This is a genomic window from Lebetimonas sp. JS085, assembly GCF_000523295.1.
In the GTDB taxonomy this organism is placed as follows: Bacteria; Campylobacterota; Campylobacteria; order Campylobacterales; family Nautiliaceae; genus Lebetimonas.
In genome coordinates this window covers 848,518-905,230 of sequence record NZ_ATHR01000001.1, presented here as the reverse complement: position 1 = coordinate 905,230, position 56,713 = coordinate 848,518, and the positions used below count along the sequence as shown (strand labels likewise).

Annotated in this window: 69 protein-coding genes (2 of these 69 running past the window's edge); 9 read left to right on the top strand and 60 right to left on the bottom strand. The window is 30.5% G+C overall.

Annotated features, from left to right (window positions below; translation table 11 throughout):
* Together DZ68_RS0105085 and DZ68_RS0105080 are read left to right on the top strand one after the other, a co-directional pair.
* Positions 1-642 carry the 3' portion of a hypothetical protein gene (locus tag DZ68_RS0105085; protein WP_024790856.1) on the top strand. 12 nt of this gene lie to the left of the window's left edge, so the window shows 642 of its 654 coding nt (coding positions 13-654); its start codon lies off the left edge, out of view; the stop codon is at positions 640-642.
* Positions 623-1,501: a 3'-5' exonuclease gene (locus tag DZ68_RS0105080; RefSeq protein ID WP_024790855.1), complete on the top strand. Its 879-nt coding sequence runs from the start codon at positions 623-625 to the stop codon at positions 1,499-1,501. Before DZ68_RS0105085 ends, DZ68_RS0105080 begins: the two co-directional genes overlap by 20 nt.
* Here DZ68_RS0105080 and DZ68_RS0105075 read toward each other — a convergent pair.
* From DZ68_RS0105075 to plsY, 9 genes are all read right to left on the bottom strand, one after another.
* Positions 1,490-2,188, bottom strand: a complete 699-nt coding sequence (locus DZ68_RS0105075; RefSeq protein WP_024790854.1) for an ABC transporter ATP-binding protein — start codon at positions 2,186-2,188, stop codon at positions 1,490-1,492. The two genes, DZ68_RS0105080 and DZ68_RS0105075, sit on opposite strands and share 12 nt — an antisense overlap.
* A 78-nt stretch (positions 2,189-2,266) precedes the next feature.
* Positions 2,267-3,028, bottom strand: a complete 762-nt coding sequence (locus tag DZ68_RS0105070) for an ABC transporter ATP-binding protein (protein ID WP_024789716.1) — start codon at positions 3,026-3,028, stop codon at positions 2,267-2,269.
* 155 nt (positions 3,029-3,183) lie between these two features.
* On the bottom strand, positions 3,184-4,263 hold the full coding sequence (locus tag DZ68_RS0105065; protein ID WP_024790853.1) for an FAD-binding oxidoreductase: 1,080 nt from the start codon (positions 4,261-4,263) through the stop codon (positions 3,184-3,186).
* Positions 4,247-4,717, bottom strand: a complete 471-nt coding sequence (locus DZ68_RS0105060) for a hypothetical protein (RefSeq protein ID WP_024790852.1) — start codon at positions 4,715-4,717, stop codon at positions 4,247-4,249. Before DZ68_RS0105060 ends, DZ68_RS0105065 begins: the two co-directional genes overlap by 17 nt.
* Positions 4,714-6,174, bottom strand: a complete 1,461-nt coding sequence (locus tag DZ68_RS0105055) for a Ppx/GppA phosphatase family protein (protein ID WP_024790851.1) — start codon at positions 6,172-6,174, stop codon at positions 4,714-4,716. Before DZ68_RS0105055 ends, DZ68_RS0105060 begins: the two co-directional genes overlap by 4 nt.
* Positions 6,174-6,431 (bottom strand): YfhL family 4Fe-4S dicluster ferredoxin, encoded by a 258-nt coding sequence (locus DZ68_RS0105050; RefSeq protein ID WP_024787559.1) that lies wholly within the window; start codon positions 6,429-6,431, stop codon positions 6,174-6,176. Before DZ68_RS0105050 ends, DZ68_RS0105055 begins: the two co-directional genes overlap by 1 nt.
* Before the next feature lies 1 nt (position 6,432).
* The gene (gene hsrA, locus DZ68_RS0105045; RefSeq protein ID WP_024790850.1) at positions 6,433-7,101 is read right to left on the bottom strand and encodes a homeostatic response regulator transcription factor HsrA; all 669 of its coding nucleotides are present in this window, start codon (positions 7,099-7,101) and stop codon (positions 6,433-6,435) included.
* Between the two features lie 55 nt (positions 7,102-7,156).
* Positions 7,157-7,546 (bottom strand): dihydroneopterin aldolase, encoded by a 390-nt coding sequence (locus DZ68_RS0105040; RefSeq protein ID WP_024790849.1) that lies wholly within the window; start codon positions 7,544-7,546, stop codon positions 7,157-7,159.
* Between the two features lie 149 nt (positions 7,547-7,695).
* Positions 7,696-8,304, bottom strand: a complete 609-nt coding sequence (gene plsY / locus DZ68_RS0105035; RefSeq protein ID WP_024790848.1) for a glycerol-3-phosphate 1-O-acyltransferase PlsY — start codon at positions 8,302-8,304, stop codon at positions 7,696-7,698.
* Positions 8,305-8,420: 116 nt separating this feature from the next.
* Between plsY and nadA the strand changes: the two genes are divergently transcribed.
* Genes nadA through DZ68_RS0105020 form a run of 3 tightly spaced genes read left to right on the top strand, consistent with a single transcriptional unit; the run spans position 8,421 to position 11,083 of the window.
* Positions 8,421-9,392, top strand: a complete 972-nt coding sequence (nadA, locus tag DZ68_RS0105030; protein WP_024790847.1) for a quinolinate synthase NadA — start codon at positions 8,421-8,423, stop codon at positions 9,390-9,392.
* Between the two features lie 5 nt (positions 9,393-9,397).
* A complete protein-coding gene (gene nadC, locus DZ68_RS0105025) occupies positions 9,398-10,216 on the top strand; it encodes a carboxylating nicotinate-nucleotide diphosphorylase (protein ID WP_035907396.1) in 819 nt (272 codons plus the stop codon).
* A 48-nt stretch (positions 10,217-10,264) separates the two neighbouring features.
* Positions 10,265-11,083, top strand: a complete 819-nt coding sequence (locus DZ68_RS0105020; RefSeq protein WP_024789709.1) for a PhoH family protein — start codon at positions 10,265-10,267, stop codon at positions 11,081-11,083.
* A gap of 75 nt (positions 11,084-11,158) precedes the next feature.
* Here DZ68_RS0105020 and infA read toward each other — a convergent pair whose 3' ends face one another.
* From infA to DZ68_RS0104765, 51 genes are all read right to left on the bottom strand, one after another.
* Entirely contained in the window at positions 11,159-11,377 is a 219-nt protein-coding gene (infA, locus tag DZ68_RS0105015) for a translation initiation factor IF-1 (RefSeq protein ID WP_024787552.1), read from the bottom strand.
* Positions 11,377-12,135, bottom strand: a complete 759-nt coding sequence (map, locus tag DZ68_RS0105010) for a type I methionyl aminopeptidase (protein WP_024790846.1) — start codon at positions 12,133-12,135, stop codon at positions 11,377-11,379. Before map ends, infA begins: the two co-directional genes overlap by 1 nt.
* Positions 12,136-12,249: 114 nt before the next feature.
* Positions 12,250-13,509: a preprotein translocase subunit SecY gene (gene secY / locus DZ68_RS0105005; protein WP_024787550.1), complete on the bottom strand. Its 1,260-nt coding sequence runs from the start codon at positions 13,507-13,509 to the stop codon at positions 12,250-12,252.
* Between the two features lie 4 nt (positions 13,510-13,513).
* Entirely contained in the window at positions 13,514-13,906 is a 393-nt protein-coding gene (gene rplO, locus DZ68_RS0105000) for a 50S ribosomal protein L15 (RefSeq protein WP_024787549.1), read from the bottom strand.
* 2 nt (positions 13,907-13,908) lie between these two features.
* Positions 13,909-14,385 carry a 30S ribosomal protein S5 gene (gene rpsE, locus DZ68_RS0104995; RefSeq protein WP_024787548.1) on the bottom strand — a complete coding sequence of 159 codons (477 nt, stop codon included), beginning with the start codon at positions 14,383-14,385 and terminating at the stop codon, positions 13,909-13,911.
* Positions 14,386-14,394: 9 nt separating this feature from the next.
* Positions 14,395-14,760, bottom strand: coding sequence for a 50S ribosomal protein L18 (rplR, locus tag DZ68_RS0104990; protein WP_024790845.1), 366 nt, complete (start codon positions 14,758-14,760; stop codon positions 14,395-14,397).
* Positions 14,761-14,769: 9 nt separating this feature from the next.
* Positions 14,770-15,309: a 50S ribosomal protein L6 gene (gene rplF / locus DZ68_RS0104985; protein WP_024790844.1), complete on the bottom strand. Its 540-nt coding sequence runs from the start codon at positions 15,307-15,309 to the stop codon at positions 14,770-14,772.
* An 11-nt stretch (positions 15,310-15,320) separates the two neighbouring features.
* Positions 15,321-15,716 carry a 30S ribosomal protein S8 gene (rpsH, locus tag DZ68_RS0104980; protein ID WP_024787545.1) on the bottom strand — a complete coding sequence of 132 codons (396 nt, stop codon included), beginning with the start codon at positions 15,714-15,716 and terminating at the stop codon, positions 15,321-15,323.
* A gap of 12 nt (positions 15,717-15,728) precedes the next feature.
* Complete coding sequence (locus DZ68_RS0104975) at positions 15,729-15,914, bottom strand: type Z 30S ribosomal protein S14 (RefSeq protein WP_024787544.1); 186 nt, start codon at positions 15,912-15,914, stop codon at positions 15,729-15,731.
* Entirely contained in the window at positions 15,907-16,461 is a 555-nt protein-coding gene (gene rplE, locus DZ68_RS0104970; RefSeq protein ID WP_024787543.1) for a 50S ribosomal protein L5, read from the bottom strand. The genes DZ68_RS0104975 and rplE overlap by 8 nt, the downstream gene beginning before the upstream one ends.
* Before the next feature lie 3 nt (positions 16,462-16,464).
* Positions 16,465-16,716: a 50S ribosomal protein L24 gene (gene rplX / locus DZ68_RS0104965; protein ID WP_024787542.1), complete on the bottom strand. Its 252-nt coding sequence runs from the start codon at positions 16,714-16,716 to the stop codon at positions 16,465-16,467.
* Positions 16,716-17,084, bottom strand: coding sequence for a 50S ribosomal protein L14 (gene rplN / locus DZ68_RS0104960; protein ID WP_024789700.1), 369 nt, complete (start codon positions 17,082-17,084; stop codon positions 16,716-16,718). The genes rplX and rplN overlap by 1 nt, the downstream gene beginning before the upstream one ends.
* Before the next feature lie 2 nt (positions 17,085-17,086).
* Positions 17,087-17,332 carry a 30S ribosomal protein S17 gene (rpsQ, locus tag DZ68_RS0104955; protein ID WP_024789699.1) on the bottom strand — a complete coding sequence of 82 codons (246 nt, stop codon included), beginning with the start codon at positions 17,330-17,332 and terminating at the stop codon, positions 17,087-17,089.
* On the bottom strand, positions 17,332-17,538 hold the full coding sequence (rpmC, locus tag DZ68_RS0104950) for a 50S ribosomal protein L29 (protein WP_024787539.1): 207 nt from the start codon (positions 17,536-17,538) through the stop codon (positions 17,332-17,334). Before rpmC ends, rpsQ begins: the two co-directional genes overlap by 1 nt.
* Positions 17,525-17,950 (bottom strand): 50S ribosomal protein L16, encoded by a 426-nt coding sequence (gene rplP, locus DZ68_RS0104945; protein WP_024787538.1) that lies wholly within the window; start codon positions 17,948-17,950, stop codon positions 17,525-17,527. Before rplP ends, rpmC begins: the two co-directional genes overlap by 14 nt.
* Positions 17,928-18,647, bottom strand: coding sequence for a 30S ribosomal protein S3 (rpsC, locus tag DZ68_RS0104940; protein WP_024790843.1), 720 nt, complete (start codon positions 18,645-18,647; stop codon positions 17,928-17,930). Before rpsC ends, rplP begins: the two co-directional genes overlap by 23 nt.
* Positions 18,647-18,967 (bottom strand): 50S ribosomal protein L22, encoded by a 321-nt coding sequence (gene rplV / locus DZ68_RS0104935; protein WP_035003134.1) that lies wholly within the window; start codon positions 18,965-18,967, stop codon positions 18,647-18,649. The genes rpsC and rplV overlap by 1 nt, the downstream gene beginning before the upstream one ends.
* Positions 18,968-18,976: 9 nt before the next feature.
* Positions 18,977-19,258 (bottom strand): 30S ribosomal protein S19, encoded by a 282-nt coding sequence (gene rpsS / locus DZ68_RS0104930; RefSeq protein ID WP_024787535.1) that lies wholly within the window; start codon positions 19,256-19,258, stop codon positions 18,977-18,979.
* 9 nt (positions 19,259-19,267) lie between these two features.
* Complete coding sequence (rplB, locus tag DZ68_RS0104925) at positions 19,268-20,092, bottom strand: 50S ribosomal protein L2 (RefSeq protein WP_024787534.1); 825 nt, start codon at positions 20,090-20,092, stop codon at positions 19,268-19,270.
* Between the two features lie 10 nt (positions 20,093-20,102).
* The gene (locus DZ68_RS0104920) at positions 20,103-20,384 is read right to left on the bottom strand and encodes a 50S ribosomal protein L23 (protein ID WP_024789697.1); all 282 of its coding nucleotides are present in this window, start codon (positions 20,382-20,384) and stop codon (positions 20,103-20,105) included.
* A gap of 2 nt (positions 20,385-20,386) precedes the next feature.
* Entirely contained in the window at positions 20,387-20,971 is a 585-nt protein-coding gene (gene rplD, locus DZ68_RS0104915; RefSeq protein WP_024790842.1) for a 50S ribosomal protein L4, read from the bottom strand.
* Positions 20,968-21,543 carry a 50S ribosomal protein L3 gene (gene rplC, locus DZ68_RS0104910; RefSeq protein WP_024787531.1) on the bottom strand — a complete coding sequence of 192 codons (576 nt, stop codon included), beginning with the start codon at positions 21,541-21,543 and terminating at the stop codon, positions 20,968-20,970. Before rplC ends, rplD begins: the two co-directional genes overlap by 4 nt.
* 10 nt (positions 21,544-21,553) lie before the next feature.
* Complete coding sequence (rpsJ, locus tag DZ68_RS0104905; protein ID WP_024787530.1) at positions 21,554-21,862, bottom strand: 30S ribosomal protein S10; 309 nt, start codon at positions 21,860-21,862, stop codon at positions 21,554-21,556.
* A 309-nt stretch (positions 21,863-22,171) separates the two neighbouring features.
* A complete protein-coding gene (locus DZ68_RS0104900; protein WP_024790841.1) occupies positions 22,172-22,828 on the bottom strand; it encodes a TIGR00730 family Rossman fold protein in 657 nt (218 codons plus the stop codon).
* 57 nt (positions 22,829-22,885) lie between these two features.
* A complete protein-coding gene (locus DZ68_RS0104895; protein ID WP_024790840.1) occupies positions 22,886-23,965 on the bottom strand; it encodes an ABC transporter permease in 1,080 nt (359 codons plus the stop codon).
* The gene (locus tag DZ68_RS0104890; RefSeq protein WP_024790839.1) at positions 23,962-25,068 is read right to left on the bottom strand and encodes an ABC transporter permease; all 1,107 of its coding nucleotides are present in this window, start codon (positions 25,066-25,068) and stop codon (positions 23,962-23,964) included. The genes DZ68_RS0104895 and DZ68_RS0104890 overlap by 4 nt, the downstream gene beginning before the upstream one ends.
* A 52-nt stretch (positions 25,069-25,120) precedes the next feature.
* Positions 25,121-26,788, bottom strand: coding sequence for an ATP-binding cassette domain-containing protein (locus DZ68_RS0104885; RefSeq protein ID WP_084021915.1), 1,668 nt, complete (start codon positions 26,786-26,788; stop codon positions 25,121-25,123).
* Between the two features lie 20 nt (positions 26,789-26,808).
* The gene (locus DZ68_RS10855) at positions 26,809-27,267 is read right to left on the bottom strand and encodes an HlyD family secretion protein (RefSeq protein ID WP_051428178.1); all 459 of its coding nucleotides are present in this window, start codon (positions 27,265-27,267) and stop codon (positions 26,809-26,811) included.
* A 69-nt stretch (positions 27,268-27,336) separates the two neighbouring features.
* Positions 27,337-27,774, bottom strand: a complete 438-nt coding sequence (locus DZ68_RS10850) for a biotin/lipoyl-binding protein (protein ID WP_051428176.1) — start codon at positions 27,772-27,774, stop codon at positions 27,337-27,339.
* A 48-nt stretch (positions 27,775-27,822) separates the two neighbouring features.
* Positions 27,823-29,124 (bottom strand): TolC family protein, encoded by a 1,302-nt coding sequence (locus DZ68_RS0104875; protein WP_024790837.1) that lies wholly within the window; start codon positions 29,122-29,124, stop codon positions 27,823-27,825.
* Between the two features lie 54 nt (positions 29,125-29,178).
* Entirely contained in the window at positions 29,179-30,690 is a 1,512-nt protein-coding gene (locus tag DZ68_RS0104870; protein WP_024790836.1) for a DHA2 family efflux MFS transporter permease subunit, read from the bottom strand.
* 47 nt (positions 30,691-30,737) lie between these two features.
* The gene (locus DZ68_RS0104865) at positions 30,738-31,856 is read right to left on the bottom strand and encodes an HlyD family secretion protein (protein ID WP_024790835.1); all 1,119 of its coding nucleotides are present in this window, start codon (positions 31,854-31,856) and stop codon (positions 30,738-30,740) included.
* A 48-nt stretch (positions 31,857-31,904) separates the two neighbouring features.
* Positions 31,905-33,644: a nucleoside-diphosphate sugar epimerase/dehydratase gene (locus tag DZ68_RS0104860; protein ID WP_024790834.1), complete on the bottom strand. Its 1,740-nt coding sequence runs from the start codon at positions 33,642-33,644 to the stop codon at positions 31,905-31,907.
* Positions 33,628-34,074 carry a hypothetical protein gene (locus DZ68_RS0104855; RefSeq protein WP_024787522.1) on the bottom strand — a complete coding sequence of 149 codons (447 nt, stop codon included), beginning with the start codon at positions 34,072-34,074 and terminating at the stop codon, positions 33,628-33,630. The genes DZ68_RS0104860 and DZ68_RS0104855 overlap by 17 nt, the downstream gene beginning before the upstream one ends.
* Positions 34,062-34,343: a nucleotidyltransferase domain-containing protein gene (locus DZ68_RS0104850; RefSeq protein ID WP_024787521.1), complete on the bottom strand. Its 282-nt coding sequence runs from the start codon at positions 34,341-34,343 to the stop codon at positions 34,062-34,064. The genes DZ68_RS0104855 and DZ68_RS0104850 overlap by 13 nt, the downstream gene beginning before the upstream one ends.
* Positions 34,330-35,880: a DegT/DnrJ/EryC1/StrS family aminotransferase gene (locus DZ68_RS10040; protein ID WP_024790833.1), complete on the bottom strand. Its 1,551-nt coding sequence runs from the start codon at positions 35,878-35,880 to the stop codon at positions 34,330-34,332. The genes DZ68_RS0104850 and DZ68_RS10040 overlap by 14 nt, the downstream gene beginning before the upstream one ends.
* Positions 35,877-36,500, bottom strand: a complete 624-nt coding sequence (locus tag DZ68_RS0104840) for an HAD family hydrolase (RefSeq protein ID WP_024790832.1) — start codon at positions 36,498-36,500, stop codon at positions 35,877-35,879. The genes DZ68_RS10040 and DZ68_RS0104840 overlap by 4 nt, the downstream gene beginning before the upstream one ends.
* The gene (locus tag DZ68_RS0104835; protein WP_024790831.1) at positions 36,484-37,425 is read right to left on the bottom strand and encodes an ATP-grasp domain-containing protein; all 942 of its coding nucleotides are present in this window, start codon (positions 37,423-37,425) and stop codon (positions 36,484-36,486) included. Before DZ68_RS0104835 ends, DZ68_RS0104840 begins: the two co-directional genes overlap by 17 nt.
* A complete protein-coding gene (locus DZ68_RS0104830; protein WP_024787517.1) occupies positions 37,412-38,017 on the bottom strand; it encodes a sugar transferase in 606 nt (201 codons plus the stop codon). Before DZ68_RS0104830 ends, DZ68_RS0104835 begins: the two co-directional genes overlap by 14 nt.
* Positions 38,010-39,113 carry a N,N'-diacetylbacillosaminyl-diphospho-undecaprenol alpha-1,3-N-acetylgalactosaminyltransferase gene (gene pglA / locus DZ68_RS0104825; protein ID WP_024787516.1) on the bottom strand — a complete coding sequence of 368 codons (1,104 nt, stop codon included), beginning with the start codon at positions 39,111-39,113 and terminating at the stop codon, positions 38,010-38,012. Before pglA ends, DZ68_RS0104830 begins: the two co-directional genes overlap by 8 nt.
* Positions 39,094-40,860 (bottom strand): asparagine synthase (glutamine-hydrolyzing), encoded by a 1,767-nt coding sequence (gene asnB / locus DZ68_RS0104820; RefSeq protein WP_024790830.1) that lies wholly within the window; start codon positions 40,858-40,860, stop codon positions 39,094-39,096. The genes pglA and asnB (DZ68_RS0104820) overlap by 20 nt, the downstream gene beginning before the upstream one ends.
* The gene (locus DZ68_RS0104815; protein ID WP_024790829.1) at positions 40,860-43,010 is read right to left on the bottom strand and encodes an STT3 domain-containing protein; all 2,151 of its coding nucleotides are present in this window, start codon (positions 43,008-43,010) and stop codon (positions 40,860-40,862) included. Before DZ68_RS0104815 ends, asnB (DZ68_RS0104820) begins: the two co-directional genes overlap by 1 nt.
* The gene (locus DZ68_RS0104810; protein WP_255327393.1) at positions 42,982-44,100 is read right to left on the bottom strand and encodes a glycosyltransferase; all 1,119 of its coding nucleotides are present in this window, start codon (positions 44,098-44,100) and stop codon (positions 42,982-42,984) included. Before DZ68_RS0104810 ends, DZ68_RS0104815 begins: the two co-directional genes overlap by 29 nt.
* Positions 44,101-44,113: 13 nt before the next feature.
* Complete coding sequence (gene asnB / locus DZ68_RS0104805; protein WP_024790827.1) at positions 44,114-45,940, bottom strand: asparagine synthase (glutamine-hydrolyzing); 1,827 nt, start codon at positions 45,938-45,940, stop codon at positions 44,114-44,116.
* Complete coding sequence (locus tag DZ68_RS0104800) at positions 45,928-47,034, bottom strand: glycosyltransferase (RefSeq protein ID WP_024790826.1); 1,107 nt, start codon at positions 47,032-47,034, stop codon at positions 45,928-45,930. Before DZ68_RS0104800 ends, asnB (DZ68_RS0104805) begins: the two co-directional genes overlap by 13 nt.
* The gene (locus DZ68_RS0104795; RefSeq protein ID WP_024790825.1) at positions 47,031-47,789 is read right to left on the bottom strand and encodes a hypothetical protein; all 759 of its coding nucleotides are present in this window, start codon (positions 47,787-47,789) and stop codon (positions 47,031-47,033) included. Before DZ68_RS0104795 ends, DZ68_RS0104800 begins: the two co-directional genes overlap by 4 nt.
* A gap of 135 nt (positions 47,790-47,924) precedes the next feature.
* The gene (locus DZ68_RS0104785; protein ID WP_084023937.1) at positions 47,925-48,842 is read right to left on the bottom strand and encodes a glycosyltransferase family 4 protein; all 918 of its coding nucleotides are present in this window, start codon (positions 48,840-48,842) and stop codon (positions 47,925-47,927) included.
* Positions 48,839-49,600, bottom strand: a complete 762-nt coding sequence (locus DZ68_RS0104780) for a class I SAM-dependent methyltransferase (RefSeq protein WP_024790823.1) — start codon at positions 49,598-49,600, stop codon at positions 48,839-48,841. Before DZ68_RS0104780 ends, DZ68_RS0104785 begins: the two co-directional genes overlap by 4 nt.
* Positions 49,587-50,426, bottom strand: a complete 840-nt coding sequence (locus DZ68_RS10445) for a glycosyltransferase family A protein (protein ID WP_024790822.1) — start codon at positions 50,424-50,426, stop codon at positions 49,587-49,589. The genes DZ68_RS0104780 and DZ68_RS10445 overlap by 14 nt, the downstream gene beginning before the upstream one ends.
* Positions 50,423-52,108 carry an ABC transporter ATP-binding protein gene (locus tag DZ68_RS0104770; protein WP_024790821.1) on the bottom strand — a complete coding sequence of 562 codons (1,686 nt, stop codon included), beginning with the start codon at positions 52,106-52,108 and terminating at the stop codon, positions 50,423-50,425. The genes DZ68_RS10445 and DZ68_RS0104770 overlap by 4 nt, the downstream gene beginning before the upstream one ends.
* Positions 52,109-53,443, bottom strand: a complete 1,335-nt coding sequence (locus tag DZ68_RS0104765; protein ID WP_024790820.1) for a nucleotide sugar dehydrogenase — start codon at positions 53,441-53,443, stop codon at positions 52,109-52,111.
* Between the two features lie 45 nt (positions 53,444-53,488).
* On the opposite strand from DZ68_RS0104765, the gene DZ68_RS0104760 reads away from it, so the two are divergent.
* From DZ68_RS0104760 to DZ68_RS0104750, 4 genes are all read left to right on the top strand, one after another.
* Positions 53,489-54,619: a Wzz/FepE/Etk N-terminal domain-containing protein gene (locus DZ68_RS0104760; protein ID WP_024790819.1), complete on the top strand. Its 1,131-nt coding sequence runs from the start codon at positions 53,489-53,491 to the stop codon at positions 54,617-54,619.
* Positions 54,616-55,362, top strand: coding sequence for a sugar transferase (locus tag DZ68_RS10030; RefSeq protein WP_201768040.1), 747 nt, complete (start codon positions 54,616-54,618; stop codon positions 55,360-55,362). Before DZ68_RS0104760 ends, DZ68_RS10030 begins: the two co-directional genes overlap by 4 nt.
* Positions 55,350-55,538 (top strand): sugar transferase, encoded by a 189-nt coding sequence (locus tag DZ68_RS11345; protein ID WP_201767808.1) that lies wholly within the window; start codon positions 55,350-55,352, stop codon positions 55,536-55,538. Before DZ68_RS10030 ends, DZ68_RS11345 begins: the two co-directional genes overlap by 13 nt.
* 303 nt (positions 55,539-55,841) lie before the next feature.
* Positions 55,842-56,713, top strand: the 5' portion of a protein-coding gene (locus DZ68_RS0104750; RefSeq protein ID WP_024790818.1) for an ATP-binding protein. The gene runs 313 nt beyond the window's last position; only the first 872 of its 1,185 coding nucleotides appear in the window; it begins with the start codon at positions 55,842-55,844; the stop codon falls past the right edge of the window.

The window sequence follows — 56,713 nt, the reverse complement described above, 5'->3', positions numbered from 1 at the left end:
TGGTGTGAATATGATATAAACCCTTTGATAATATTTGATTACAAATCAAATATTGTTTACTGTAATCAGGAAGCTGAAATATTTCTTTCTTATATAAATAAAAAAGAAGTATTTGAATTTGCGCTGAAAAATGCCCCGAAAGACGGTATAAAAACAGAGTTTAAATTGGTAAAATTCGACAAGTTTGAATTTAACGGCTATTCCATCGGCTTTTATGAAGAAAAACTCGGTATTAGGTTTTTTATAAATACAGATAAAAAAAACATAACACTGAATAATCTTGAAAAAGTAAAATTTTCAATGCTTCTTGAATTTGTAAAAGATTATATGGAATTAAAGAATATTCAAATTACCACTTTTTACGACCCTTCAATTCCTGAAATTTATTTAAACAAAAAAGAGCTGATAAATATCATTTTTGAAATGCTGGAAAACTCTAATAAAGCTAAAATAACCTCAAAAATACTTGTGGGGGAATATATAAAAATAGATGCTAAAAAATATCCTCTGGCCCAAATTGACATAGTTACGCCCCCTTTCAAAAGAATAAAATCAAATTTTTTTGAAATTGAAAATCATGAGGAGGGATATTCCATAAAAATACCGTTAATTAAGGAACTGGATGAAAATAATAATACTTGACACAGAAACAACAGGAAACAGGGAAGAAGATAAAATAATTCAGCTGAGTTTTCTTGTAATGAACAGAAATCTTGAAATAGAAGAAATTCACGACACCCTTGCAAATCCCGGGATACCTATTTCTTTTGAGGCAATGGCTGTTCATCATATTACAAATGAAATGATAGAAGATAAATCCAAACTAAAATTTACAGATGTATATAAAAGATTAAAAGAGCTAAATTCTCCTGAAAATGTAGTTGTTATTCACAATGCCGAATTTGATTTGGAAATGCTTAAAAAAGAAGGGTTTAACCCGTTTTTTCAGGTAATAGACACATTCAGAATTTTAAAACATCTGATAAAAGAGAGTAAATATTCACTTCAATACAACAGATATGCTCTCGGACTTTACAAAAAAGAAAAAGAAATATGCGAAAAATACAATATCAAAATCAATGCTCACGATGCACTGGGGGATGTCGTTGTTTTAGGCTTACTGCTGCAGTATTTAGTAAAAGAATTTGATAAAACAGTTGATGAATTAATAGAGCTTACAAAAAAACCGGTTTTATATGACAAATTTTACCAGGGAAAATATAAATATGAAAATATAAGGGACATATTGATAAAAGACCCTGATTATATAGAATATATGCTGAGTCTTACAGACCTTGATCCGGATGTAAAATATTCCATAGAACACCATTTGGAAAATCTGGATATTGAGCCGGAATACAGATTCGGGGTCGGTAAATATAAAGGTATGTTAATTCAAGATGTGGCCGAGATTGATATTCAATATCTTTCATGGGCATATCATAATATGAAAATGAGCAAGGGAATGAGGAAAAAAATAGGGGAAATACTATCCTCCTAAATATTTTTTCTTAATTTCATCACTTTGAAGTAAATTGTCTGCCTCATCTTCCATAACCAAAAGGCCGTTTTCCATTACATATCCGCGGTTTGCAATTCTAAGTGCGGCACCGGCGTTTTGCTCAACCAGAAGAATTGTCACATCTTCTTCTTTATTTAATCTATGTAATATTTCAAACACATCTTTTACAATAATAGGAGCAAGCCCAAGGCTCGGTTCATCCAACACGAGCATTTTAGGTTCACTCATCAATGCCCTGGCGATTGCAAGCATCTGCTGCTCACCTCCGCTCAGGCTTCCCCCGTAATTATTTCTTTTTTCTTTAAGTCTCGGGAAAAGTCTATACATATCGTCCCTCAGCCTTTCAAAATTCTCATCATTTAAAAAGGCGCCGATTTTTAAATTTTCTTCAACCGTTAAATTGATAAATATTTTCCTGCCCTCGGGTACTAAAGCAAGTCCCCTTTTTACAATCTGATGTGTCGGTATTTTTGAGATATCTCCTTCAACAAATTGAATATTTCCCTCTTTTTTTACCAAATTAAAAACAGCGTTAAGCGTGGATGTTTTTCCTGCCCCGTTTGCACCTATTATAGTAACAATTTCTCCGGCTTTTACATTAAAATCAATTCCTATGACAGCTTCAATTACTCCATATTTTACTTTTAATCCCTTAACTTTTAACATCACTATCCTTTATCATTTTATATACTCACCACCCCGCCGCTTTACAAGCGGCCGGGCAGGCTTTCACCACTCACTATTTTATACTTCAATATTTCCGAGATATGCTTTAACAACCTGCTCATCTTTCATCATATCGGCAGGCTTTCCTTCAAAAATTGTTTTTCCATAATCCAAAACCATTACCCTGTCGGCTATTTTTTGGACAAATTTCATATCATGCTCAATAAAAAGAATTGTTTTTTCTTTAATTTCTCTCAGTTTAAAAACGGTTTCGGCAAGTTCGTCTGTCTCTTTTGGATTCATTCCCGCCGCAGGCTCGTCAAGAAGTAGTAAATCAGGCTCTGTTGCCAGTGCCCTTGCTATCTCTACTTTTCTTTGATTACCGTAACTTAAAGCTTTTGCATTTACATAGGCATATTTTTCAATTCCTAAAAATTCAAGAATCTCCATAGCCAATTCTTTATGAACTTTTTCCTGTTTAAAAAATTTGGGAGATCTGAAAATTGCTTCAAAAAAATTATATTCAATATGATTATGAAAGCCTATTAAAACATTTTCCAAAACATTCATGGAATTAAAAAGTCTTATATTTTGAAAAGTTCTTGCAATTCCTCTTTTAACAATTTCATTTGGTTTTAAGCCTGTTATCTCTTCGTCTTTAAAAAACACCCTGCCGCTTGTAGGGGAAAAAGCACCAGTTATTATATTAAAAAGCGTTGTTTTACCCGCTCCGTTAGGACCGACCAATGCAAAAATTTCTGTCGGTTTTACATGAAAAGTTACATCTTTTATAGCAACGACCCCGCCAAACTGTTTTGTAACTTTATCTACTTTTAACATTTCTTTCCTTTATTTCATTATCATTTTTCACTTTGCTTTTTAGCAATTTGGTACTTGGCTTCTTGGCTACTTATCTACTTAGCTATTCTTATTTATCATTTTCCATTTTCCATTATACATTTATAACTTTCCACTTGACACTCACCACTCACCACTCACCACTCACTATTTAAATACCTCTCCCCCTCTTTTCTCGCCCATTTAACAAACAGCCTTTTGGTATCCAGAAAGCTTTCTTTGTTTTCAAAAATAATTTCTTTCAATATTCTTGACGTACTGACAGCATTGGAAAAGCCTCTCCCGCCCATTCCGTTTACAATATAAAGACCTTTTTTGTAAAAAATTTCTTTTGGGAGAGAACCTTTTACAATATGTTTATCATTTAAAAGAGTTTTATTTACATCTATAATTTTACCAACTACAGGAAAATAATCAATACTTGCGGCCCTCTGAGAGCCTTTAATCGAAACTGTTTCTCCTTCGATTTCCATTATTTCATTTGCTTTTTTTATTAATTCATTAGCTTCTTCCAAATTTTCTTTGCATTCCAGACAGTTTCTTTTATGGGTTGCCCCGATTCTGAATTTTCCATTTACAAAAGCCAAAGAGCAGTTTTTATGATAATAAATATTTAATTTTCCATTATCCATTTTACATTTTCCATTTAATTCTATCCTCTCCCCCCAAACAGGTCTGATTTTTATATAAGGAATATCAATTAAATTTTCATATCCTGTAGAAAGGATAATATTTTTAGTTTTTATTGCATCATTAATCACCCAAACACTGTTTCGAAATTCTATTTTTTTAGCTTCAAACTGCTTAAAGTTTACATTTATTTTTTTCTTAACATCATCAACTTCAACCAGACTGCCTATGTCAAAAAAAAAGCCGTTATCGATTTTTCTGAAGGGAAGTTTTATCTCTTTTTCATAAGTTTTAAATTTTTCTATATCTTTTCTGTCTCTCGGAAGAAGTAAAACACCTTTTGTATGGGTATTAATTCCTTCTTTTTTATAAAATTCGATTGCTTCAATTATTGAATCGTTAATAAATCTTGTATAAGGGCTGTCAATTCCTATTTTAGGGAACAAAAAAGCGCCCGCTGCAGAGCTTGCGCCTTCTAATATTCCTTTTTTATCAATAAGAAGCGTATTATATTCTTTTAATCTGTAGGCACTGAGCACTCCGGCAATTCCGGCTCCTATTACGACAAAATCAAAAACTTTCTTCATATGCCGTTTCTAATACTTTTTTATCGTATCTCTTAAGCAGGGAAAACAGAAAATTTTTAAACTGTTCTTTATCAATATCCACTTTTACATACAAAATCTGGGTTTTTTTATCATACCAGTTTCCTTCATTTACAGCATTTGTTATTACAAAGGCTTTTACTTTATCCAAAATATTTTTTGCAGTGTTTAACCTTCTTAAAAAATCTTTTGTTTTAGTCAAAATTTTTTCGCTTAATGATTTAATCCCGATAGAATAAGCCTCCTGCTGGGACAGTCTTGAAACTTCTTTTGTATGGATTTTCCCCACACTCATAAATGAATTTTCATAACAGACCCAAAAAGGGGCGGGAAGCTTATGAATATAACATTTTGTAAATTCTTTTATTTTTGTAGGCGCATTAGTGACACTGCATCCCAAAAACACTAAAGGCAAAACTAATAATATTTTTTTCATTTCTCTCCTTTATTTAAAATTTCCAAATTAAAAAAAAGTTTTCTTGTTTTAAGTTTTTCCCCTGCAAGATATAAATTTTCGCCTTCTATTACTATTTTTTTGTCACTTTTTTTAATTGTCACTTTTGGCATAGAAAGATTTTGATTAACTATTTTTGCAACCCAGAAAATATTACAAAGCTTTTCTATAAGATCTTTTTGAGGCAATAAAAATTTATATTTTTCTATCTCTTTTTTTTTGATTTTTTTTCTTTTATAAAATCTTATTATTTTTGAGATTAAAAGTCTGTCATTATGGGAAAAACCGTAATGCAGGGAATTTAAGATAATATAATCGGTATGTTTGTGGGCTTCGTAAAAATCTATAAGCTCTCCCGCACGGGAAAGTTTTATGGCAAAGCTTAGATGTGTTTTATATTTTTCGTCTAATTTATATTCATCTTTTAATAAATCAAACAAATCAAGGGCTATTTTTGTTTCGTAAGAAGCTGTTTTTGTATTTATGTTATAAACATCTATTATAGTCCTGACGGATGGATTAAAATTACTTGGGAAAATCAGATTGTCATTTCTGAGTAAATCGCTTAAAAACACCCCTTCTCTCACGCCTACACCGCTTGTTATTATGTTTTTTGCTTTTAAGTATCTTAATACTTCACAAAAAACCAAAAGCCCGGGTCTTATTACATCGAGTCTTTCGGGTTTGATTCCTATTTTTAGCAATTCTTCATCACTTCTTTTGATTAAACTTTCCAAAAATTCAATCTCTTTTATTTCATAGGAAAAACCGTGCAGTATATCAAGGGGATATTCATTTTTTTTCATTATAACCTGGGCAATGGCCCTTGCTGTCCCTCCGATACTGAAAACAGTTTCATCTTTGAAATTTTTATCCAGTTTTTTTAATTCGTTTTTTATATATTCTTTTGCGCCCTTAATATCGCCTTTATCAAAAAAAAGCTCTTTGAGCCTGACAGTGCCAAGCTGTAAAGTTGCCGTTTTTTCCACTCTTGCATTTTTTATTAAAGAAAGTTCACAGCTTCCCCCTCCGATATCCACACTCACCCCGTTTTTTTTATAAAGAAGATTGGCAACCGCAATACCGCCGAAAAATGCCTCTTTTTCCCCGTCAATAACTTTTAAATTTATCCCTATTTTTTTTACTTCGCTCAAAAATTCTGCTTTATTGGGGGCATCCCTGAGTGCTGAAGTTGCAACGGCCAATATCTTGCGTGTTTTTAAAGATTTTGCTATTAAAAGAAATTCCTTTAAGGCGTTAATTGCTCTTTTAATAGCAAAATCCTGTAAATTTCCACCGTTTTCATAAGCGCCTTCACTTATTCTGACTCTGCTTTTTTCTTCCCTTAAGAGATAAAAACCAAAACGGCTTGTTTTTTTAAAAACAGCCATTCTGGCCGAATTGGAACCTATATCAATAACGGCTGTAATTTTGGCCATTATTCCTCTTCAACTTTATGTATTAATTCTGATTTTAATTTAAGTTCTTTTGCACTTTCCACATTATCCGGATCAGGCACAATTGCATCCACTGGACATACCTGCACACACTGAGGCTCTCCTCCATATTCTATACATTCCGTACAAAGGTCCGGATCTATTTCATAAATAGGCTCACCCGCCTCAATTGCACCGTTTGGACATTCATCAACACATGCGTCGCACGCAATGCACTCATCTGTTATTTTCAATGACATATTACTCCTTTGGATAACAAAATTTATAGCCTCTGCGGCGAATGGTCTTTATTGTATCAATTTTAAAAACTTTGTCAACCTTTTGACGAATCTGATTTATTGCAACTTCTATAACATTCGGAGTTACCAGCTCAGGCTCTTCCCAGATTGCATCCAAAAGCTGCTCTTTTGAAATAACCTGGTTGGGATATCTTGCTAAATGCATAAACACTTCAAAAGATTTTCCTTTCAAATATGTTTCTTTGCCTTTATATATTATTTTTTCTTCATCTTTTAAAATAATCAAATCTTTTATTTTAATCTGAGATTCCCTGCCGGCCCTTAAGGCCACATTTATTCTTGTTATAAGCAAATCAAAATTGATTGGTTTTCTTATATAATCATCCGCCCCCATTTTTAAGCACTTAATTTCAGTGTCCATAGACATATCATTGGATAAAATTATTATTTTAATCAGGGGATATAAATTTTTTGCAAAATTTATAAATTTAAACACCTCGCTGAATGTAAAATCGGTATCTAATATCACCATATTATAATGTCTGACATCCAAAAAATATTTGGCATCCTTAATGGTATATGCCGAGTCTGTTTTATATCCGGATTCATTAAGAGCTTTTACAATCAGATGATTAAGCGTTTCATCTTTAAGAGTTACAAGTATCCTCACTTCTTCTCCTTCATTAAAAAAACATATTCAATAAATAAAAAAATTATATCAAAAATTAATATTTTCTTAAAATTTCCACTCCGACTAAAGCATTCTTTAAAATTTCCGGTTTTTTAACTTGTAAAAAAAGTTTTTTTATTTGCGGATATTTCTCTAATAATTTTTTTTCTATATGAACCAAAGCATCCTCAAGCAGTTCAAACTGATGTTTAACAATTGAATTTTGAATTAAATCGCATACATCCGCATAATTAATAAAATTTTCTCTATTTTCATAATCTATTTTGCAGTTAACAACAACCAGCTGTTCTTCGGTTCTTTCCTCTTCCAAAATACCGATAATAGCCTTAAAAGTCAGCTCTTCTATTATTATTGTAAATTGTCCATCGCGGCTGCTTTTCAGGCAGCTAGATAAATTTAATTCGCTTTGCTCATTTTCGCTCATTTTCCCATTCCTCAATTTTTAACTTTTCACCATAGCCGTTTTTCAAACGGCCAGGTGAGTTTAATTCGCTTCACTCATTTGCACTCACTTTTCATGTTACCGTACATTCACCACTCACCACTCACAATTCACAACTCACTACTCACTTTCTAAACCACTCTCTTTTCCTGACCGGTAATAAGCCTGTATATATTTGTTTTATGTTTATAAATTATTATAAAAGCGATTATCCATAAAGGGGAATAGGAACGGATAGATAAATCCGGATACAAAATATAACAACTGAAAATTCCCGCCAATATACCGGTTAAAGAACTAAGAGAAGATATTTTCACTGTTTTCGCCATAATAAACCAGACAATTAACCCCACCAATACAGCTTTTGGAACCAAAACAAGCAAAGCGCCGGCGGTAGTCGCAACCCCTTTACCCCCTTCAAATTTTAAATAAGGGGAAAAACAGTGTCCTATTACGACAATTACGGCTATTGCCCAAAGTGTGGCATCACAAACCCCTGAAAATTTAGCCAGAAGTATTACAAACACACCCTTAAAAGCATCTAAAAACAGCGTCAAACCCGCAAGTTTTTTGGCTTTATTGGGATCAACCTCTTTCAAAACCCTCAAAACATTGGTAGCCCCTATATTTCCACTACCATGCTCTTTTATATTAATACCCGCAAAATATTTTGCTATTAAATACCCAAAAGGGATTCCCCCTATTAAATATGCCGCTAAATACCACAATAAATTATGCATTTTTTTCCTTTTTACTTAAAACTTGGCAACTCATTACTCACTCTCACCACTCACTATTTTTATGCAATTATACTAAAATAAACTTTTTTTGATAAAATAATACAAAAAGGGATTTAATGGTTGAAAAAATTAAAAAATTAAAAGAAAAACACAATATTACTATTGCCGCCCATTTTTATGAAAAAAAAGAAATTTTTGAACTGGCCGATTTAACGGGTGACAGTTTAGCCCTTGCTAAAAAAACAGCCGATATTAAAAACCCACTTGTTTTTTGCGGGGTAAAATTTATGGGGGAAAGTGCAAAAATATTAAACCCCGATATTGATGTATATATGCCAAAACTTGCTGACTGCTCCATGGCAAGAATGGCCGAGGAAGGCCTTGTGGAAAACAATATGAAAATGTTAAAAGAAAACGAAATTGATTTTATTCCCATCACTTATATAAATTCCACGGCAAAAACAAAAGCCATTGTTGCAAGAGAAGGCGGACTAACCTGTACAAGCTCAAACAGTCAAAAAATTATAAAATGGGCATTAAGTAAAAACAAAAAAATTTTCTTTCTGCCGGATAAAAATCTTGGAACAAACACAGCCAAAAAATTAAACAAAACAGCAAAAATAATAGGTGAAAAAAACTGGCAGGAAGCAGATATAATATGTTTTAACGGACACTGCTCCGTTCATCAACTTTTTATGCCCGAACATATTGAATTTTTTAAAGAAAAATATCCCGATATTAAAATAGCAGTTCATCCTGAATGCCAGCCGGAAGTGGTAAAAATGGCCGATTTCGCCGGAAGCACCTCCCAGATTTTAGAATATGTCAAAGCCCATTCCACCGAAAAAATAGCAATAGGTACAGAAGCAAATTTTGTAAACTGGCTTAAAAAAAACATAAATCCGAATATATATATATTAAGTTCTACAAAACCGGAATGTCCGAGCATGAACGAAACCACAATTGAGAGTTTATATAATTTGTTAAAAGCAATTGATGAAGACAGAGGATATAATAAAATTGAAGTCGAAGAAAATATAGCAAAAGATGCAAAAAAAGCACTACAAAGAATGATGGAGCTGTCATGAATTTAATGAAACATCAGATAATCGATTTTTTAAAAAGCTCTCTCAATGAAGATATAGGAAGGGGGGATTTGGCAAGAAGTTTAATTAGTGGAGTTGCAAATGCTTTTGTTAAATCAAAAAGCGAAGGTGTTATTGCCGGACTTGAATATATAAAATATTTTAGTGAAATTGCTGAAATTAAATTTAATTTTTTCTATGAAGACGGAGATTTTTATAAAAACAAGGATATTATTTTTGAAGTTTACGGAAATGCAAAAGATGTGCTCTCAATTGAAAGGACAATGCTGAATATTCTCCAACACGCCAGCGGAATAGCAAGCAATGCCTATGAATTTGCAAAAAAAGCAGATAACAAAGTAAAAATACTCGACACAAGAAAAACAAGACCTAACTTAAGAATTTTTGAAAAATATGCAGCCAGCTGTGGGGGGGTTACAAACCATAGACTTGGACTAGATGAGTGCCTGATGCTAAAAGACACACATTTAGCCCTTTTTTCATCCATTAAAGAAGCAATTGACAAGGCAAAAAACATAATACCTTTTACAACAAAAATAGAAGTCGAATGCGCATCTGTTAAAATGGCAAAAGAAGCGATGGAGGCTAAAGCCGATATTGTAATGTGCGACAATATGAAATATGAGGAAATAAAAGAGGTTGTATTATTCAGAAATAAAAATTTCCCACTTGTTTTAATAGAAGCAAGCGGGAATGTAACGCTTGAAAACATTGATAAATTTATTGAAACGGGAGTCGACGCCATAAGCAGCGGAGCTGTTATTCATCATGCGGTATTTAAAGATTTTTCTATGAAAATAAGATAAGGAGAGAATATTTTAATAGAAGATAAAAATTTTGAATTTGGACATTTTTTGGGAGTTAAAGAACCCGATGAATTTAAAAAATATATAAAAGAAAAATTCAATTATGAATTAAAACCCTGGGATTTTGTAATTACAAACGATAAAATAAGGGATTTGGCATACTGTTATAATCCCAATAAAGGAATCGAAAGAATAGATAACATTCCTGAGACTAGTAAAATAAGAATTAAAAACGCCGGTATAATCGAGCCGAAAGATATTTATCAAAAATGTGCGGCATATGCCATGAAAGAAAGTGATGCTTCTTTAATCACAGGCAGGTTCGGAAGCGGAAAAACTCTGATTGCAACTGCAATGGCTTTAAACCAAAGTAAACGAAAAATATTCATAACCCGCCCTCCTATAGGAATCAGTTCTGCTTATGACATAGGTTTTCTACCAGGAAGCAAAGATGAAAAAATGCTTGAATGGGCAGGGGGATTTTTAAGTGCCTTGAATTATATCTATAAAGATGCAAAAGGCTTAAATTATGATTCCATTAAAACCCAGCTTTTTTTTGAAAAATTTGAAATAATCCCTCTTAACATGATACAGGGAATATCTATTTTGGAGAACGAAATTTTAATAGTGGATGAGGTTCAGCTTATTACAAGAGAATATATGAGTATGATTTTAAGCAGAATGAGCGAAGGAAGCAAACTTTTTTTACTCGGGGACATTTATCAGACATATTCCACTATCTCAAAACAGGACAGCGGCTTATACAGGCTTCAACAATTACTTCCACACGAAGCATTGGCCTGGGTGGAACTTAAAAATATATACAGAAACAAGCTTACAGAATTGGCTATGAAACTTACAGAATAAGTGAAAAGTGTAAAGTTAAAAATGAAAAATTAATCTATTTCTTAAACTTTACACTTTACATTTTTAACTTTTAACTTATTTGTATCTGTAAGTAATTCTTCCCTTATCAAGACTGTACGGGTTAATTTCGACTTTTACTTTATCCCCCGGGACAATTTTTATATAATTCATTCTTATTTTTCCGCTTATATGGCATAAAACTTCTTTTTTTAATCCTTCAAGTTCAACTTTAAACATTGCGTTAGGAAGTGCTTCTTTAACTATACCGTCGACTTCTAAAACATCTTTTCCCATCAATTCTCCTCCGTTAATATTATTGCTTTGTTATCAACTATTGCAACCTGATGTTCATAATGAACCCCTACTTCCATATCTTCACAGTATACATCCCATCCGTTTTCTCCTAAAACCGGCTCTCCGGCTTTATGACAAAGCATCGGTTCAAGACAGAACACATGTCCGTTTTTTACTTTTTCACCCTGATTCGGTTTACCTTCCACATAATTTAGTATCTGCGGCTCTTCATGAGGTTTTCTGCCTATTCCGTGACCGCTGTAACCTTTTAAGGGAACATATCCGTGAGATGTTATATAATCTTCTATAAGTTTACTTATCTGTTTATATCTCATACCCGGTTTTATATTTTCAATTGCATGATAAAGTGCACCTTTTGCCGCATCTATCATTCTTTGGTATTCTTCTTTTATTTTTCCTATTCCCACTGTTATTGCGGCATCTCCGTACCATCCGTTAAGTTCGGCCCCAACATCAAAACCAACCACATCACCTTCTTTTAAAGGTTCATTATCCGGTATTCCGTGAATTACAACACCGTTTTTGGAAATACATACGGCATTTGGAAAATCATATAAACCTTTAAAAGCAGGTCTTGCGTTTTTGCTTCTGATAAAATCTTCCGCCATTTTATCAAGTTCGAGAGGGGTAACTCCTGGTTTTGCATTTTCCCTTAAAAGTTTTAAAGTCTGCCCTACAATTTTAGCAGGTTTTTTAATCTCTTCTATTTCTTTTGGTTTTTTAATAATAACTGCCATATCTCCTCTTTTAAATGTTAAATGTTGAATGTTGAATGTTAAATAAATAATGTTGAATGTTGAACTAATTTATAATCCAACATCCAACATCTAAAATTCATAATTTCCATATAATTAAAGTCCTGTAACTGAAAGAGTGTCATATTTTTGCATAGTAAGCTGGGCCTGTATTTTTCTCATAGTGTCTATTGCCACCTGAACAACAATCAATACGGCTGTCCCTCCAAAATAGAAATTGACACCCATTAATTTTACAAGAAGCCAAGGCAGTATGGTAATAGCACCTAAATACATTGAACCCCAGAACGTTAGTTTATTAGCAACACTGTTTAAAAATTTAGCCGTACTCTCACCCGGTCTGATACCAGGAATAAAGCCGCCCTGTTTTTTAAGGTTTTCTGCTATATCTTTTGCATTAAACACAATTGACGCATAAAAATATGCAAAAAATATAACCAATAAAAATTCAATAACATGAAACAGATATCCGTTTGGATTTAATGAATCCCTGATTGATACCAAAATAGGATTATTAACCCCGCTCAAAACGGTTAAAGGAAACATTAAAATCGCACTCGCAAAGATAGGAGGAATAACACCACTTAAATTTACTTTAATAGGTATATAATTCATAACCCTTTTAAATCTGTTTTGCATCAACACTTTTTTCTGATAAGAAATAGGAACCCTTCTTTCCCCAAGTTCAACATATATAATAAAAGCCACAGTGGCCACTACTATTATTAGAACAAAAATAAGTCCTATTACGCTAAGTTCTCCGACATCTACCAAATTAAGTGTTCCCATTATCGCTGAAGGAATTCTGCTTACAATTCCGGCAAAAATTATTAAACTTATACCGTTTCCGATACCTTTATCGGTAATCTGCTCACCAATCCACACTAAAAACATAGTACCGCCGAGCATGGAAAATGCAGTTAACAATACAAAAGAGCTCATATCTATCATAACAGCGCTTTCTCCGCCTCTACCGGTTAAATGAGAAAGTCCTATTGCAATACCGATTGCCTGAATAAATGCAATTGCAACGGTTGAATATTTTATAATTTTCATATATTTTTGAAAACCTGTACTGTCTTTTTTAAGTTCTCCCAAACTAGGAAAAGTTGCTGCAAGAAGTTCCATAATAATTGAAGCGGTAATATACGGCATTACACCAAGGGCAATAATACTCATTCTGCTGACAGCGTTACCGCTGAACATATTAAGCAGCCCCAATGCGTCATGCTGGTGGCCTGCAAAAAAATCTTTTACTACATCCAAATTTACCCCTGGAACCGGCACATATGCCAAAATTCTGTAAACAAGAAGGAAGCCAAGGGTTATAAGTATTTTTTTAGCTATAGGATTCATACCCTTACTTTCCAGAAGTAGTAATATTACTATCTTTTATTTTATCTTTAAGTTCTTTTGCTTTTGTGCCTATCAATTTTACTTTTTCAGCTCTTATTTTTACAACTTTGGCCAAGCTCTCCATTGTAATTTCGTCTAATTCCAAAACAGCGCTGAATTTATCTACATTAATAGCCTGAGGCTTTACAACTCTACTTTTAAAGCCTATTTTTGGCAATCTTCTTTGAATCGGCTGTTGACCGCCTTCAAAACCTCTTTTTTGATTATAACCTGTTCTAGATTTTTGACCTTTTTGTCCTCTTGTCGATGTTTTTCCGTATCCGCTGGCAGGTCCGCGTCCAACTCTTTTTGTTTTATGTGTTGACCCGCATGCAGGTTTTAAGTTTTCTAATGCCATCTTTACGCCTTTTTACTTTTAATCTCTTTAAGAGCTTCAAGAGTAGCCCTTACAAGATTGTGAGCATTGTTTGATCCAAGTGATTTAGAAAGAATATCTTTAATTCCCACTAATTCAAGCACAGGTCTTACAGCACCACCGGCAATCAGTCCTGTACCTTCACTTGCAGGTTTTAATAAAATTTTTGATGAATTGAATTTTACTTCCACTTCATGATTAATGGTATTGCCGTGAATACCTTCAATTTTTACCAAGTTTTTGAAAGCATCTTCAATTGCTTTTTTAATAGCATCAGGAACTTCCTTGGCTTTACCGTTTCCGACCCCTACAATTCCTTTTTTATTTCCAACGACTACCAAAGCGTTAAATCTGAATCTTCTACCGCCTTTAACAACTTTAGTAATTCTTCCAACGTTAACAACTACTTCTTCAAATTCTTCTTTATTATAATCTTTAATTACTTCTTTTAATTTAGCCATTTGCCGCCTTTATACTTTTATTCCATTTTCTCTTAGAGTATCTGCAAATGCTGCAACTACACCATGATATTTATATCCGTTTCTATCAAAAGCAACTTTGTCGATTCCGGCATCTTTTAAATTTTGGGCAAAAATTTTTGCCGCTTCTTTAGCTCCGTTAATATTAGCCGGAAGTTTGTTTTCCAAATGTGCTGTATTTAAAAATACAAGAGTTTTGCCTTCAGCATCATTAATAGCCTGAACTATTATATATTTGTTTGATCTGAAAAAAGTGACTCTTGGCAATTCAGCAGTTCCGCTTATTCTACCTCTGACTCTTCTTTTTCTTTTAAGTCTTCTTAAATCTCTTCTTGCTAATTCTTTACTTCTTCTCATCTCTCACCCTTATTTTTTAGCTGTCTTACCAGCTTTTCTGATAATAACTTCATCAACATATTTAACACCTTTACCTTTATACGGTTCAGGTTTTCTGAAGCTTCTAATTTCAGCTGCTACTTGACCGACTTCTTGTTTATCTGTGCCTTTTACAGTAATTAAATTTTTTTCAACCGTAATTGTGATTCCGGCAGGAATTTCATAATTAATAGGGTGTGAATATCCAAGTTGTAATTCTAAAATATTACCTTTAACTGCAGCTCTGTATCCAACTCCGTTAATTTCAAGTTTTTTTTCAAACCCTTTGGTTAATCCTACAACGGCATTATTAGCTAATGCTCTTACTGTTCCCCACATTGCTTTAGCAAATTTGTCATTTTCGCTAGCAGGTTCAACTGTTATAGTATCACCGTCAATATTAACTTTTACAACACCTTTTGTGTCTATAACTTTTTCATCTTGGCCTTTTTTAATAATTAATTTATTCCCTTCAAGCTTAGCTTCAAGGCCAGAAGCTAACTTTACGGGCAATTTACCTATTCTACTCATAAATTTTCTCCTTACCAGATACTACAGATTACTTCGCCGCCCACTTTTAATTTGTAGGCTTCATCATTTGCTAAAACACCTTTATTGGTAGAAACAACAAGTGTTCCGAATCCGTTTTTAAATCTTTTAATGTCTTCATAACCTTTATACACCCTTCTTCCGGGTTTGGATATTTTTTTAAGTTCATTAATAACGGAATTACCATTTTCATCATATTTAAGTGTAACATTTATAAATTTTTTATTACCGTCTTCCACTACTTTAAAACTTTCTATATAGCCTTTTTCCTGAAAAACTTTTAAAACATCTTCCATAAGGCGCGAATAGTTAAGCTTTGTAACTTCCATGCCCCTCATGGCGGCATTTCTGATTCTTGTTAATCCGTCTGCAATAATATCACTCATCATCTTGGCATCCTTTTACCAACTAGCTTTTTTAACACCAGGGAGTAACCCCTCATTTGCCATTTTTCTAAGACAAATTCTGCAAATTCCGAAATCTTTGTAAACTGAATGTACTCTACCGCAAATTGAGCATCTTGTATATGCCCTGACTTTGAATTTTGGTTTTCTTTTAGCTTTAGCTATCATACTTTTTTTAGCCATTTGCTTTTCCTTTTGTAAATGGGAATCCGATAAGTTCAAGCATTCTAAGTGCAAGTTTATCATCTTCTGTTGTTGTTGAAATATTAATATTCATACCGTGTACTTTTATAATACTATCATAATTTACCTCTGTGAATACTAATTGTTCGTTAAGTCCAAAGTTAAAGTTTCCTCTTCCGTCAAACCCGTCTCTTTTTACACCTTTAAAGTCTCTAACTCTTGGAAGTGCAACAGAGATTAGTTTTTGAAGAAAACTCCACATCATTTCACCTCTAAGTGTAACCTTAACACCAACAGGCATACCTTCTCTTACCTTAAATCCCGCTACTGATTTTTTAGCAGGGGTAATTACAGCTTTTTGTCCGGTAATTATTGTAAGCGTATCCGCTACGCTTTCAAGAAATTTTTTATCTTTGGCACCTTCGCCTACACCGGCACTAACCACTATTTTTTCAATATTAGGTATAAGCATTGGATTCTTGATATCAAACTCTTCAACCAATTTTGGTCTAACTTCTTTTAAATATTTTTCTTGTACTTCAAACATCTCTTAGCCTTCTACTTTTTTTACGTTTGAAATGTGAATAGGTTTTTCAATATATTCAAACCCGCCTTTTGGGTTTTGCTCAGTCGGCTTAACAGCCTTTTTAACAATATTCACACCTTTAACTATTACTTTAGCCTCTTTTGGAATAACTTTTAAAACTTCACCCGTTTTACCTCTGTCATCTCCGGCGATTACTTTTACGCTGTCGCCTTTTTTAATTTTAAATTTAGGAGGTAAGTTTTTTCTAGCAGCCATTATAGCACCTCCGGAGCAAGTGATGTAATTTTTTGGAAACCTTCATATCTGACTTCCCTGGCAATAGGACCGAAAATTCTTGTACCAACCGGCTCTTTTTTATCATCTATAACAACAGCAGCGTTATCGTCAAATCTGATTAATGAGCCGTTTTCTCTTTGAACTTCTTTATTAGTTCTTACAATTACTGCTTTTACAACCTGACCTTTTTTAACTTTTCCGTTCGGAATGGCTTTTTTTACAGAAGCTATGATAATATCGCCTACTGAGGCATATCTTCTTTTTGAGCCGCCCAAAACCTTGATACACATAATTTCTTTAGCACCGCTGTTATCGGCAACTTTTAGTCTTGTAAATGGTTGAATCATTCTTATTCTCCTCTTTCAAGAATCTCTTTTAATACAAAAGATTTTCTTTTGGAAATTGGTCTGTGTTCAATTGCACTAACAACATCACCAACATTTGCTTGGTTATTTTCATCATGAACAAGATATTTTTTAAATTTTTTAACAATTTTATGATATTTTGGATGTAAAACTTTTCTTTCCACTAAAACATTTATAGTTTTATCACCAGTTTTTTTAATAACTTTTCCAGTAATAATTCTTTTAGGCATTAGTTACCCCTTTTTTGTCTCATCGCAGTTTTAATTCTTGCGATATCTTTTCTGATTTTAGAAACAAGTGATGTGTCCTGCAATTGCATAGTTTTTAATTTCATTCTTGTCTCAAACAGTTCCATTTTTTTATTTTTTAGAAGCTCCTGTAATTCCGCTTCACTCTTTGCAAGCAAATCCGCTACATTCAATTTAGTATAGCTCATTTTCATTCTCCATTGAAATAATTTTTGTTTTAAAAGGTAATTTTGCAGCTGCAAGAGTTAACGCCCTAACGGCAGTTTCATTATCAACACCGGTAAGTTCGAAAATAATTCTTCCGGGTTTAATATTCATAACCCACTCTTCCACGCTACCTTTACCTTTACCCATCCTAACTCCTACCGGTTTAGAAGTTAAAGGTTTGTCAGGAAATACTCTAATCCAAACTTTACCTGTTCTTTTCATTGTTCTCGTAAGAGCAACCCTTCCAGCTTCAATTTGTCTTGAATTAATTCTTCCAAGCTCAGTTGCTTTTAACCCGTATGTACCAAATGCAAGAGAACTTCCTCTATAGGCTTTTCCTTTGTTTCTACCTTTTTGTTGTTTTCTGTATTTAGTTCTTTTTGGCATTAACATGTCTTCGTCCTTTTCTTCTTCTTTGAGGTTTTCTTTCCTCTATAGAAACTGCTTCTTGGTTTCTTCTTTGTAAAACTTCACCTTTGAATATCCAGACTTTAACGCCGATAATTCCGTATGTAGTTAAAGCCTCGGCAAAGCCGTAATCAATTTTCGCTCTTAATGTATGAAGAGGAACCCTGCCTTCAAGATACCATTCGGTTCTTGCCATTTCGGCTCCGTTTAATCTTCCGGCAACCTGAACTTTAATTCCTTTTGCGCCAGATTTTAAAGCATTTTGAATAGCTTTTTTCATAGCTCTTCTGAATGCCACCCTTCTTTCTATCTGAGTAGCAATATTTTCAGCAGCCAACTGTGCACTGATTTGAGGTTTTCTTTCTTCTTTAATGTTTAAAATAAGTTCTTTATCACCTATTTTATTTTGAAGTTCTTTTTTTAAGGCTTCAATTTCGCTTCCGCCTTTGCCGATAATTATTCCAGGTTTTGCGGCAAAAATAGTAATTCTTATTTTTTTGGCTGTTCTTTCGATAATAATATCACTAATTCCGGCATAATAAAGTTTTTTCTTTAGAAATTTTCTAAGTTCATAATCACCCAATACATTTTCTGGCATAGTGTTATAGTTAATAAACCATCTACTTCTCCAGTTTCTGTTTATTCCAAGTCTTAGTCCTATAGGATTTGTTTTTTGACCCATTAGCTTTCCTTTTCAACTTCTACGTAAATATGAGCTGTTGGTTTTTGAATTTTACTTGCCATCCCTCTAGCTCTTGGTCTGAATCTTTTTAGATAAGGACCTCTGTCAACTCTGCATGAAGTAATTTTAACTTCGTTTGCGTCATATCCACCGTTTGCAACAGCACTTGCAACAACTTTTGCAATCACTCTTGCAGCTTTGTTTGGCATAAATTCTAATTTTGCAAGTGCCTCTTCAGCATTTAATCCCTGAATTTCTTTTGCTATTAATCTTGCTTTAGTTGGTGAAAGTCTTATAAATTTTAATACTGCTTTACTCATCACCTATCCTTACTTACCTATTTTCTTTTGAACAGAACCTTTGTGCCCTCTGAAAGTTCTGGTCGGCGCAAACTCACCAAGTTTAAAACCGATATGTCTTTCAGTAACATAAACAGGGACAAAGTCTCTACCATTGTGTACGTTAATTGTAAGTCCAATCATTTCTGGAACAATTGTACTTCTTCTTGACCAGGTTTTAATTGGTTTTGGATTTTTTTCTTCTTTTGCTTTTAAAACTTTTTTCATTAAATGTTCATCAACAAAAGGACCTTTTTTAGTGCTTCTTGCCATCGTTTATCCTTATTTCTTTCTTCTTGAAATGATGTATTTGTCACTTTGTTTTTTCTTTCTTGTTTTGAAACCTTTAGTAGGCATTCCCCAAGGTGTTACAGGATGGTTACCTTTGCTTCTACCTTCACCACCACCGTGTGGATGGTCAACCGGGTTCATGGCAATACCTCTTGTTTGAGGTCTGATACCTTTATGTCTGCTTCTGCCCGCTTTACCTACAGTGATATTTTGATAATCGGCATTCCCGACAACACCGATAGTTGCCATACATTCTCCTAAAATTTTTCTCATTTCGCCGCTAGGTAATCTCACAATTACATATTTTTCTTCCCTACCCATAATTTGGCAGCTGTTTCCTGCGGCTCTTGCAATTTGACCACCTTTTCCGGGTTTAAGTTCTATATTGTGAACCACAGTACCCACTGGAATGTTTTTAAGTTTCATTGCATTTCCTGGCAATATATCAAGTCCTGCTTCCGCAGCAATTACAGTATCTCCGATTTTTAGCCCTTCAGGTTGAATAATATATCTTTTATCCCCGTCAGCATAAGTGATCAGGCAGATTCTACAGTTTCTGTACGGATCGTATTCAATTGTTGTAACTTTTCCCGGAACTCCGAATTTATTTCTTTTGAAATCGATAATTCTGTATAGTTTTTTAGCTCCGGCCTGTCTGTGTCTTGATGTAATTCTACCTTGATTGTTTCTCCCGGCTTTGGCCGGCAATTTAATTAGTAATTTTTTTACCGTTGGTTTAGAAGTTATGTCGCTGTTATCAAGCGAACTCATAAATCTTCTTGACGGTGTATACGGTTTATATGTTTTAATTCCCATAGTATTTCCTTTATACACTTAGGCTTTCAAGTTTTGCATCTTCAGGTAATTTTACATAGAATTTTTTGAAATCCGATTTTTTACCTGTTATCCCTTTAAATCTCTTAACTTTACCTTTTTGTCTAAGTGAATTCACTTTTAACGGTGTTACACCGAAATATTCTTTAAAAATAGTTTTTAATTGGTTTTTAGTTACTTTTGGTGTAGTTTGAACTACTAAAACACCATCTTCTTGCAAGTTTAGTGCTTTTTCAGTATAAACTATTGATTTAATATCTGTAATATCAGCCATCTTTAGCCCTTTATAACTTTTTCGTAAGCCGCTTTATCAAAAATAATTGATTTAAAAACGCTTGCATAATATGCATTTAATTCTTCTGGTGTAATAATATATACGTTTGGAATGTTTCTGAATGCTAAAAATGTATTTTCATCCATTTCGTCAACTACTATTAAATAGTCTCTTTCATTTAGATTACTTAGCCATTTTACAGCATCTTTTGTTTTTCCTGACTCGATTTTAATCGAATCAACAACATAAAGTTTTTCCTTATTTGCTTTTTCATTTAAAGCATATTTAAGAGCCACTCTTTTTTGTTTTTTATTTAATTTTTGTGACCAGTCTCTTTCGTTTCTTGGTCCGTGAGCCACACCGCCGCCTGTAAATTGAGGTGCTCTGATACTTCCCTGTCTGGCTCTGCCTAAACCTTTTTGTCTAAACGGTTTTTTACCGCCGCCGCTAACTTCTCCTCTTGTTTTTGTATGAGCCGTACCTGCCCTTTGATTGGCAAGGTATGCTTTTACATATAAATAAAGGTTATGCGGATTGATACCTTTAAAATCTTCCGGTAAATTTGTTATTTTTGTAATTTCACTCATTTCACAATCCTTACTTTTCCTAAACTTCCATTGGCCCCTGGAACACTTCCTTTAATAACAAGCACGCCCATATTTTCATCAAATTCAACTACTTCAGCGTTAACTGTTACGTTTTTGTTTCCGTAATGTCCCGGCATTTTTTGTCCAGGCTGAACTCTACCAGGCCATTCACAGTTACCGATTGAACCCGGAGCTCTATGGAATCTACTTCCGTGTCCTCCCGGACCTCCTGCAAATCCGTGTCTTTTAATTACACCTGCAAATCCCCTACCTTTACTTTTAAAAGTAAGTTTTACTTTTTTAGCTTCTTTTAAAGGATCTATTGTTAAATCCCCGGGCTCTGTATTTGCAACTTTAAGTTCTGCAAATCTGTTAAATTCTTTTGAAAGTCCATATTTTTTTTGCATACCTTCAAGTGCTTTATTTGTTTTTTTGCCATTAGCATAAGCAACCAATGCTTTATCCTCTTTTATTTCACAAACCTTAGCTGGAACAATTTTTAATAAAGTAACCGGAATACTCGGGATTGATACTGTCCTACTCATTCCTATTTTTTCAACTATAAATTCCATTCAATTCTCCTTAACTTAATGCCCTAACTTCTACATCAACCTCTGGTGCCAATTCTAATTTCATTAATTGGTCTACAGTTTCAGGCGATGCGTTCACAACATCAACAAGTCTTCTGTGAATTCTAATTTCGAATTGCTCTCTAGAATCTTTATTGACATGAGGTGATCTTAATACTGTATATCTTCTGATTTTTGTAGGTAACGGTATTGGTCCCTTTACTTCAGCTCCAGTTCTTTTAATAGCGTCAGTAATTATTCCAACGGCTTTATCAAGCACTCTGTGATCATATGCTTGAAGTTTAATTCTGATTTTTTCCATTTTCTTCCTTTTTAAAGATCTCGTGGTTTTTCCACGCATTTTGGAATGAAATTATAAACGATTTTACGGGATTTTACAAGATAAAAAGGGGTTAATTTTTCCTTTTTTAAAGGAAAAGTCGGTATAGGTTCTAGTTCAATAATATAAAACAATAATTTTTATTTTGAATTTTTACTTTCATCATGGCCGCTTTTCAAGCAGCCAGATGAGCAGAGCTCATTTTTAACTCTTCACTTGGTCACTTGGGCTCTTGACAACTCACTACTCACTACTCACTTTAAACTTAAAGCTTGGCCACTTGGAACGTGGCTACTTAACATTAGGCTTTATAGCATTATTATATATATAACTAACCGCTTCGTCTACATCATCTGTAACGATAAACAAATTTAAATCTTTTTTATCAATATGTTTATATTCAAGCATTTTTTCAAAAAAATCCAGCAGCGGTTTATAATATTCCCTGCCGAAAAAAACAATTGGAATCTGGCTCATTCTGCCTGTTTGCGCAAGTGTTAAAACTTCGCTAAGCTCATCCAATGTACCGAATCCCCCCGGCATCATAACGGTTCCTACCGAATATTTTAAAAATGTCACTTTTCTTGTAAAGAAATATTTGAATTTTAAAGATATTTTTACATAAGGGTTGGTAATTTGTTCATGGGGCAAAAGAATATTGAGTCCTACGCTTACTTTTGCACCTTTACATGCCGCTTCCATAATACCGGGACCGCCACCTGTAATTATTGCATAACCTTTTTGGCTTAATTTTTTACTGATTTCAACTGCTTTTTCATAATAATATTCTCCCGGCTTTTCCCTCGCACTTCCAAAAATAGATATTGCAGGAGGTAAATCTTCAAGCTCTTCAAATGCATCTGTAAAATCACTTATTACCCTGAACATCCTCCACAAATCTTTTGTAGGATTTCTATTATCTAAAAACTCTTTTTGTATATCTCTCATTTTTTATCCTTCTCACAATATTTATCATTTTTCATTTTTAATTTCTCACTTTTAATTTTAAAACAGTCTTCCCATTTTTCTGTACCCGTATATAAATAAAATAATACCCAAAAATGTAAGCGCCGCATAAAATTGCCATAAATGAATCATATCAGCGCCTCTAAACATTATACTCTCACTTCCTTCAATATAATACCTTAAAGGAGAAAACAAAGATAAAAACTGCAACATTGGATGCATAGCATAAATAGGTGTCCATGCACCGCTCAAGAAAATCAGAGGCATCATTATGAGCATTGAATACTGTCCCACCTGCAGAGCGCTTTCGCTGATTGCAGCAATAAAAAGCCCGAGTCCCGCCGCCGTTATGGAATAAAGAAGAGTTAATATTAAAAAATCAAAAAAACTTCCGTTCATCGGTGCGTTAAAAACGCCAAAAATTACAAAACCAAATGCCAGAATAACCCCTCCAAGCAAAATAACAACTTGCGAAAATATTTTTGCAAAAATAATAAGTTTGGAACTAACCGGCATTAAAAGCATAATATCCCACGTACCGTCCTCTTTTTCCTTTACAAAGACCATTGCGCTTAATATCACCCCAAGCAAAGTAATGACGGATAAAAGCTCGGTAAAACTCATAAACCATTTTGAATTGCTGTTTTGATTAAAAAGTTTATGAATTGCCAAATCAACGGGTAATTTTATATTGCTCATATTTAAAATAATATTTTGAAGGTAACTAAGCGTTACATAAGCCTGGCTTGCCGCCGTTGAATCAATCAATACATTTATTTTGGCAGGCTTTTTTTTATAAATATTTTTTTCAAAATTATTATCAAACACAATTCCTACCATTATTTTTTTGTTAAAAATTGCATCACTTAACTCTTTTTGGGATTTAAAAATAACCGGTGTTTTAAATTCCGGTTTATGCAGGTGTGAGAGAATTTTTTTAGAAACAACATCTCCCGAATAATCCACATATCCTATAGATACATTTCTCGGTTTTACCTGAATTCCGTTTCCAGCAATATAAATATCAAAGGTAAAAGAATACAAAACCACCGCCACAAGTCCTACATTTCTTAAAAAGCTTAAAATTTCCTTACTGAAAATGCTCAAAAACTGTTTCATTTCAGACCTTTTTTCAAAAACAATCTTCCAAGAATCAATAAAACAACAGCATAAACAATCAAGATACAAAAATAGAGTATGTTTTTAGAAGAGCCGAAACCCTGACCAATCAAAAATGTGTCATAAACCAAATGGTTATAATACATTACAGGAAACAGATGGGCTTCAATATACGACTCCCCTTTCATAGAGGAGATTGGCATAAGCATTCCGGAATATAAAAATCCTGGAATTATGGTAATAATAATGGTAAGAACAAGAGCCACAATCTGCCTTGAAGAGACTATACTTACCAAAAGCCCTATTCCCAGAGATATTAAAATATATATTTCACTTGAAAAAAAATAGATTAAAAAATTGCCTTTAAAGGGAACTTTAAAAATATAAACAGCCACTAAAAAAAGATTAAATATATTAAATGAATGCAAAAAAAACACAGGGGTTAATTTGGATATTAAAAAATCTATTTTCCCTACAGGGGAGGAATAAAAATTAAAAATAGTGCCCTCTTCTTTTTCCTTTACAATTAAAAGTGCCGCCAAAATCGCAGGTGCAACCAATAAAATAAGCCCTAAAAGCCCAGGGACTATTGCATTTGCGTCTCTTAGAGACTGGTTAAAAAGCATTCTTTGATTTATTGAAATCAAACTTTTTAATCCGGGCTTTAATCTTTTTGCAATATCTAAAATCAACCCCTCTGCATAACTTTGCATTGTGAGTGCCCTCATAGGATATGCACCGTCTATAAAAACACCGATCCCAGTTTTTTGATTTTTTAAAATATTTTTTTCAAATGAAGGTGGAATAATAAAAATCATATCAACTTTTCCTGTTTTCATTTGTTTTAGAGCTTCTTTTTCACTCATTTTCGGCAATAGTTTAAAATACTGGGAATTTTTCATTTTTGAAATAAGCTCAAGTGAAATTTTACTTTTATCATAGTCAATCACCACACTTCGCGCATGCTTTACATCCATTTTAATACCGTAACCGAACAAAATAAGTATCATTAAAGGCACCAAATAAACCATAAATATCATTTTACTTCTGATTAAATCTTTAAATTCATTTAAGATATATGCCCTTATAACTCCAAAATTCACTTACATCCCCCTAATTTTACACTTTTCATTTTACACTTTTCACTTTTCACTTTTATAAGTTTTCCTTATAAAATTTAACAAATATATCTTCAAAACTTTCAGCTTCAGGAAATTTTTGATACAGATTTTTTACTGTGTCATCCACTATTTTTTTGCCTCTTTTTAACACAACAACCCTGTCGCAGTATTCAGCCTCACTCATATAATGGGTTGTAACTATTATTGAAATTCCCCATTTAACTTTAAGCTGATGCAAAATATCCCAAAACTGGGCTCTTGCAATTGTATCCACCCCGCTTGTAGGCTCGTCTAAAAATAAAACCACCGGTTCGTGCATAATAGCGGCACTCAAGGAAAATCTCTGATTTATTCCAATGGGCACATCTTTTGGAAATGAATCTAAATATTCTTCAAAACCGAGAGACTTTGCATATTCTTTTATTAAATAATGGGTTTTAAGTAAATCAATTTTATGCATATTCGCAAAATACAAAAGATTTTCCCTTATCGTCATATCTTTGTAAAGGGCAAAAAGCTGAGACATATATCCGATTTTACTTTTTAAGCCGAGTCTGTCTTCATACGATTTAATCTTTTTACCAAGTAAAATAAGTTCCCCCTCATCAATGGGATAAAGCCCCAGAAGCATTTTAATAAGCGTTGTTTTACCCGCCCCGTTTGCCCCGAGAAGCCCTAAAATTTCACCTTTTTTAAGCTCTAAATCAATATGGTCATCCGCTGTAAAATCACCGAATCTTTTAGTCATTCCCCTTGCTTCAAGCACCACATCCGGCAACGTTTTTTTATTTTCTTTAATCATCATTTTTGGAGGTATTTTACCCCTTTTAAGTGCATTTACAAAAAAGAGGCCCTCCAATGTAGGCTCTTTATGAGGAGCATTTAAAGATTTTAATGAATAAGTGGTTTTATTAAATGTTATACATTCTTCACACTCAGTCTCTTCATAGACATATTCTTTGATTGAATTAATCAGTTCTTTCGGTTTTCCGCCGGCGATAATTTTACCCTCGTCAAAAAGATATACCCTGTCCATCAGGGCGGCCTCATTCATATAAGCGGTGCTTACAATCGTTAGGCCGCTTCTGGTTTCATCCAGTATTTTCCAAAGCTCCCTGCGGCTTAGAGGGTCAACCCCGGTTGTCGGTTCGTCAAGTATAAGGAGTTTCGGTTTATGAATAAGTGTGCAGATAAGGGAGAGTTTTTGTTTCATTCCCCCGCTTAAATTTTTAGACAGCCTGTCCCGAAATTCATACAGCCCCGCCATTTTAAGAAGTCTAATTCTATATTCATAATATTCGTCATCTTTTTTTACATTTCTTATATCGCTGAAAAAATCAAGATGCTCTTTTACACTCAGATTTTTATACAGAACCAGCCCTAAACCCTGGGGCATAAAACCGATATTTTGTTTTAATTTCTCAGTCTCTTTTATATTTTTATAAGCAAAATTATAAAAGCTTATTTCCCCTTCAAAATCCTTAACCCCGCTTATGGCATACATAAAAGAGCTCTTCCCCGCCCCGTCAGCCCCGATAAATCCGATTATCTCTTTTTCATATCCTTCAATAGAAGCTTTTTCAATGGCAGTTTTGTTTTTATATTTTACAGTTACATTTTTTGTTTCAAATATTAATTTTTCATCGTGGCCGTTTTTCAAACAGCCAGATGAGTTTAATTCGCTTTGCTCATTTACACTCATTTTCCATTATCCATTTTACATTACAGTTTCAATTCGTCTAAATTCTTAGGTAACCTGCCCCCTATACTTATAACCCCGATTCCCGGAAGCCCGAATTTTATTAAAGGATTAGGATTTACCGGTTTTATATCAACTTCATAAACCCTTTGAATCCTGTCTTCCCTCACCTCAACCTCTTTTGGAGTAAATTCGGCTCTTTGGGCAATTTTAATTACTCTTGCCTCAATAGGTTTGTTTGGATACGCATCCAAAAATATAACTGCCCGCTCCCCTATTTTTATTTTTCCGTTATTAATTTCATCAACATACATTTTTAAATAAAGTTTTTGGGGGTTTATTGCAGTAGCCACGCTCATACCAGCCCCAAGAACTTCACCGATGTTTGCAACTTTATCTATTATATATCCGTTAATAGGAGATTTTATTGTAAGTTCATTGATTACACTCTGTATTTCATCCCTCTTGGCTTTTAAAGCCAAAATAGCGTTTTTAAGAGCTTTAATGTTAACTCTCGCTGCTATGGCCGTATTTAAATTTTTTTTACTGCTTTAATTAAAGTTTTTGTCCTGAGCAATTACAGCTTTTAAGATTTCTATATTTTTTTCCAATGCATTTAATTCGTCTTTTTTTACCCCGTAAGCCAGCTCGGCCTGTTTTATACCGTTTTTTATTTTAGCGGCTGTAAAATTTAATTCATTTTTTTTAGCCTTAATCTCAGCTTCAATAGATTTTAATTTATCTTTATATTCATCGCTGTCAAGAACGGCAATAACACTGCCTTTTTTAATATCACTCCCGTCATCAATATTGATTTTTACAATCCTTCCGGGATATTTTGTGTTTATGTTTATCAAATCCCCGTCAAAATTACCGACACCGGCCACAAGCCCGGGAGGCATCTTTTTCGCATTCAAGGCTTTGTAAATTAAAACCCCTCCAATTGCCACTAAAATTATTAATATAATTCCTACTATATTTTTTTTCATTTCATAACCTTTTATATAAAAATTTCATTTTCCATTTTACATTTTACATTAAAAATTGCTTCCCCCGTCTAAATTGGCTTTTATTGTATAAAAGAAAATTTGGGATTTTACATCCTCTTTTTTAGCCCTGGCAGCAGCAAGTTTGGCAATGGCGTCCGTCAAATCGGCTGAATCCGCCAAGCCTTCTTCAAATTTAGCATTAATATATTCATAATAACTGAGCCTTGCTTCGACTTCTGACTTAGCTGATTTATACATCTCTTTTAGAGCCTTAATTTTTAATAAATCATTTTTATACTCAGTCTCGGCAGTATTCAAATAGTTTTTATAATAAATAAGACTTTGCAGTTTTGCTATTTTGGCTTCTTCTATATTGGCCTTATCGGCGCCTCCGTCAAAAATATTATAATTTAATTCAACAGCCCCGTAAGATTTATCTCTGTTTTGATAATAGTTTTTATCCAGTCCGAATGTGTTTGCTTCCTTTTTTAATCCTATTTCAATACCGATTTGAGGATAAAATTTTGATTTCGCTAAATTTACCATTGTTTCGCTTAAATTAAGATTTTCTTTTATTGCCAAAACATCGGGTCGTTTTAAAATATTTTCCTCTTTTAAAGAAGGGACATTTAAACCGTCAATTTTTTTAATTTTTTTATTGACAAGATTTGAGAAAATATTTAAAAGGGCTTTTTTTTGCAAAAGGGCACTGTCTATTTTTGCATTTATTTCATAATATTTCGCATCTATTTCATCCGCCTCGGATTTATTCAAAAGACCTTCTTTATAAAACGAAAAAGCCTTTTCTTTTGCACTCGTTACAGCCGCTTTAGCTTTGTTTAGTGCATCAATCTTTGCATTTAGGGCATAAATATTTGAATATAATTTTGCGGCGTTTAATAATAAAACCCTTTTGGTGTTTTTAAGTTCCAGCTTTTTTTGTATCAGTTCTATTTTTGATTTTTTAATTAAATTAGTTATAGCAAAACCTGTAAAGAGCGGATATGAATATTTCAAAACCCCCGTAAAATTATTTTTTCTTCCTGCCTGAATTTCAGTATTCACATTTTGATAAATCAGTGGATAAACCGGGGCGCTCCCCGCGTTTTGCGCTCCAACGGCCACATCTGTGTTCATTTTCATAACAGGATTTTGATGAAGCCTCACATAAGAATAACTTAAATCTACACTTCCGTAATTCTTTGCTTCGCTGAGTTTTAATTTTTTTTCATAAATTTCCACCTGTTTTTTTGCAAGTTTATAATTCAGTGAATTTGTTATAGATTTTGCTATATCGTTAAAACTCTCGGCACTGAGAAATAGAGGAAATATTAAAGCAAGCCTTTTCATTTTTATCCTTTTTTATTTGAAATATTTTATCAGAGAAATATTGATGTGTCAATTTTATTTTTCATTTCTTATTACCCATCTTTTAGCAATAGGCAGCAAAAACACAAAAACACTTCCCAATAATCCCCAAAAAGCGGCATTTAGCCAAACATACTTAAACCCGTAATTCATAGCCATAAATTCCTGTAAATCTCTCAATAAAACATCCCCGGCCACTCCAAAAGCATATCTTAATTTTTCAAGCAAATCACTGACCATGGAATAATTCTGAAGGGTTACAATCCCGTCATATTCTTTGGCCTGATAAAAAAACATAGAATTTGTAGCAATTGCAGTACCGAAACTCCCTCCCACAAACCTCACATAATCCATAACCACAATTGCCTGTTCGCCTTTGTTTTTAGCAGCATTCATAATAAGCACCGTTACAGGCGCAAAAAACATTCCCATAGATATTCCAAAAGGCATTGTCCTTAAAACCGCTTCGCTAAAACTCATATAGTAATTAATCGGCGGAAAAAGATAAAAAGATGTTATCAGATAAATTATAACCGCAACCGTAAGCACAGGAATGGGACCGGTTTTGTCGCTTACATTCCCCGCAACTATACTCACAATCCCTATCCATATTCCAAATCCTAAAACCCCTAGCCCCGCCTGAATGGAACTAAGCCCTTTTATATGCTCGTAAAATACAGGTATCATATAAAAATACTGATACATCGAAAAACCGAGCAAAACAAAATAGATTAAAATTCCAAGTGTATAAAAGGGGTTTTTAAATAACGAATAATCAAACAGTTTATTTTTTGAAAAATATTCGCTGATTAAAAAAAATAAAAAAGCTATCCAGGAAACAAATGCCAAATAAACTATAAAAGAAGAATTAAACCACCCAAACTGCTGACCTTTACTAAGCATTATCAAAAGAGCCACGGTTGAAATTGAAAGAAATGCAAAAGAGATTATATTTAGAGAATAATTTTCTTTTTTGCCAATATCCGGCAAAAGCAGACTTCCAAAAATAACAATAATTATTCCAATCGGTACATTTACAAAAAATACGGCCCTCCAGCTAAACCATTCGGTCAGATATCCTCCTAAAGTTGGCCCAATTGCCGGAGCAAAAGCCACGCCTAAAGCAAAAATCCCCATTGCAATACCTTTTTTATCATCAGGAAACAAAGAAAAAATCATCATATGGGCCGTAACCATTATTAAAGCCTCGGCAAACCCCTGAACCACCCTTGCACTTATTATAAATCCAAGAGAATTTGATACTCCACAAAGAAAAGAAGCCAGACTAAAAAGTCCAACCCCTACTATATAAACCCATTTATTTCCATATCTTTTAATAAGCCACTCAACCACCAAAAGCCCGGCCGCAGCGGCCGTCATATAAGCGGTAATCACCCACTGAACCCCGTACATATCGGTTGATAGCGGCCCCTTTAAGCGCGGTACCACAATATCCACTATCGTGGTATCCAAAACCGCCATAAAAGCACCGGTAATGATTAAAATAATGTAAAGTGTAAAATTAAAAGTGAAAAGTTTAGGTTGCATTTTTTACTGCTTTCACTAAAATTTTTATTATTTCATTTTTCACTCAGTTAATAGCTTTTTGCTATTTCAACTTCCCCGCTCATCCCAACAAGCACATCATCAGGAATTTTTTTAAATTTAATCCTTACATAAAACCTCTGGGCTAATTTTGTAAATTCACCGCTGCTTATGTCTCTTGGGACGAGCGCAAACGTAGCGGCACTCGCCGGCAAAATTTTATTTACATATCCGTTATAATCTTTACCTGTGGCGTCAATATGAATTTTTGCATAGTTTCCTTTTTTTATGCCTTTTAATTTAGTCTCTTCAAGCAAAACCAATACATACAAATCTTTTGGATTCACAATACTTAAAATTTTACTGCCCGCATTTACCACTTCATCGGGGTTTTCAAATTTTTTGGCTATTTTCCCGTTAAAAGGAGCATATATAAAACTCTCTTTTATATGCTGGTTTATAAAAGCCAGTTTATCATTCAAAACTTTTAACTGAGATTTCATTGAATCAGTTAACTTAGCTAATCTAATTACTTCTTTTTTGTTATTTTCTGCAATATTTAATTTTATAAACAATGCATTTTTATCTTCATTCATACTTTCCAAAATTTTTTTATCCGCATTTATTTCATTTTGCAAAGCAAAAAAAGCTGTTTTTACATTTTCATATTTTTCATATGAAATTTTTCTGTTTTTATATAGTCTGCTGAATCTTTTATAATCATTTGCAAGTTTTTGAAGTTTGTTTTCTTTTGCCTTAATTTCATACTTTTTTGCTTCAATCAGTTTATCAAGCTTCTTAATCTGAGTATTTATTAAATTTATGTTTTCATCTATATCTTTGCTTAATTTATCTTTTTGGATAATACTTGCCTGAATTTTTTGCTTTAAAGCGTTTATCTGATTGATAAGCCCGTTTTTTTGAATTTCCAAATCTTTTGTATCAAGTTTCGCAAGAAGTTCATTCTTTTTAATATTATCGCCTTCGTTTACATAAATCTTTTCTATCTTCCCTGGAATTTTAAAAGAAAGATTTGTAAGAGAATCGGTTTTTACAAACACTGCATTTGAAGTGGCATAATTATGTGAAAATATAATATATTTAATCAGTAAAAAAACTGAAACTGCCAATAGTATTCCAAAAACAATTAAAGCTATCTTTTTTTTCATTTATTCCCCTGTTTTTTTAAGAAATTTTATCACAGGAGAATTGATATGTCAATCTTTATGTTCAAATTCGGGGACTATTTCTTTTAATTTTTTAATAATGTATTTTTCATCATCTAATCTTATTAATTCTTCAATTTTTTTAATTAACTCATCAATATCCATAAAAGTGGGTTTTGCAACAAAAATATCTTTATATTTTGTTTTTTTATCTGCTTCATCAATTAAAAGCTCTTCATAAAGTTTTTCCCCGGGCCTGAGACCCACAAACTCAATACTGTTTTCATCTTTTCCGTAAAGTCTAAGCATTTTTTTAGCTAAATCCGCAATTTTTACAGGTTCCCCCATATCCAGTATAAAAATCTCTTTGTTTTTTGCCATAGAACCTGCCTGAAGAACCAATTGACAGGCTTCCGGAATTAACATAAAATAACGGGTAATTTCCGGGTGGGTGACGGTGAGAGGTCTGTTTTCTTCAATCTGTTTTTTAAACTTTGGCACTACGCTTCCGCTGCTGCCCAACACATTTCCAAACCTTACGGCACATATTTTTGTAAATTTAGAATCAATATTTTGTGCATACAGCTCGCACACCCTTTTAGTTGCACCCATTATGTTTGTAGGCCTTACCGCTTTATCGGTTGAAATTAAAATAAAATCTTTTATTTCATATTTTATAGATAAATCAATTACATTTTTTGTGCCCATGATATTATTGATAACCGCACTTTTCGGATTATATTCACACATAGGCACATGCTTGTATGCCGCCGCATGGATTACAATTTGAGGCTTCTCGTTTTTAAATATTTCTTCCAAATCATTTTTTTTGGTTACATCTGTTAAATAAAGTTTTCTTTTTATATTCAGCTCTTCATTAATCGAATATAAGTTAAATTCGCTGTTATCCACCAAAACAAGCTCACTTGAGCCGTATTTTTCACACTGTCTCGCTATTTCGCTTCCTATGCTGCCGCCCGCACCTGTGATTAGGATTTTTTTATTCTTTACAAATTGTTCAATAGCGTTTTTGTCCAAATCTTTCGGTTTTCTGGCTAATAAATCTTCAATAGAGACATCTTTAATTCTATTTTCAAAAGGATTATATATTTTAATTTCTTCAATACCTCTTGATTGCAAAAATCCGACCAGTCCGTCAAGTTCTTTTTGACTCATCTCCTTTGTAATAATTGCCGTTTTAATATTGCCGGCAATTTCTGAAATATCTTCAACCTTATATCCGTAAAGATATGCCCCCACTATATTTTTTTCACTGTCATAAATTTCCAAAACCGAATAAGGTATATTTTGTTTTAGAAGTGAAACAGCCTTTTCATTGGCCCCGATTATAACAGCCGGTTTTTTATCGGTTGAGAGTTTTTCTATTAAAAGCCTTTTGGAAATTCTGAAAAAGCCTATAAAAAGGATTGATAAGAAATAATCTATTATAATTACACTTCTCGGAAAAGGAATAAAATAATGCCTAAAAACAAGTAAAACACTCCCTCCTGCCAAATAAGCCAAAGTGGTGGCAAATAGCAGAGATTTAAGCTCCTTAAGCGAAAAAAACCTCCAGCTTACAAAATAAAGCTTAAAAATATAATAAAAAGCTACTTTAAAAAAAATAAAAACAAAAGCTATTTCATAAAAATTATTTAAATATTCTTTTGGAATGGAAAAATTAAACCTCAAAAGATACGCTAAAAAAAGAGTAAAAATAGAAATTAAAATATCACCCGCTAAAAAAAACAGAGCCCTTTTTAATTTTGTGGGCTTAAGAAGATTTTTCAATTTTTTCCTTTAAGTTTTGATAAATATTTAACATATTTGGAAAAAAATTAATTGCTAATTTCAAACTTTCTATCGATTCATCTATATCATCTGGATATTCATGAGATAATTCATTTCTTATTTCTCTAATTTTCAACCATTCATCAGCTTCAATTATTTCTAATTTTTCTAAAATATCTAAAACATCCCTAAAAGGAATAGCAAAACTATCTATTTCCTGAAGTTCATATAAAACTTTTTTAAATAATTTTACTCCTATTTTATCTTGTAGTTTTGCAAAATAAAATAAAAAACTGTTAGCTAATCTTCTATTTTCCACATCCTCTAAAAAATCCGAATCAATTTCTTTTTGAAGTAAAGCATTATAATCAATTAAAGCATTTTTAATAATTTTATCTATCGCTTTAAACAACTCTTTTAATTCTTCCATAATAATATACCTTTTTTTGCATTTTTCTCAATAAGCCCTTTTTTATTTATTACTACATCAATTTTTCTATCACCTATTAACTTTTTTAAATAAACTAAAAATTCTATCTTTTTTTCTAAATTAGCGTTTGAAGAAACAATATACAAATCTATATCACCGCCTTTTAAATTATCATCTACTCTACTGCCAAAAAGATAGATTTCTCCATTTTTAAAAATCTTAACAAAAGCTTTTTTTATAGATAAAATCTCTTTTTCACTTAACCTCATTTATTACCTCACAAATATATTTGACATCATTTTTACTCAAAGCAGTACCACTCGGAAGACAAAGTCCTTTTTTAAATAATTTTTCACTTCTTCCGTTCAAATAACTTTTAACCCCTTTAAATAGAGATTGTAAATGCATCGGGTTCCAAAGAGGTCTGCTTTCTATTTGATTATCTTTAAGATTTTGCATAACTTTCCAGGGGTCTTTGTTTTTAAAAACAACGGTTGTAAGCCATCTTGTTCCCCTGGTGTTAGGTAATTCCGGCATAAACTCTTCATCTAAAAATTCCTGATACCACTCAAAAATTTCCTTTTTTTTTGCAATCCTCTCTTCAACAACCTCCATCTGCCCCACACCGATAGCCGCCAAAACATTACTCATCCTGTAATTAAAGCCAATCTCTTTATGCACATATTCTATAAAATCACTCTCTTTTGCCTGAGTTGAAAGAAACCTTGCGTTTTTTATAAGCTCCCCATCATTACTGACCAACACTCCCCCGCTGCTTGTAGTTAAGAGTTTGTTTCCGTTAAAGCTATATACCCCAAAGACCCCTATTGTCCCACTATGCACAATTTTCCATTCTCCATTTCCCATTTTCCATTTGTAATACGCCCCAAGACTCTCAGCCGCATCCTCTATTAAATAAATACCGTTTTTTTCACATAACTCTTTTATTGGTTCAATATCGGCCACCTGTCCGTAAATATGAGGTAAAACAACCGCTTTTATATTATTTTCTTTGATTGCTTTTTCTAAAAGCTCTGCATCCATATGCCAATATTCATCAACATCTATAAAAACAGGCTCGTTTCTTTCATACAAAATCGGATTAACCGAACCTATAAAAGTAAAAGTTGGCACCGCCACTTTAGAATCTTTTATTCCAAGTACCCTTAAAGCTAAATGAAGTGCACTCGTGGCATTGCATAAAGCAAGGGCGGCTTTTGCACCGGTATAATTTTTTACTGAATTTTCAAATTTATCAACATATTCTCCAAGAGGCGCTATATAATTGCTTTCAAACACTTTTTTTACATACTCTATTTCTTTTCCGCTCATATGAGGGGGTGAGAGGTAAATTTTATTGACATTTTTATTTGTTTGTGATATACTTTTATCACTTATACGCCCTAAGGGGTCTTCCTCCCTTTTTAAGGGAGTAATAAATTCTTCTAACTTTTTGCTAAGTTTTTTAAATGTATTAAATTTAATTCTTCCATATTTAAACTTAATTCTCTTAATATCGAAAGTTCTCATTTGATTAAACATCGCATAACTTATTTTGTTTTTATAATGAAATTCAAAATACCAATCTTTTTTCGTACTTGTAAGAGGAATACCTAAAAATGTAGTTTTTGACAATTTTTTATATACTAAAACCGGTCTTAAAAACTCTTCGCCTTTTCCAACTTGCTCACTTCCCACATTTTTACCAATCGACATAAAAAATATATCACCGCCTCTAAATTTTAGATTTATCTCTTTATTATTTATTTGTTTTTTTAATTCATTCCATTTGTCAAATTCGTTCATACTAATTCCTTTAATTTCTCTACAATCTCTTTTCTTGAATAAACTCCATAATCAGCACAGTTAGGAATATTTTTATAAATTCCTTTTTTGTTTTTAAATCTTACAGTAATCCAACCCAATTTTTTAGGAGCAATAAAATCTTTTTTAGGATTGTCTGATATATATACATATTGTTTATTAGGAAATTTTTCCATAACCATTTTAAAAGGTTTTAATTCAGGTTTTTTAGTATGATAAAAATCTGTAAAAATGGGATATTTTATATATTTATCTAAATTTAAAGCTAAAAATTTATTCTGCTGCATCATATAATATCCATCGCTAATTAAAGCTGTATCATAATTTTTAGTAAATTCTAAAATTTCTTTACTTTCCTTTGGCAAAGTTATATTTGGTTTATGAAATCTATAAATTTCTATTAGTTTTTTTACATCAGTATCAATATTAAAAGTTTTTATTAACTTATCAAAAATTTTACCGCTTCCATTTTTCAAAAATTCTTCCCACATAAAATTAAAATATTTTTCATCTCCTAAATATTTGCTAATTTCTCTAAATCCACTTTTTACAAAATCTATTTCATCATACAAAGTATCGTCTAAATCAAATACTATTACCATCTATCAATACCTCATTGTCATATCTTAACATTATTAAATTATCTTTCCATTCTTCAAAATATTTCAGTTCTTTTCCTAGATAATCATCTATCAAAAATTTAGCATAATCAGCGCCTGCTTGCCAACTCAAAGGATATCCACCTCCAAAGCGGGGATTAATTTCTATAAAATATATTTTATTATCTTTTTTAAAAAGTTGAATAGTCAATACGCCATATGCTTCGTTTAATTTATTACATAATCTTTTAACTTCACTGATAATTAAACTGTCTTTTTTGGTTCTTCCTTTATTAATTTCCCCGCATCTGACTTCTATTCGCTCTCTTGGCACAATTGAAATAACCGCTCCTTTTTTATTTATAAAAACATCTACTGTAAACTCTGTTGCATCTATATATTCTTGAAATACATAATTTTTATTTTTACTTAACAATATTTTAGCTTCTTCTATTGAATTTACTTTTTGAGCTCCGACTGATAAAGAAGAATTATTAAGCTTTGCAAAAAGAGGATATTTTGCAGTTTCAATATCATCTACAATTTCAGGAGTCAAAAAACCGTTTTCTTTAAAAAATTTATAAGTAGAAGATTTTAAGGCAAAAGTTTTACATATATTTTCACTACTTCCAGCAATAAAAATTCCTTCTTTTTTAAAATTTTCTTTATTTTTAGCTAAAATTTCCAATTCTGGATCAATTGTAGGTACAATCATATTTATATTCAAATTTTTACATTGTTGTAATAAAAAATCTATATAGTTTTTATCGGTAACTCTTGGAACCTTAAAAAAATAATCACTAACCTGGCAAGCCGCACTCAAACTTGGATTCATATCACAAGTAAATACATTTGCATATAATTTAAAATTTTCAACTAATCTGACTCTTCTACCAGCACTGGTTATTAAAACATTAATTTTTCCCATTAAACTTCTCCATTGTGGCATGTCCTTGTTGGGATATTCCCTCTTGTTTTAAAACTTTTATAATTGTTTGACAAATTATATATAAATCCAGCTTAAAACTTAAATGCTTTACATAAAAAACATCATATTTAAATTTTTTTCTCCAGCTTATTGCATTTCTTCCTTTAACCTGAGCAAGTCCAGTAATTCCGGGTAAAACATCGTGTCTTTTTTTCTGTTCTTCATTATATAAAGGCAAATATTCAACTAAAAGAGGCCGTGGCCCAATAAAACTCATATCACCTTTTAATACATTAAAAAGCTGAGGCAGTTCATCAAGGCTTAGTTTTCTAATAATTTTACCAATTCCTTTTAATCTTTTTTCATCAGGAAGCAAATTTCCAAATTCATCTTTTTCATTAGTCATTGTCCTAAATTTATATATTTTAAAAATTCTTCCTTTATATCCGGGACGCTCTTGCATAAAGATAACAGGTCTTCCATCCCACAGGTATATTGCAATTGCCGTTAAAAGCATAATAGGTGAAAATAAAATAATTAAAATTAAAGCCAAAACTTTATCCGTCAAAGGTTTAAAAAATTTTTTATACACTTAAAATTTCCTCATAAACTTTTAAATATTTATCTACTACAACTTTTATATCAAAATCATTTACTGCTTTTTCTCTTGAATATCTTCCAAATTCTTCCCTTAACTCAGTATTATCAATTAAGATTTCTATCTTTTTAGCTAATGTTTTATAGTCTCTAACAGACACTAAAAATCCGTTTTTATTATCTTCTACAACTTCCCTGCATCCAGGAGCATTTGTTGTAACAATCGGTTTTGACATAGAAGCGGCTTCAAGAAGTGTTCTTGGTACTCCTTCTCTGTAACTAGGCAAAACAAAAATATCACAAATGGAAATTAATTCTTTTATATCTCTTCTAAATCCTAAAAATTTTACATTTTTCCAATCAGGTAAAAATGTATTCTTATTTCCCTTGTCTACATCACCTACATATAAAAAATTGGCCTTTTCTTTAAGTAATTCAGCAGCTTTTATATATTCTTCTACACCTTTGTCTTTAATTACCCTTGCAATCATCAAAACAGTCGGTTTATCCTTTTTTATCCCCAAATCCTCAATCCTAAATCCTAAATCCTCCATTTTCCATTCAGTGGTATCAATCCCGCTGCTTTTAATTAAAACTGCTTTTTCTCTTGGAATTATATTTTTATTTATAAATAATTCTAAATCATCACTGTTTTGAAAAATTACTTTTTTTGAAGATTTTGCAGTAAATTTGTATCCAGTTTCTATGATATTTCTAATTATTTTACTTTTTAAATCATTATAAATAAAAAAACTGCCAAGACCTGTTATAGTATTTATTGTATTTTTATGAAAAACCAAATTTCCGTAAATATTCGGTTTATGCATAAAAGTATGTAAAATATCCGGTTTTATACTTTTAATTACTTTTTTTATGTTTCTTATTGTCTCAATTTCCTTAAAAGGATTTAGACTACCTCTATCAATTTTATATTCAACCGCATTCACTCCGTAATCTTTAAATTCATCAAACACATTACCTTTTGGACATACAGCATAAACTTCATTTCCTCTTTTTATAAGTTCTTTCATAATAGGTAGTCTAAAAAGATATAAATTTAAATCAAAATGACTAAGAAACGCTATTTTCATTAGCCCTCCAAACTTCCAGACTGAAAAGCAGATAAATAATCTTAGCCCTTTTTTCTTCCGGAATATTTAGTTTTCTATTAATTATTTTTTTAACAAACTTTTCATCTACAAAATTTTTATAAAAACCGTAATTTAAATAATCCATTATAATATCTTTGAGCTCATTGTTTACCCAATCAGTTAAAGGAATTTCAAATCCCTTTTTTTTAGCATTAACTAACTCTTGTGGTAGATACTTTTTAGCTAAAAACCTTAGGGCATATTTGGTAGTTAAAAAATTTATTTTATATTTAGACTTTAGTAATGGAGCATATTCTAAAAAATATTTGCTCAAAAATGGGCTTCTTGCTTCAAGTGAATTAATCATTGTGGCAATATCCATTTTCACAACCAAATCTTCTATTAAATTTAAAACAAAATCTAAATACATTAATTTATCCAAATTATTTAATTTTACATTTTTTATAAATTTATCTAAATCATCTATTTTTTTACTTTTAAATTCATAAATATCTTCAAATAAATCATTCAATAAAACATTATACCAATGAATTCCTTTTTTACTTGAAGCCCTGATTAACCTATATAAAAACATTTTAACTCCTCTACTATTAGGAGAAAGAAAAGGTAATAAAAATTTAAAATTTTTAGCAACATTATCTAATCCTAATGCTAATGGCACATATCTTCTATAACCGGCAAACAACTCATCAGCCCCGTCTCCGTTCAAAACAACTTTTACATATTTTCTTGCTTCCCTGCTAACAAAATAACTTGGAATTGCACTGCTGTCAAAAAAAGGTTTTCCATAAGAAGTTAATATTTTTTCAATATTGTTTTTTACATCCATTTTAATATCTATTAAATAATGTTCCGTTCCGTATTTTTTAGCAACTAATCCTGCCAAATTACTTTCATCAAAACTTCCTTCAAACCTGACAGTAAAAGTTTTTATTTTTTTAAATTCACTTATCTTTGCCACCACAAGTCCACTGTCAATCCCTCCGCTTAAAAACGCTCCGACTTCCACATCACTTGCTAATAATCTGTCTTTTACCGATTTTGTAAGAATATTATCAAGTTCTTCTAAATTTAAATCAATTTTTTCTTTTGTATAAAAATCATAAATATCAAAATACTTTTCTATTTTCATATCTAAATTATCTAAATTAACATACGCAAAACTTCCGGCAGGAAATTCTTTGATTTTTTTATAAGGAGTTGAGCAAAACCCTGTAGATAAAAATAATTTTATTTCATCTTCATCAATATCTAAATCTAAAAACTTAAATACATTAAGCTCACTGCCAAATCCAAATTTTTCATTTTTTTTATAATAAAAAAGAGGTTTTTTACCGGCTCTGTCTCTTGCTAAAAATAAAGTATTTTTTTTTATATTCAAAATAGCAAAAGCAAACATCCCATCTATTTTTTCAAACATTTTTTCTTTATACTTAATAAAAAGATAAAGAAGTGTTTCTGTATCGGAAGAGGTTTTAAAATTAAAGTCTTTAAGTAAATTTCTTAATTTTAAATGATTATAAATTTCTCCGTTAAAAACAATAACATATTCATTAAATCTAAAAGGTTGATGACCATGAGTTATATCCTGAACTGATAAACGGGTATGAAAAAAAGAAAAATTATTTAATTTTATTTTTCCTTTTTCATCAGGGCCTCTGTGGTGTAAAGAGTTAAAAATATAATTTTCATCTACTTCAAAATTAAACCCGGTAATACCGCACATTAATGTTTAACCACCTTGTAAATTTTAACATAAGGAGTAATAATTATAGGTTTAAATAAATTCTTATCATAATTTTCAAATATAAACATCTGAATATAAGTAGAGTTATAAAAAAAGTCATCTAAAATTAATCCTTCACCGTAACTCTGCATGATAATTAAATTTAATCCACTCTTTCTCAGTCTCTCTTTTCTCACTGAAAGCTTACCGCCCTTTGTATACGCAACTAAATCTATCTCTTTAACCGGTATAGTTCTTTGATTTAAAATAATTTCAGCTTTACTTAAATCTATCGGGATTTGTCCAAGCAATAAATATCTTCCCTGTTTTTTTAATCTGCCTTTATAAAAAAAGTGGTTTTGAACTTTTCCCGTTTTTATATCTATGGAACCAAACACAGAAACAGTAGGAAAAATATCCAACATTTTTAACGGTAAAAAATAATAGATGTTCTCTTTGATTTTTGGAAGAGGAATTTTTTGTGATAAAAAATTTTCCAAATCTTTGGTCGTATTAATTTTAACTTTATAATAATTTTCTATATCTTTTATAAAATCAAATTTTTTCTTATCAATAAAATGTTTTTCAGTAAAATATACATCTAAAATTGCACTATTATATGAAGGAAGCTCCGACCTTGTCAAGGCAAAACTTACTGGAAAATCAACATCCCCGCTGTGTTTCCCGCCGTCAACCAATGTTTTTACATCTGAATAATACCTGATAAGATACCCATAATCCCACCAACTTAGTACATAATCGTTTCTTTTAGAAAGATGTTTTAATTTAACAAGTGTTTCAATTTCATTTTTATTCATTGCAGCCGGCGTAATATACTCATGAATATGTTTATAATTCGGATAAATAAATCCTACCATTAATAAAAAAGACACTATATACTTAGAATAAAAAGAATTTTTTTCATTAATAAATGCTTTTGAAATTAATTTTGCTATTAAATAAGCAATATAGGCATCTCCCAATGTAAAAAACGGAACTGCAAAAATAGTAAATCTAAGACCACCTCTCTCTGCAAAAAGTCCCAATACGACCATAGGAAGAGAAATTATCATTTGAGGATATCTGAGAATTAACAATAAATAACCCAATGCTCCCGCAAAAAAACCTGCATAACTTCCGCTTATTCTGTGAACCAATGTGTCAAAACTGATGTGTCCGGCTTCTCTTACGGTATTAACAACATCATAATATTTAAATCCATCATCTGAATTAACAACAGCTCTTGTGAAATAAGAACTATGCAATACTCCATTTATCCAAGGAATTCCTATAACAATTATATAAATTCCTAAAACAATTAAATAAAAAATTTTTTCGAATTTTAAATTGATTTTATCTTTTATATAAAAAACCGATATTTGTAGTAATATTAAAACAGCTATTTTAAATTTGATATCTATTGGTAAAAGAGGCACTATCAAAAACAGTAAAAACAGACTCTCAATAAAAATATTTTCTTTTTTTACAAATTTCAAATATAATAAATATACAAAACTCATTATAAAAATACCGTTTGCTACATTATAAAGTCCGTCATGCCAGTAAATCATAAAAATTTCAATTAAAGGGGTTAAAAAGAAATATTTTATATTTTTATTTTTTAAACTCCACAGCACCCCCCATATTGCAAATGTGGGGAGTACGACCGTCAACATATCGGTATCATAATATCCAAACATCGTCCTGTGATAATAACTCCAAACCATAGGCGCCATAAGAGCTGCCAAAAATCCTAAAAACGCGCCCCCTATTGCTTCACCAATCAGAATTAAAGGTACAGCAAGCAAACTTCCGATAATTCCTGGTAAATAAAAAATTACTTTATCCAGAGGAATATGAAAAAATTCACTCACAAGCGCAGTAAAATCTGAAGTAACATTATAAATAGGAGAGAGGTCGTTTTTTCGGTGAAATCCGTTTATAAAATCCCTTGCACCCTCTGCATAATAAAACCCATCCGGATTATTTATAATATAAGTGCCGTTAAACTGCCAGACAGGGATTTGAGAAATTATATCCACATATATAAACCTAACCCATATATTAAAAATATAAGCTACTAATATATAAAACAAAATAATTTTCCAGTTACTTTTATCTTCAACCTTTAAAAATCCAAAAAAATTCATTTTTTTCTCCTATTATTTTTTCCCATTTTTTTATAATATTTTTTACTTCAAATTCTTTAATTCTTTTTTTTGCTTTTTGTTCATAATTATATCTTAAATCACTATTTTCATATATCATTCTCATAGCTTCAACCACTTTATCGACATCTCCAACAGGTACTATTCCGTATTCAGCTAATTCTATTTCTTTAGTCTGCTTTGTAAAGGTAGTATCCGGTGCTAAAATTTCTCTTGGACCGCTTTTACAATCTGTAGAAATTACAGGTAAATTACAAGCTAAAGCTTCAAGTAAAACATTTGGAAAGCCTTCATAGTTTGAAGAAAAAACAAAACAGTCAGCTTGTGATAAAAATCTAAAAACATCTTTTTGACGACCTAATAATTTTACCTTATCTTTAAGCCCTAAATCCTTAATCATAAACTCTAAATCATCTCTTAAATATCCATCTCCTATAATCAATAATTCTGCATCTAAATTAGCTTTTTTAAAAGCTTCAATAAGTAATTTATGATTTTTCCCTTCATCCAATCTTCCAATAGTTACAAAAGTAAATCTTTTAAATTTTTCTTCTTTTTTACAATCAAAATCTAACATATTGTAAATAACTTTTGCATTAATATTGAAATTTTGTTTTAAATCTTTTTGATTTCCTTTTGAATTAGCCACTACAACATCTGCTTTTTTGTATAAAGTTTTAATTAAAAACCTGTTTATTTTACCCTGAATTCCATTTTTATGCTGAAGAGATGGCATAGCCCTTTCACTAATAATTATTTTAACTTTACTTCCAAATAATTTTGTTAAAGAATTTATATAATTCGGCCTATTCATAAAACTAAGGCTAACTCGTATATTTTTTTCTTTTAAGATTTTTTTATATTTCAATGCTAAAAAAGGAAGTTTAAGAAGTTTTTTAACTCCACTCTCAAATGGCGCTGATTTTTCAATATATACTATCTTAATATTTTTAGGAACTTCATAAAAAATTGTATCATTCATCAAAACTAATGTAACATTATATTTTTTATTCAATTCTTTTAACAAAATACTAACCTGCCTCTCAGCCCCCCCACTTGCTAAGGAATAGATAAGAATTGAGATATTAATAATACTTCTCCTTCCACATTTTATATACTAAAACAAACCACAATTTATTAATATTTACATATTTCCCATTTTCAAAACTTTTTTGTAAATCTCTAATATAATTCATATTTATAATATCATCTTCATTAAAATATTTTTTAAACAATTCTTTTAAATCACTTCTAAACCACTCAAAAACAGGAATTCCAAAACCTTGTTTTTTTCTATAGATAAGTTCTTTTGGAAGATATTTTTCTAAAACTTTTTTTAATATATATTTACTTTCACCATTTTTATATTTTAAATTAAACGGAATTGTTGCTGAATATTCTATAATTTTATTATCAAGTAAAGGTTCTCTTCCTTCAATTGAATTTGCCATAGTTGCTCTATCTACTTTAACTAAAATATCATCAGGTAAATAATTGTAAAAATCCCAAAGCATCATTGCCTGCATAATGGAAAATTTTTCTCCAAATTTAAAATAATCTTTAATAACTCTATTTTCTTTTAATCCCAAATTTTTTATATCATCCCTATAATTCTTTATCATTGTTTCATAAATAAATTGCCAGTCATTTTCTTTTAAAATATTTTTTAAAAAACCAAGTTTATGTTCCATATTTTTAATAGGAATATTTATTAATAAATTTTCAAATTTATCAATAAAATGATAAAAAAGTTTTTTTAAAGGGATGTTATCTATTTTTTTGCCTAAATTATAACTATACCAATACCTCTCATATCCACAAAAAAGCTCATCTCCTCCATCCGCACTAAGAACAACCTTTACTCCATTTTCTTTTGCTATTTTTGATACTAAATAAGTAGGAATTCCACTGCTATCTCCAAATGGTTCATCATAAATATCACTAAATTTATTTAATAAAATTTCTTTTGCTTCATTTATGCCTAAAATATATTCAGTATGATTTGATTTTATATAATTAGCAACTTTTCTTGCATAATTTGATTCATTATATTTTTGTTCTTTAAATCCAATAGTAAATGTATGAATATTTCCATAATGCTTTTGTAAAATAGCACTCACTAAACTACTATCAACCCCTCCGCTTAAAAAAACCCCTACATCAACATCACTAACCATTCTGTATTTAATACCTTTAATTAATATTTCTTCTAATTCATCAATAATATCTTCTTCTTTTTTTGCAGAAACATTAAAATAATTTTCAAATTTCCAATATTGTTTTAAATTAATTTTTTTAGTTTCTAAATGAAATTCTAAAAAATAAGCAGGAAGTAATTTTTTAACTCCTTCAAAAATACTTCTATCTCTACTAATATATCCATACTCAAAAAACTGAGCCAAAGAAATTTTGTCTATTTCAAATTTTTTATATTTTCTAATAGCTTTTAATTCACTTGCAAAAATAAAATTTTTACCATCAAAATAGTAATAAAGAGGCTTAACTCCAACTCTATCTCTACAAAGAGTAAGTTTTTTATTTAATTTATCATATACAGCAAAAGCAAACATTCCTCTAAATCTATCTATACTTTCCTTACCCCATTTATGAAAAGCTTTTAATAAAACTTCACTATCGCTATTAGAAAAAAATCTATACCCTTCTTTTTCAAGCTCTTTTCTTATTTCTTTAAAATTATAAATCTCTCCATTATAAACTAAAACCAAATTTTCAAACTCCATTGGCTGATGACCATGCGTAGTTAAATCAAGAATAGAAAGTCTTACATGCCCTAAACTAACATTCTTATCTATAAATTCTCCTCTGTCATCAGGACCTCTATGAGCAATTTCTTTTTGCATTTCATTTAGTAAATTTTTATTACTAAAATTAAACCCCACTATTCCACACATTTTATTATTTCCTCTTCAGTTTTTTTTACCATTTTTTCTATAGAAAAGTTTTCAATAATTCTTTTTCTACTTTTTTTACCCAAATTTTTAAAATCTCTATTTATCATTTTGTCTATTCCTTGATATAAATCCTCCACACTATTTGGCTTAACAACTATTCCACAATCTCCAACTATTAAAGCACTATCCCCTACATCAGTTACTACACAAGGAGCCTCACAGCTCATAGCTTCTGCAATAGAATTGCTAAATCCCTCTCCAAAAGAAGAAGAAGAAGAAGCTATATCAAATCCACTGTAAAAATCTTCCACATTTGTCTTTTTCCCCAACCAGATGAATTTTGTATTATTATAATCTCCTAGTATCTCTTCACACTCTTTTTTTATATTTACATTCCCACCACCAATAGCAAAAATTTTTACATTTTTATAATTTTCCAATATTTTTTTTGCAGCTTTGCTAAAAACTGGATATCCTTTCATGTAATCGATTCTTGCTACAATACCGATAGCTATATCATTTTTATTTAAATTATATTTTTTTCTAAATTCTTTTCTTTTTTCTATATCTCTTTTAAATTTATTTGTATCTATGCCATTATGAATAACTATAGCATTATTCATAAAAAATCCCTCTTGTTTATGAAACTCAATACTTGCATAAGAATTTGCAATAATCTTATCTACTTTTCCTGAAAACTTTTTTTGTAACCAAAATAGAAGCTCGGCAACTTTTCCATATTTTTTCATATCCATATTTGAAGCTCTAAATCCCCAAATAAGTTTTGTTTGTTTAGGTTTACACCATAAAGAAAAAAGATTCATTTCACCTAAAAAAGAATAAATAACATCAGGATTAATTTCATTTAATAATTTTTTATACTTAAAATAAAAACTAAAATCATATCTTCCTTTTTTCTCTAAATTAATATATCTAATACCTAGTATATTCTTAATAATATTTTCTTGCACTCCACCATACATAGTACAAACAGTTATATCAAATTTAATTTTATCTATATGTTTAACCAACTCTATAAATTGACGCTCTGCTCCACCAATATCAAGAGAACGGATTGCTAAAACAATATTCATAATTCTTTCTTACCTAAAATTTTTCTCAACTTATTTTGATATTTATTTGGAACCAAATTTCTCAAAATAACTTTCAATTTATTTTCTTTTATCTTTTGCATATCAATAAAATTTCTATTTATCTCTATATTTAAACCTTCTTCATTTAGAAGATCTTTAATAAACGGATAAAATTTCCCTTTTTCTACAAAATGAGTATAATTTATAAACTCACAATTAGTAACAAAAAACTTATCATAATTTTGCAATGCCTTCTTAGTTTTTCCAGCTTTTATTTCAAATTCCCAAGGATTAAAATCATATTTTAATAGTTGTATAAGAAATTCCTTTTTCCAAATTGCCATTTGAAGTGAAGTGATATATGGTACGCCTTTTTTAACATCAATTTTTGAAAAATTTTCATCTATTTTAATATCTCCTTTTGGATTTGGAATCAGTCTTAAATACACTCCATTCTTTGACTTTATAAATTCAAAAGCTTTTTCTATTTTAGAGTTATCTACTTCTTTTAATATTATAAAATCATCAAGCATTAAAATAAAATATTCATCATCAATACTTTCTAAATAACTTAATAAACTTTTTGAAAAAGATATATCCTTACCATCATTAATATAATTCCATTGCATATCTTCACCATTTGCTCCTAAATATATTTTAATATCATTCCAATATTTTGATAAAAAATAATCTGTAATTGCCCAAAGATCAAAAGCCTTAGAATGACTAGAAATTAAAACAGTTATTTTATTCATTTACAACCTTTTTTATTATATTTTCCCACTTATTTACTATTCTTTCTATACTGTATTTTTCCCTAACTTTCATTGCCTCTTTTGAAAGTTTTCTTCTTAAATTTTCGTCATCTATTAACTTTTGTATAGAAAAAGCTAATTTTCGATATTTTGATTTTCTACTAAAATTCCATTTACTCCATTTTCTATAATCTCATTAGGTCCATAAGGGCAATCAAAGCTAACAACTGCACAACCAAAAGCCATTGCTTCTATCAATACATTTGGAAATCCCTCCTTTTTTGAAGAGAGGACAAAAATAGAAGCTTTTTTATACCATTCAAAAATATCTTTTCTTTTTCCTAGAAGTATTACTTTTTCTTCTAAATTAAAATTTTTTATTAATTTTTCTAAATTTTTTCTTTCATTACCTTCTCCAGCAATGTATAGTTTCCAATTAGTATTTAGTTTACTATACGCCTTGATTAAGTTGTCAAAACCTTTTTGTTTATCAAGTCGCCCTACTCCTAAAACTATATTTTGTTTTTTTATATTTGTGTCAAAACTTTCAGTTTCTATTGGATTATAGATTACATAAGAATGCTTTAAAAAACTATAATTTTTAAGATCTGCATAAGTTTGCGTTATAAAAGCATCACTAAATGGATAAACAAATCGACGAATAATATTTAGAATTTTAGACCCATAGTAGTCATAGGCAATTCTCTCAGATATTATGATTTTCTTTCTTGCAATTTTAGATGCAATAATTGCTAAAATATTAGTATGAGTCATAAAACTAATAATTACATCAGGATTCTCTTTTTTAAAAATTTTTACAAAAGCTTTTATTCTGTATAAATTATTCATAGCACTTTGGAAAATATTATTTGAATTTTTTAATAGATCAAGTTTAATATGTTTAATATTTTTATGCAAAGGATAGAAAGAGTCAGTTTTTGCCATTGTAACAATTACAACTTCTCTCGTTTCAACAAATTTATTAGCAAGAATTGACATTACTCTTTCTGCGCCACCGGAAGAGAGTGAAGAAATGATAAAGAGTAGTTTCATGGTTTTAATATTCCAATATAAATAATATAAGGAGAAATATATTTAGAATCAAAAGGTATTTTAGTTAGTTTGTAAAGGTAATATATAGGTTTTCCTGGTATCGCTAACAACTTACGAAGTATATTTCCAAATTTATTACCTGTCAAATTAATAACCCCTGCTTGATAAAGACCATAATAGTTACAAAAAAGTGTATTATAACCTGCTTTTTCATGTGCATTTTTAATATCTTCTCTTGTATAAGGAATATGAACATCATAAACAGGTTTATTTAGTAACTTTTGGAGTAATCCAATAATACCATTCATATTAGGTATAACAGTAAGTATAATTCCATTATCTTTCAAATAATGCCTTGTATGAGCAATACTATCTTCAATATTTTCAAAATGTTCAAATACACCAAAAGAAGTTAATATATCATATTTGTCTGTTTCATCTTTTGAAAAAAAATCACGATGAAAAATATTAGCTTTATAATTCATTGTATTATATATATTTATTGTCTTTTTAACAGCGTCTACTTCATAATCAAATCCATTAATTTGATAACCAAAATATTTATTAAAATATAAAAGATTTGCAGATAATGCACAACCAATCTCTAATACTTTTTTTGTTTTATCAAATTTAAAATATTTTTGATATAGGTTATGAAGAAGTCTATTTGTATAATAATTAATATCTATCTCATCTATAACCATTTTTTCCTTCCAAACTGAATTCCAATAATTTTCTCCTGCTTTATCTTGCTCCATTCCTAACCTTCCACGAAAAATAGATTAACTTAATAATATGCTTTAAATAGACTTTTGGATATCGCCAAGCAATTTTCAAATACTTTGTTACAAACCATTTTGATTCAAATAAAAATCCTTCTGGATATTTTTGTCTAATATTATTGCTAATATTATCATCTTCTTTTTTATAATAAATCCGTAGAACTTTATTAATAACATATGAAAAGCTATTAATTTCATTAAAAGCAATTTTATCCCAAAAAAAACTCTCAGGAATAAATTTTAATTTTTTAGCCTCTTCTGGAATAACAAAATATTTTTTTAAATTTTTAGAATTTATAGCAGCCCAAGTTTCACCTAATGGTAAATTTTTCCATTTAAATACACTCTCTTTAAGAAGGACAACCCCTTCTTTAGGAAAATTACATCCAACTCTATTTCCAAACTGGTCTTTACATAAAACTGCTATACCGCTACATTTATCTTTTTCTTTGTTACTAAAAGAATTCCAAATATTATAAAATGTTTCAAAAGTTTCAGGTAAAAACTCATCATCACTGTCAGCAATTAATGTTAACTCTCCTTTTGTTATCTCAATACCTTTTACTAAAGCCTGTGCTTTACCTTTATTTTCTTGATAAATATAAATTATTGGCCAATCAACTTCTTTTTGCCATTTTTTAACTAGTTCTTTTGTAGAATCTGTACTTCCATCATCAATTATTATCCATTCAAAAATATATTTATCATCAATTTTTTTTAATGTTTGATTATTTATACTATTAAACACTCTATGAAGTTTATTAGCTCTATTAAAAGTAGGAGTAACTACTGAAAAAATCATTTTATTTCACCATTTACTATTTTAATTATCCTATCACATCCATCAAGGGTTGAAAGTCTATGGGCTACTATTATCATAGTTTTATTTTCTCCTACTTTATATATTTCATCCATAATTTTTGCTTCTGTTTCATTATCAAGGGCGGATGTTGCTTCATCTAATACTAAAATTTCAGGGTCGTTGTATAAAGCCCTTGCTATTGCTATTCTTTGTCTTTGACCTCCACTGAGCTTTATTCCATTTTCGCCTATATGAGTATAAATTCCCTCGTGATGTTTTTCTAAAAAATCTAAAATATTGGCTTTTCTTAAAGCTTCTTTTACTTTTTGTTCATCAATCTTTTCTAAAAAAGCAACATTCTCAGCCACACTTCCATCTTTTAAATAAATCATCTGAGGAATATATCCTATTTTTTGCCTCCAAGATTTTATATTTTTTTCATTAAGCAGATTTTCATCTATAAATATTTTACCGTATTTTGGACGATAAAGTCCTATAATTAAATCTATTAAAGTAGATTTTCCACTGCCGCTCTCACCTACAATTCCTATCTTTTCACCTTTTTTTATTACTAAATTTATATCTTTTAAAACCTCTTTTTCTCCATAAGAAAAACCGACATTATCTAATTTTATCTCTTTTTTAAACTCTATCTTTTCATCCCCTAACTCTTCAGGCTCATAAATCAATTCATTATGCACTACATCTAATGATTTTGAATAAAAAACAATCTGATTATAAGAATAAAACACCCTGTTAACACTCGGAAGCAGTCTATAAAGACCTAAAACAAAAATACTAAGAATTGGAAGTGCCCCTCTTATATCCGTATGATATTTCAAAACTAAATAAATAATTATAAAAGCTACAAGTGAGAATCCAACCATTTCTAAAAAAAGTCTTGGAAATTGAGCAAGGGTTTGATTTTTAATATTAGCATTAGCAAATCCAAAAGAAGCAAAAGAAAATTTATCTAAAATTTCTTTATCTTTTGTTTTAAGTTTTATTATTTTAAAATTTCCAAAAGAGCTATTTAATATTTCATAAAATTTTGCCTGAAAAGTATCCCTTTCAATTCCGGCTTTTTTTATTTTTTTAGTAACAAATATTTTAAGAATAGCCACATTGATTAAAAGATATAGAGTTAAAAGCAAAGTCATTTTCCAGTTTACATATACAAGCATTGCATAAATAAAAATCATTACGAATATTTCACTTAGCATAAACAAAAAATTTGAAATAATGTTTATTACATTATTAGCATCGTTTATTATGCTTTTTATCATAAGAGAAGAATTTTTATTTATAAATTTTTCATAACTAAGCCCCATATAATTTTCAAAAAGCCTGTATGCTACCAAATGGTATCTTCCAAAAGAAAATCTGTTAAGCAAATAAAAATAAAATAGATTAATCACACTTCTTAAAATATAAAATATAATTAAGCCTATTCCAAAAGCTACTACAAAATTAATTTCACTCTTAAAATGAAATAAAGTATAAAAATATTCAAAATATTTATTTGAATGAATCTCTTTAAAATCACTTGCAACACTAATAAAAGGCATAATAATACCGATTCCTATTGTTTCAATTAAAGAAACAAAAATAGAAAAAAGAAGCAAAAATAAAAGAAAAAGTTTATCTCTTTTTGTAAGAAGAAAATTGAGTTTTTTTAGCAATTAAAGCCTTTTATCCACTAAACTTTTATCAAAAAAGCCTTTAATATCATAAATTGTGAGTTTTGGGTTTTGGGTTTTGAGTTGTTTTATTTCTTTTTCTAATTCTTTAAACTCATTATGCGCTACTGCTAAAATAATTGCGTCATAACAATTTAAGGATGAAGGATTAAGGATGAAGGATGTAGGTAACAAATCAATATTGTATTCTCTTTTTACTTCTTCCCTGTCTGCCCAAGGGTCATATACATCTACATTCACTCCAAAATCCTGAAGCTCTCTTATTACATCTATAACTCTACTATTTCTTATATCTGGACAATTCTCTTTAAATGTTATTCCCAAAACCAATACATTGCTGCCTCTTATTGTATGGCCTTTATGTATCATTAGTTTTATTACTTTATTTGCTACAAATATTCCCATATTGTCATTCGTTCTTCTACCAGCTAAAATAATTTCTGGATGATACCCTATCTCTTTTGCCTTATATGCTAAATAGTATGGGTCAACGCCGATGCAATGCCCTCCTACCAACCCCGGTTTAAATTTTAAAAAGTTCCATTTTGTTCCTGCTGCTTCTAATACATCTAATGTATCAATTCCGAGTTTATCAAAAATTAAAGCTAATTCATTTACAAAAGCTATATTTATATCTCTTTGAGAGTTTTCTATTACTTTTGCCGCTTCTGCCTCTTTTATGCTTGGTGCTAAATGTGTCCCTGCTTCGATTATGCTTGCATAAAGTTCATCTATCTCTTTTGCAATTTCTGGAGTTGAACCTGATGTTACTTTTTTTATTTTTGTGACAGTATGCTCTTTATCTCCCGGATTTATTCTCTCTGGAGAGTAACCTACGAAAAAACCTTCCGGTTTTTGTGAGTTGTGAGTTGTGAGTTGTGAGTTTGAAGAAAAAATACATTTTAATCCACTTTCTCTCTCAAGCTCTGGCACACATATTTCTTCTGTACATCCTGGATAAACTGTGCTTTCATATATTACAATATCCCCTTTTTTTAATACTTTTCCAACACTTCTGCTGGCCATTATAAGAGGAGTCAAATCCGGATTTTTATGTCTATCTATTGGAGTTGGAACTGTTACAATATAAATATTTGCCTTTTTAATATCTTCTAAATTGCTTGTAAATTCAAGTCCATTATTTATTGATTCTTTTAGCTCTTCTTCACTTACTTCAAGAGTTCTGTCCATTCCTTTTTTAAGCTCTTCAATTCTTTTCGAATTTATATCAAAACTTATTACTTTATATTTTTTGCTAAATGCTACCGCAAGCGGAAGGCCTACATAGCCCAAGCCTATTACTGAAATTATTTTCATAATTAGCCTTTTTATTTAGTATAATACCATAAAAAAAGGCAAAGAATGGAAAAAAAAGAACCTCAGATAATACCAGTTCAATATATCCCTGTTAATCAATGCGAAGAAGATGAAATAGACTTAAAAGAGCTTATTAAAACAATTCTAAAATACAAAAAATTTATAATTATATTTACACTAATAGTTACTTTTTTTGCAGCTTTATACGCATTTTTAAAAACTCCTATTTGGGAAACACAAAGTTCTATTCTTATAGGACAGATAAATTCAAAACCTATAATATCGCCTGAAAATTTAAAAGAATATTTAAGCTCAATTTACAGAGCTGAACTTGAAAAAAAATTCAAAAAATTACCAAAAGCTTATTTAGCTGATATTTCTGTTCCTAAAAAATCCAATTTATTCATAACTTTAACAATAGACGGTCTGTCAAATAACTATGACTTACAAAAATTAAAAGAAGTTTTAAATAGTATTCATAACGGGTTTAAAGACAAAATAGAAAAATATAAATTGCAAAAACAAAATGAAATACAAAACATCAAATTTCAAATTCAAAAAATTAACAATGTTACTGTTCCAAATATTAAAACTGAAATAAAATTTTTACAAAACAGAATTAAATTACAAAAAAATTTAATTAAATATTATAAAAACCAAATAAAATCAATAAACCAGAAAATAGTATTTTTAAATAAAAACATTAATCAATACAAAAAACTTATTGATAAATTAATAAAAGCTAATGATAATAATAATAATATAAGTTCTAATTTAATTATTTCAAATAAAATAATTTCATATCAAAATATGATTACTAATTATACTAATCAAATCAAAGATTTATCTCTTCAAAAAAATAAAATAATTTCACAAACAATACCCGATATTTACGACAATATAGAAAACTTGCAAAATAAAATTGATAATTTAAATAAATCTTTAAAATTTGATATACCTCAACAAATTCAAAATCTAAAAAATCAAATAGCTCAAATTAACCTTGCCCTAAAAAACACTTTTGCAGCAAAAGAAATAGGTAAACCTCTAATGTTTGACCATCCTGTGAAACCAAAGAAAAAATTAATAATTACCGTAGCTTTTATAACAGGATTAATACTTTCAATCTTTTTAGTATTTTTTATAGAATTCATAAAAGGATTTAAAGAAGAATGATTGTTTTAGGGGAAAAATATAAATTTATTGAGATAGAAAAAGAGTTGCTTGAAAAAAAAGGATTCAAACTAAATTTTATTTCTTATAAAGAAAAAAATTCAGATGAAATTATAAAAAAAATAGAAAATGAACTAAAAAAAGAAAAATATAAATTAATTGTTCTAAATACAAAAGCGACTATTCCAAATGAACTAATACAATATCTAACTTCACTTGAGCTTAAAGGCATAAAATATATAACAATTGAAAATTTCCTTGAAAAATACCTTCATAAATTATACATTCCAAAAGAGATAAACGAAGCTTCTTTTCTTGAAAAAATAAAACCTTTTTCTAAAAGACAATACATCCTAAAAAGAATAATGGATTTTTCAATAGCTATCCCTCTTGGAATAATTTCACTTCCTATTATGATATATTCAGCTTATAGAATAAAAAAAGAATCACCTGATGGACCTATTTTATTTAAACAGACCAGAATTGAAAAAAACAAAAAACCTTTTACCTGCTATAAATTTCGCTCAATGAGAACAGATATTGATTTTTTTAACCATTATACACAAAAAAACGATCCGAGAATTTTCCCGTGGGGTGCCTTTATGAGAAAAAGCAGGATAGACGAGCTTCCTCAGCTCTGGAATGTCCTAAAAGGTGATATGCATCTTTTAGGACCAAGAGCCGAATGGGATGAACTTGTTAAAAAATATGAAAAGAGTGGTCTTATTACCATATACGCCATATAAACGCCCCGGGAATAACCGGCTGGGCTCAAGTAAATTATCCATATGGCAAGAATCTTGAAGACACTTACCAAAAACTTATGTATGATTTATATTATATCAAAAACTGGTCTTTGTGGCTTGAAATTAAAACTATTTTTAAGACTATAAAAGTGATGATTGGGAAGAAGGGGTTATAATTTTTTTAAAGACAATTTTTAATTAAACTTAACTTTTTCAATTTTTTCGCTTTTAACTTTTTCAAATTATTTAAAAAGTAAAATCCTGACCCTTATTTTTTTTCTTTTCTATAAAAATTTCTTTCATTTAAAACCTTTTATCCTTGTTAACAAGGATAATTATATCATATTTTGTCATTTTATAAAAGGATAAAATAACATTTTAATCAAAAAGTAAAGTCCCGACCCTATATACTTGACAGGTCAGACTTTGTTAAGTATAATAAACAAGTTAAAAATTAATTTGTTAACTAAAGGTTTCATATGATAAATTTTAAAAACAGATTTGCCAAACTTCTTTCAAATTTCTCAAAACCTTATAAAAGATATCTTTTTAAAAAAGTCGATTTTAGTGAAAAATTAATTGGAATTACAGGCGCAAGAGGTGTGGGAAAAACAACATTTTTACTGCAATATTTAAAAGAAAACCCCCTTCCCTTAAATAAAAAACTTTATATAAACGCAGAATTTTTAGAATACAGCTTTTTAAAACTCTATGATTTAGCAGAAGAATTTGAAAAAAAAGGCGGAAAAGTTTTAGTGATTGATGAAATTCATAAATATCCTAATTTTGAAAAAGACTTAAAATTAATTTATGACACCCTTGATTTACAGGTAATTTTTTCCGGTTCGTCCGCTATAAAACTCGAACATTCTAAAGCGGACCTTAGCAGAAGAGCGGTAGTTTACAAAATGAACAATTTATCTTTCAGAGAATTTTTAGAATTAAAAACAAATCATACTTTTGAGAGTTATCCGTTAGAAGAGATTTTGCAAAATCATGAAAATATTGCATTTGAAATTATTTCAAAAATTAAACCGTTTGAATATTTTGATGAATATTTACAAAAAGGGGCTTATCCTTTTTATTTTGATAACAGCGAAACTTATTGTCTAAAACTTGAAGAAGCTGTAAATGCTTCTATTGATTCTGATTTGTCTTTAATTTTCGATATTAAACCTATAAACTTAATCAAACTAAAAAAACTGATTTATCTGATTTGTGTTTCTGAACCGTTTGAACTTAATATCACAAAATTATCTCAAAAAATAGAAATAAGCAGAAATTATTTATACCAGTATATATATTATTTAGAAAAAGGGGATATTTTTAATATTTTAAACTCCAAAACAAG

Coding starts and splice junctions, on each gene's coding strand:
- DZ68_RS0105080 (WP_024790855.1), top strand. CDS start 623: ATGAAAATAATAATACTTGACACAGAAACAACAGGAAACAGGGAAGAA.
- DZ68_RS0105075 (WP_024790854.1), bottom strand. CDS start 2,188: ATGTTAAAAGTTAAGGGATTAAAAGTAAAATATGGAGTAATTGAAGCT.
- DZ68_RS0105070 (WP_024789716.1), bottom strand. CDS start 3,028: ATGTTAAAAGTAGATAAAGTTACAAAACAGTTTGGCGGGGTCGTTGCT.
- DZ68_RS0105065 (WP_024790853.1), bottom strand. CDS start 4,263: ATGAAGAAAGTTTTTGATTTTGTCGTAATAGGAGCCGGAATTGCCGGA.
- DZ68_RS0105060 (WP_024790852.1), bottom strand. CDS start 4,717: ATGAAAAAAATATTATTAGTTTTGCCTTTAGTGTTTTTGGGATGCAGT.
- DZ68_RS0105055 (WP_024790851.1), bottom strand. CDS start 6,174: ATGGCCAAAATTACAGCCGTTATTGATATAGGTTCCAATTCGGCCAGA.
- DZ68_RS0105050 (WP_024787559.1), bottom strand. CDS start 6,431: ATGTCATTGAAAATAACAGATGAGTGCATTGCGTGCGACGCATGTGTT.
- DZ68_RS0105040 (WP_024790849.1), bottom strand. CDS start 7,546: ATGAGCGAAAATGAGCAAAGCGAATTAAATTTATCTAGCTGCCTGAAA.
- plsY (WP_024790848.1), bottom strand. CDS start 8,304: ATGCATAATTTATTGTGGTATTTAGCGGCATATTTAATAGGGGGAATC.
- nadA (WP_024790847.1), top strand. CDS start 8,421: ATGGTTGAAAAAATTAAAAAATTAAAAGAAAAACACAATATTACTATT.
- nadC (WP_035907396.1), top strand. CDS start 9,398: ATGAAACATCAGATAATCGATTTTTTAAAAAGCTCTCTCAATGAAGAT.
- infA (WP_024787552.1), bottom strand. CDS start 11,377: ATGGGAAAAGATGTTTTAGAAGTCGACGGTATAGTTAAAGAAGCACTT.
- map (WP_024790846.1), bottom strand. CDS start 12,135: ATGGCAGTTATTATTAAAAAACCAAAAGAAATAGAAGAGATTAAAAAA.
- secY (WP_024787550.1), bottom strand. CDS start 13,509: ATGAATCCTATAGCTAAAAAAATACTTATAACCCTTGGCTTCCTTCTT.
- rplO (WP_024787549.1), bottom strand. CDS start 13,906: ATGGCATTAGAAAACTTAAAACCTGCATGCGGGTCAACACATAAAACA.
- rpsE (WP_024787548.1), bottom strand. CDS start 14,385: ATGGCTAAATTAAAAGAAGTAATTAAAGATTATAATAAAGAAGAATTT.
- rplR (WP_024790845.1), bottom strand. CDS start 14,760: ATGAGAAGAAGTAAAGAATTAGCAAGAAGAGATTTAAGAAGACTTAAA.
- rplF (WP_024790844.1), bottom strand. CDS start 15,309: ATGAGTAGAATAGGTAAATTGCCCGTAAAGTTAGCTTCTGGCCTTGAA.
- rpsH (WP_024787545.1), bottom strand. CDS start 15,716: ATGATGAGTGATATTATTGCAGACGGATTAACAAGAATCAGAAATGCC.
- DZ68_RS0104975 (WP_024787544.1), bottom strand. CDS start 15,914: ATGGCTAAAAAAAGTATGATAGCTAAAGCTAAAAGAAAACCAAAATTC.
- rplE (WP_024787543.1), bottom strand. CDS start 16,461: ATGTTTGAAGTACAAGAAAAATATTTAAAAGAAGTTAGACCAAAATTG.
- rplX (WP_024787542.1), bottom strand. CDS start 16,716: ATGGCTGCTAGAAAAAACTTACCTCCTAAATTTAAAATTAAAAAAGGC.
- rplN (WP_024789700.1), bottom strand. CDS start 17,084: ATGATTCAACCATTTACAAGACTAAAAGTTGCCGATAACAGCGGTGCT.
- rpsQ (WP_024789699.1), bottom strand. CDS start 17,332: ATGCCTAAAAGAATTATTACTGGAAAAGTTATTAAAAAAACTGGTGAT.
- rpmC (WP_024787539.1), bottom strand. CDS start 17,538: ATGAGCTATACTAAATTGAATGTAGCGGATTTGCTTGCAAAGAGTGAA.
- rplP (WP_024787538.1), bottom strand. CDS start 17,950: ATGTTAATGCCAAAAAGAACTAAATACAGAAAACAACAAAAAGGTAGA.
- rpsC (WP_024790843.1), bottom strand. CDS start 18,647: ATGGGTCAAAAAACAAATCCTATAGGACTAAGACTTGGAATAAACAGA.
- rplV (WP_035003134.1), bottom strand. CDS start 18,967: ATGAGTAAAGCAGTATTAAAATTTATAAGACTTTCACCAACTAAAGCA.
- rpsS (WP_024787535.1), bottom strand. CDS start 19,258: ATGGCAAGAAGCACTAAAAAAGGTCCTTTTGTTGATGAACATTTAATG.
- rplB (WP_024787534.1), bottom strand. CDS start 20,092: ATGGGAATTAAAACATATAAACCGTATACACCGTCAAGAAGATTTATG.
- DZ68_RS0104920 (WP_024789697.1), bottom strand. CDS start 20,384: ATGGCTGATATTACAGATATTAAATCAATAGTTTATACTGAAAAAGCA.
- rplD (WP_024790842.1), bottom strand. CDS start 20,971: ATGAGTGAAATTACAAAAATAACAAATTTACCGGAAGATTTTAAAGGT.
- rplC (WP_024787531.1), bottom strand. CDS start 21,543: ATGGAATTTATAGTTGAAAAAATAGGAATGAGTAGGACAGTATCAATC.
- rpsJ (WP_024787530.1), bottom strand. CDS start 21,862: ATGGAAAAAATCAGAATTAAACTTCAAGCATATGATCACAGAGTGCTT.
- DZ68_RS0104900 (WP_024790841.1), bottom strand. CDS start 22,828: ATGAGAGATATACAAAAAGAGTTTTTAGATAATAGAAATCCTACAAAA.
- DZ68_RS0104895 (WP_024790840.1), bottom strand. CDS start 23,965: ATGAAACAGTTTTTGAGCATTTTCAGTAAGGAAATTTTAAGCTTTTTA.
- DZ68_RS0104885 (WP_084021915.1), bottom strand. CDS start 26,788: ATGAGTGTAAATGAGCAAAGCGAATTAAACTCATCTGGCTGTTTGAAA.
- DZ68_RS10850 (WP_051428176.1), bottom strand. CDS start 27,774: ATGAAAAAAAATATAGTAGGAATTATATTAATAATTTTAGTGGCAATT.
- DZ68_RS0104875 (WP_024790837.1), bottom strand. CDS start 29,124: ATGAAAAGGCTTGCTTTAATATTTCCTCTATTTCTCAGTGCCGAGAGT.
- DZ68_RS0104870 (WP_024790836.1), bottom strand. CDS start 30,690: ATGCAACCTAAACTTTTCACTTTTAATTTTACACTTTACATTATTTTA.
- DZ68_RS0104865 (WP_024790835.1), bottom strand. CDS start 31,856: ATGAAAAAAAAGATAGCTTTAATTGTTTTTGGAATACTATTGGCAGTT.
- DZ68_RS0104855 (WP_024787522.1), bottom strand. CDS start 34,074: ATGGAAGAATTAAAAGAGTTGTTTAAAGCGATAGATAAAATTATTAAA.
- DZ68_RS0104850 (WP_024787521.1), bottom strand. CDS start 34,343: ATGAGGTTAAGTGAAAAAGAGATTTTATCTATAAAAAAAGCTTTTGTT.
- DZ68_RS10040 (WP_024790833.1), bottom strand. CDS start 35,880: ATGAACGAATTTGACAAATGGAATGAATTAAAAAAACAAATAAATAAT.
- DZ68_RS0104840 (WP_024790832.1), bottom strand. CDS start 36,500: ATGGTAATAGTATTTGATTTAGACGATACTTTGTATGATGAAATAGAT.
- DZ68_RS0104835 (WP_024790831.1), bottom strand. CDS start 37,425: ATGGGAAAAATTAATGTTTTAATAACCAGTGCTGGTAGAAGAGTCAGA.
- pglA (WP_024787516.1), bottom strand. CDS start 39,113: ATGAAAATAGCGTTTCTTAGTCATTTTGATTTAAATTTATATCTTTTT.
- asnB (WP_024790830.1), bottom strand. CDS start 40,860: ATGTGCGGTATTACCGGGTTTAATTTTGAAGTAGATGAAAATTATATT.
- DZ68_RS0104815 (WP_024790829.1), bottom strand. CDS start 43,010: ATGAATTTTTTTGGATTTTTAAAGGTTGAAGATAAAAGTAACTGGAAA.
- asnB (WP_024790827.1), bottom strand. CDS start 45,940: ATGTGTGGAATAGTGGGGTTTAATTTTAGTAATAAAAATTTACTAAAT.
- DZ68_RS0104800 (WP_024790826.1), bottom strand. CDS start 47,034: ATGAATATTGTTTTAGCAATCCGTTCTCTTGATATTGGTGGAGCAGAG.
- DZ68_RS0104795 (WP_024790825.1), bottom strand. CDS start 47,789: ATGAATAAAATAACTGTTTTAATTTCTAGTCATTCTAAGGCTTTTGAT.
- DZ68_RS0104785 (WP_084023937.1), bottom strand. CDS start 48,842: ATGAAACTACTCTTTATCATTTCTTCACTCTCTTCCGGTGGCGCAGAA.
- DZ68_RS0104780 (WP_024790823.1), bottom strand. CDS start 49,600: ATGGAGCAAGATAAAGCAGGAGAAAATTATTGGAATTCAGTTTGGAAG.
- DZ68_RS10445 (WP_024790822.1), bottom strand. CDS start 50,426: ATGATTTTTTCAGTAGTTACTCCTACTTTTAATAGAGCTAATAAACTT.
- DZ68_RS0104765 (WP_024790820.1), bottom strand. CDS start 53,443: ATGAAAATAATTTCAGTAATAGGCTTGGGCTATGTAGGCCTTCCGCTT.
- DZ68_RS0104760 (WP_024790819.1), top strand. CDS start 53,489: ATGGAAAAAAAAGAACCTCAGATAATACCAGTTCAATATATCCCTGTT.
- DZ68_RS10030 (WP_201768040.1), top strand. CDS start 54,616: ATGATTGTTTTAGGGGAAAAATATAAATTTATTGAGATAGAAAAAGAG.